This window comes from Paenibacillus sp. GXUN7292, assembly GCF_050864975.1.
Taxonomy (GTDB): Bacteria; Bacillota; Bacilli; order Paenibacillales; family Paenibacillaceae; genus Pristimantibacillus.
Genome location: NZ_JBOZWO010000035.1, coordinates 1 through 57,671, shown reverse-complemented (window position 1 = coordinate 57,671; position 57,671 = coordinate 1). Strand labels below are relative to the sequence as shown.

Sequence of the window (57,671 nt, the reverse complement as noted above, 5' to 3'; positions counted from 1 at the left end):
GAAGGATAAGTAGATCGTAAAAAAAATAGGATACACACCAAACACGGCAAATAAAATAAAAAACGGCGAGATATACATATAGGCTGCCAGCGAGCTTCTCCGTTTTTCCGTTAACCAAGGCGGTTTGGCAGCTAACCGGGCCGATGAAACCGCAGGAGCTGATCGGCTCATAAAGATTACCCCCATTCTCTCGTTCATAGAAAGCAAGCGTCCGAGCAGTGAACCGTCAGTAGCGGCCATGCTCGAACGCTGTTACATTCATAACAATTGCAGCCATCTAGCTGTTATTTGCAAACTGTTGAAAAATCCCCATTTGGTAATTGTAACGAATCCCTGGAGACTGTCGATTCATTGTGAATAGGGTAACAAGCAATAGAAAGAGCTGCCTGTCTATCGTTGCCCACAATTAATCGACAGTCTCTCCAGCTTCGTTAGACAATACCTTTAACTGCGCTTGTTCAGCTCGTTAATCTTCTTCATAACATCGTCCCATTCCTTAGCAGGGTCAGCCTTTTTAACCAAAATGTTTTGCAGGCCTTCCTTGAATAAGGCGTCTGTAGCGTCATGCAGCTTGCCGTAGCGAATCGGGCGGACTGTTTTCGCTGCAATGCCGAACTCCTTGGCAATTTCTTGATCGTTGTAGAATTCATCCGTATAGGAAGTGAAAATCGGATCGTCATATAGCGACGGAATCGAAGGCATCAAGCCGTTGGACTGGAATGATTTGATTTGCTGCTCCTTTGCAAGCAGCCAGGAAATAAAGGCATATGCCTCATCCGCATGCTTGCCTTCCTTAGGAAGCGAAATAAAGGAACCGCCCCAGTTGCCTGCACCTTCAGGCATTTGCGTAATCGCCCATTTGTCGTTTGCATCAGGCGCGTTGCCTTTAATAACACCGCTCATCCACGCAGGACCGAGCAGCACAGCAAAGTCGCCGTTATTGGTCGCTTGCCCCCATTCAGCTGTCCATAGACGGTTTGGTCCCACCCAGCCTTCTTGAATAGCTCTTACCGTATAGTCCCATGCCTTCTTTACAAGCGGATTCGTATCGCCGATGAACTTGTCATTCTCATCGTAGTACAGCACATCCCCTTGGTCGCGAATCGAGTTGAAAAGCAGGTCAGGCATATCGATAAACTCTTTGCCTGTTTTCTCCTTGAATTGTTTGGCAACCGTAAAAAACTTCTCCCAAGTGTCGATTTCCTTCATAAATGCATCAGGCTCCGTCGGCAGCCCTGCTTGCTGAAGAAGGTCAGTGCGATAGTAGGCAACTGTCGGGCCGACATCCGTCGGCAAGCCGAGCAAATACTTGCCTCCATCCGCCTCGGCTTGCTGCCATTTCCAATCCAAGTAATTTCCTTTGATGCTTTCTGCTCCCATATCATACAAATTGACGAACTTATCGCTTGCTTCTATAAAGCGGTCCAAGAACGCGATTTCCAGCATAAAAATGTCCGGAGCCCCGGTTCCCGCTTGCAAGGCAGTCAGCATATTGTTGTGGTGAACGGTCTGATCCGACGTATTTTGAACCTCAATCGTAACATTAGTCTTTACCTTCTCTGTGTACTCCTTAGCCAGCTCCTCATAGCCGTTCGTTCCGAGCGTCCAGAAGGTCAGCTTTACCGGATCATTGTTGACAGGCTTATCTGTATTATTGTCTGTAGGTTTCTGTGATGCACTGGTTGGTGAGCTTGGCGAGCTCGATGCGCCTGGCGAACCTCCGCTGTTGCCGCCGCAAGCTGCGAGTGCGGTCATCAGCACAATCAAACTCAGTAAATACGAGCCTCTTTTCCATTTAATTCTCATTGGATAATACCCCCTCAAGGTCCATTGATTGGTTACATCTTGAGCTTATTACAGAATGGTTTTTTTGAAGAGGAGACGATCGTTCGAATGAAAGTTTAAATTTTTTCGATTGAAAGGATTAGGAACCGGCGAGAAGCAGAAGTGCAAAATATAAGACCTTTAAGATAAAGTAACGAAGCCAGATTGCTTTTACAATACAAGTATGAATTCACAACAACCATTAAAAAGGAGAATGGCAGCATGTCGAAAATCAGACTTGGAATAGTTGGTTGCGGAGGTATGGCGGCAAGCCATGCAAAAGGTTATTTGGAACTGAGCGATCGCCTGATCGTTACGGCTACTTGCGATTTAATATTGGAGCGTGCTCAGGCAGCTGCCATTGAGCTCGGAACGGCTCAGGCATTCGAGCGTTATCAGGATTTGACCGATCAGGTCGATGCAGTTCTTATTGCGCTTCCGCATGATCTTCATTTTGAAGTCGGAATGTTTTTCTTGAACGCCGATAAACATGTGCTTATGGAAAAGCCGATATGCAACACGGAGGAGGAATGTTTAGAGCTTATTCGCACAGCAAATAAGCTCGGCAAAGTTCTGATGACCGCTTATCCAGTGCGCTTCTGGCCTGTTGTGCTAAAGCTAAAAAAGCTTATCGATTCGAAGACATATGGCGACTGCTTCCAAATGTCCATTTGGACCGAGCAATACACACGCTATGAAGAGGGACATTGGGCTTTATCAGCTGATCGTCTAGGCGGAGGGCAGTTTTTCAGCCACGGGTGTCATTACGTAGACCTTCTTTTATGGTTTCTCGGCAATCCGGTACGAGGCACACATCTTGGCACTAATTATGGAACTTCTTGGATGGAAAAAGAAGGAACGAGCAGCGTAAGCATCGTTTTTGAAAGCGGTGCATTAGGCTATCACTTTGGAACCTGGGGAGCGCGCGGTACGCGCCTTGGCTGGAGTCTTCATGCACATTGCACCGAGGGCATGCTGGAAATTAATTTGCGGGAGGGTAAGCTGTATGCCCACACTGAGCTTAACCCGGAGAAGGCCGATCTGAACAATGATTCAAAAACGGAGGTCTTAATGGAATTTGAATCAGGTAAATTTACGCAATTCGAAACGATGCATTTCCTCGACTGCATTCTTACAGGTCAGAAGCCAGTTACAGATGGTCTCTCCAGCTTACAAGGCCTTCGCGTCATCTGGAAGCTATACGAAGCTGAACAAAATAATACGGTTGCTGATTTAAGAGGACTCGGCTTCGATTCCTTAACTTAGCAGTCCGCTTTCCAGTGAATTACGGAGACGTTACCAGCTCCGTAATTCACTCATTTGGACAACCTATTCAATCCGTTTAACCTTCGATTGAATCGTCCTTGCATATTCGGTCGGCGTCATGTTTGTCTCACTTTTAAAACGTCGGGAAAAATAATGGATACTGCCGTAACCAAGACGTTCCGATATTTCCGTATAGTTGTACTGCTCCTCGCGTATCATTTCCTTTGCAAGCTCAATTTTTAAGCTAACACAGTAAGCATGCACACTTTGACCTGTAATTCTGCGAAACACCATATTCAAATATGTTTTATTAATATTAAACTTATTGCATAATTGATCCACCGTAGGATTGATAGAAACATGAAGTTTTAAATAAGCAATAATGTCATCCACGATTGCCTTATCCCTATTTTCCTTCACTATAGTAATCGGCTTCGCCTTCTTAACCTGACTAAGCTTATTTTGTCTGCGAATAAGATGAATCAAGAAGCTCTCCAAATAATTGCGAATAAGCTGCTCGCAGCCAAATTCCGCATCCTTCCGGCGCTGCAACAGTACGCCCTCACTCGCTTTTGAACTCGGCTCAAAAGCCTCGTGACACTCTCTAACCAATTGTGAAAGCAGCACTCGTTCATTCTCATCAGGTACAAAAATACGATGCTCCATGAACATTGCCATTGCGGGAGAGTCACACTCGAACGAAAGGATAATAACGTTAGGAGCTGTTCGCCTTGCTGCGCCGCCGATATGATATTCATTGGGACGGTAAAAAACAAGCTCGCCCTGTTCAAGGAGAAATACTTCTCCGTCAATCTCGACCTCCATATTCCCTTTGTCGACTAACACCATTTCCCAAAAATAATGCTTTTCTCCGTGGCTCCTGAAATTAGCGGACATCTCCAAATAGTAAAAAGAGATTAACTTACTAACGATTAGTTGCTCCTGCAGCTCAAGCTTCTCATAATTCAAGGCAGACACCTCTTATTCAATGAATGTAATTTCTGCAAAAACAGAACCACTCCATATACAGCTCTAACGGTTGCCCCAGAGCCTATCCGCTAAAAAATAAGGTATTTTAAAATCTAACGTTCGCCAGTGCCGCTATTCGATCAATATCTGCTAAAAGTCCGTCAAAATGCCGAAATAGTCGCTAAAACAACCGTTAAAAAATTAAACAGCATAAAATCAGCCCTTTAGCGGCTGTAGCAACCGTTACACACTTTGGATGTCAAAGTAACCGATTCATGATGACAATCATTACTAACTTTTCGACGCCGAGTCTACTGATCTTATTTACCGATGAATTATAAGAACAAGTTTATCGTGAAAACTTATAACGTCTTATAATTTTACAAAAAAAGACTCTGTTCAGCCTTAACGGTAAACAGAGTCTTCTCATTTTTTATGCTGTCATCATTTTGTTAATCGCGCTAAACAGCGCCTTTACTGAAGAAGTCATAATGTCGGCATCAATGCCGCAGCCCCAGTAGGAGGAACCGTTATCAGCTGTAATGCCGATATACGTAACAGCCTGTGATTTTGATCCGACCTCCAAAGCATGCTCCTTATAAATCAGATTAGAGAAGTTTAGCTCCAGATTGCTTTGCAGGGCATTGCTTATCGCATCCAGCCTGCCTTCGCCGTTCCCGGAAATCTCCTTCACCTCGCCATTCACAGAAACCTTAACGATCGTCTGATAATCGTCATGATGCGTGAATTGATAGTTGACAAATTTCAGCGGTGAATCAATGTTCACATATTCCTGCATAAAAATTTCTCTGATTTCATCAATCATCATCTCTTTATTGAGACGGTCAGATACATTTTTTACGACATAGCCAAACCCTTCGCGCATTTGTTGCGGCAAATCAAGGCCGTACTTCTGATGCAGTAGGTAGCCAATGCCGCCTTTGCCGGACTGGCTGTTAATGCGAATAATATCGCCTTCGTATTGGCGGCCAATATCAAGCGGGTCAATCGGTAGATAAGGGACCGACCAGAACTCACGGTCCGCCTCTTCGCGCCATTTCATTCCCTTGGCAATGGCATCCTGATGAGATCCCGAAAAAGCTGTAAAGACAAGCTCACCGGCGTAAGGATGTCTTTCGCCTACCTTCATCTTGGTCAATCTTTCATATACAGCAAGGATTTCAGGCAAATTATGCAAATCAAGATTTGGATTAACACCATGCGAGTACATATTAAGCGCAAGCGTAATGATATCTACATTGCCCGTTCTTTCACCATTGCCAAATAAAGTACCTTCCACTCTCTGTCCCCCAGCCAACATAGCAAGCTCTGCATCAGCAACGCCAGTGCCGCGGTCATTGTGAGGGTGCAGGGAAACGATCACGTTTTCGCGATATTTAAGATTTTCACTCATGTATTCGATTTGGCTGGCGTACACATGCGGCATCGACATGGATACGGTCGCAGGCAAATTAATAATGACCTTATTGTCTGCTGTCGGCTTCCACTCATCCAATACAGCATTGCAAATTTCTAGCGAAAACTCTATTTCTGTCCCCGTAAAGCTTTCCGGAGAATATTGGAATTGGAAGTTGCCTTCTGTATCCTCTGCGCATTGCTTAAGCAATTTTGCACCTGTCGTTGCAATGTTTATAATCTCTTCCTTAGACTTTCTAAACACCTGCTCGCGCTGTGCAACAGATGTCGAGTTATAAAGATGGACAACTGCTTTTTTGGCGCCCTTCAAGGATTCGAAAGTTTTTCTAATAATATGCTCTCTGGACTGGGTAAGCACTTGGATCGTCACATCATCCGGTATCAAATCCTGCTCGATTAATGTGCGCAGAAATGTAAATTCCGTCTCCGATGCCGCAGGAAATCCAACTTCAATTTCCTTAAAGCCAATTTTAACTAGCAATTGAAAAAACTCGAGCTTTTCTTCCAGGTTCATCGGTACAATCAACGCTTGATTGCCGTCGCGAAGATCGACGCTGCACCATGTCGGCGCTTCGGTAATATATTCTTTTTGCGTCCATTTCAAGCTGGAAACGGGAGGCATAAAATAACCTTTTGCATATTTGCTGTAATTGTTCATTTTCATTACCATCCTTCACCGAGATAATTTCTCATACTTTGCTATATTTCAGAAACAAAAAAAATCCTTCATCTCCAATTAACAGAGACGAAAGATTATAAAATCTCACGCGGTACCACTCCAATTCATGCCTGATGGCATGCACTTGACGGATAAAGACAATAACGCCCTATCCTCCTGTATAATAACGGCCAGGCCCCGGCTGCACCTACTCATGGTTTGTTCAGTGAGCAACTCCAAGGTGAGTTCAGTCATTCCGCACCGCTGTTTCGCACCAACCAACAGCTCTCTGAGCGTTTAGAATAACCTACTAGTCCTTCTCAACGTATTTGAATATTGCTTAGTATTTTAATACAAAATGCTTTAAATTACAACTGCTCACAGCATGTTTGTTGTTAATATTCCGATATCGATAATTTTAAAAAGAACATAACTACCAAAACCAGCATATCGCCATAGTCCTTTATACCTACCTAGCAGCATCTTTTATTTAATAAAGGGCAGATGATTATACAGAATGTTGAAAATAGTGATGTTGAAACGTGAAAATATTAAACTTATTTTTCACAAATACTATCATTTTTGCTCATTTGTATACGAATTTACTAACACTTTGTGACCTATCTTGCAAAGCGCCGTATATATAATTATAGTAGTAACAATATACTAGAAAAACAAGCAGGATGGAGAGGTTACCCATGAAAAAAGTCGCAAATGCCAGAAGTCTTTTGACCATTCGCAAAAAGCTTATCAGCATATCACTTATTCTACTTATTCTTCCCGTTATCGCGTTAGGTATTACCGCCTATCAAGTATCATTGAAAGAAACTAATTCATTAATCGAAAGTAAACTAAGCTCCAATGTAAACCTCGTAATCGAAATGATAGATAATTTGGAAACATCCATCAATAAGCAAATAATAAATCGGAGCGATGCGCAAGAGCAGGTAAAAGAAATACTGCTAGGAAAGCTGGCGGCTGATGGCACCCGTCCGATCAATGCTAATCTCGATTTAGGTGAACACGGCTATTTTTACGTTATTAATGGTAAAGGTGATTTGATTGCACATCCTACCATGGAAGGACAAAATATCATTGACCGCCAGTCATCAGACGGTACCTACTACATAAAAGATGTGATACAAACAGGTATGAATGGAGGCGGCTTTACCTACTATCCTTGGCCGCTTGAAAATAGCGACGGCTCGGACAATAAAGAAAGCAATAAAGAAAGCAATAAAGAAGCTATGAAAATTACTTATGGAAAATATGCTCCAGCTTGGGGATGGGTTATTGTCGCGGGATCATATATGCAGGATTTCAATGAAGGACAAGCCAATATCCTTGGGGCTATTATTACAACGCTGATCATTTGCACAGCAGCAGGCAGCATTATTTTGTATTTCTTCTCACAGCATTTAGCGAAGCCTATCATTCGCATTACTCGCGCAGCTGAACAAATTGCAAGCGGTGATTTGACCAGCGAGCCTTTGCAAATTCGTAATCGTGACGAAATCGGCCGCCTCGGCGAGGCATTCACTACGCTATCGCAAAATTTACAGCAAATAATTGGCAACCTGACACTGAGCTCGCATACATTAGCTAACTATTCCAATCAGCTGTCCGCAACGACCAATGAAACCATACAGGCCATACACCATACAACTAATGCCATTTCCGAGGTAGCCAGCGATAATGAAACACAGGCTCATTCCACAAAGGAAACATCTCGTGCGATGGATGAAATGACCGATGGCATAGGCAGGGTAGCAGACGCCTCCTCGCATGCGCATGAGCTTTCTCTTGCAACACTGGAGGAAGCCGAAAATGGCAATCAATTAATAGAAGGCACTACAAACCAAGTTCAAGTCGTCAGCGAATCGGTTGGAGATATGAATGCTTCCGTTAGCAAGCTAATGGAGCAATCCGAGCAGATCGAAGAAATTATTAATACGATTAAAGGCATTTCCAGCCAAACGAATCTGCTGGCGCTGAATGCGGCAATCGAGGCAGCCAGAGCAGGCGAGCACGGCAAGGGCTTTGCCGTCGTTGCTGGCGAGGTGAGAAAGCTTGCTGAATCGACCAACACCTCCGCTGAACAGATCTCAGCGCTGATCGCGGATATAAGAGGTCATATTGCCAATACATCAGTTTCTATGAACAAGAGTCAATCCGAGGTATCTGCAGCTGTACAAGCTATGAAACAGACAGGTGAGAGCTTTACCACCATCGTCTCCTCTACGCGTTCAGTTGTTGAGCAAATTTCTGAAGCTTCTGCAGCTGCGCAGCAAATGTCCGCCAGCACAGAGGAAATAGCAGCTACAATCCATCAAATTGAACAAATTTCGAACCGTACCGCAGACTCTGCGCAAAATGTTTCAGCCGCAGCTGAAGAGCAGCTTGCATCCATGGATGAAATTTCAGCTTCTCTAGAAAAGCTGAAGACAATGTCTGAGGATATGAAGAAGCTCGCCAACGAATTTAAGCTAAGCTAAAGCTAAACGGCTGCCACCAAACAAAAGAGCAAGCCTAGGACGGAATACAATTACATTTCCGTTTAAGCTTGCTCTTTGTTTATACAACTGACCGGTTTAAGGCTACTTTTATACAATCGATTGATTTTTTAATAAACATTTTCTTTGCTGTCTGCTGCTGCAATTCACACGGCTGAACAAAAAACGCTTCATTTTTATACAGCTCCAGTAATGCATCCGTCACAGATTTCGCTGCGAGCTCCTCATCTTTTAGCAAATAATAAGCGATTCGGTACCCCGTCACTTCAAACGATCTTAGCACTTCAACCTTACTCATATATTTTCCTGCTTGAGCGCATCGATAATATTTTCCCTCTTCACCTTGGAGCTTGAATACATCATCGCTGTTATTACAATTAGAAAGACTATTGCAATAACTTCTATTACATCAACCCAAGGCAGCTCAAATGTGAAGCTGAAGGTTTTGCTAGTTGACCAGTATATCAAATACATGCATATTCCGCTAAGCGGCAGACCATATAGCAGCGACTTTACGCCATAAAAAATACTTTCGTAATTAATCATTTTATTGAAGCCCTTAGGCGTCATGCCGATTGACTTCAGCATCGCGAACTCCCGTTTGCGCAAAGAAATGCTCGTAGAAATCGTATTAAAAATGTTAGCTACTGAAATCGCCGTAATCAAGCTAATGAATCCATACGTGAACACTTGCATAAGCAGAAGCATTTGCCTCTCTCGCTCTCTTGCTTGGTAAATATTGTACACACTGATTCTCTCATGCTTTTGTTCTTCAATTTGCTGCTGTGTTTTCATCGGATCACTGCTGTTAATGTACATAATCGTAGAAGTACGCGGTTCATATTCCTCATTATACAATTGAGCTGCCAAACGATCCGAGACTACAATATTTAAGCCGCCGATTCCAGGCGAGAAGGCTCCCATAGGCTGCTTGTCAGTCAACGCCCCTACCTTAACCTGCAGCGCAGCTATATCCTTGTTCGTATCGTAATCATGGTATTCCAAATCGAGCGGCTCGCCAACATTGAGATGGATCCCCTTCATCTCCACATACTTAACTGCAATCTCATCCTTATAAACTATCGTATCCACTACGATTGCAGCAGGATTGTTCACATCAGTATATGCTTTCCAATCGACGCCAACCTCCTTGGCGTAAGCTTGCAAGCTATTGTCATCCAGCGCATACACATTTAAATCATAGAGATAGCCGCCATCCTTGCCGACACGTTCATCCGTGCTGTCGCCGCCCTTCAACTGAACCGGCAGTTTTTCTTGTGCGAATCGGCTGGTCATATAAAATTCTTGAATCGCATTATAATCTGATATTGTCGGCAAGGAGCCTATCTTCTTGATCGTGTCCGCTTTTTCATCGTTATACAACGAAACTTTAATATCAAAGTTAATGCCATCCTGGGACAGCACCATCGATTTTTTCAATGTATCCGTAAAATAGCTAACGGATAAAAACAGAACAATGCTAATAACTAACGAAAATACGGTAGCTTGATATTTGCGCTTGTTCCGTTTTAAATTTTTCAATCCAATCTCAGCCTCAATACCGAAAAGCTTGCGAATAAGCTTGGATGTGCGCACCGCTTTTCCTGTCAGCTTAACATCCGTCGATTGCCTTATCGCATCAATTGCTGAAATACGCGAAGCTCTCCGGGCCGGTATATAAGTAGATATAAATATCGTTAAAATAGAAACTGCGCATGCGATGGCGATTGTCATCGGCGTTACAGTTACCGTCAGCGTTTCTGTTAACTCAAGCGCGCCTTGAATCGTCGAATTGATAAATTTGAATGTAATCCAAATGCCTAACAATCCGCATGCAAAGCCGATCGGTATGCTTATAAGCCCAATAACAGCCCCTTCAAAAAATACCGAATTCCTTTTTTGCCGTTTTGTCGCTCCGACACTGGACAGCATGCCTAAATAACGCGAGCGCTCGGATACAGAAATGGCAAAAGCATTATAAATAAGAGAAACGGAGCCAACAATAATAATGGCCATAATGATTGCAGCCAAGGATAACATCATACTGCGCACATTTTCAGTATTAGAGATGCCATAATAACGCAGCAAGCCATTGTTAAATTTCAGCTTATTTTTATCTATCCCTATTTCCTCTGCCAGCTGTTTAGCATGCCCATAAAGCGAGCTTTTTACTTCCTTCATAATAACTTGCGCCTTAACTGTTTTATCCGCACCGATCAGCTGCTCATCTAGAAAAGAGACTACGGTATAGCCAGGCGCCCATGCTTGCTCCCAATCTGGACGCTCCATAATGCCGACAATAGTATAGCTTTCTGTTGCTTCGGCTGCAAAGTCTTCGACAATTTTATCTTCTTCTACCAGCAAAGGAGTATTCTGCCCCAAGCGAACGATTTCACCGTCCCGCTTGCCCAGCCTTTGTCCTACTTCCAGATTCAGTGTATCGCCGATTTTCAGCTCCACTTTAGCCGTGTCGGCAATCTCATCGGAGATCATAATTTCATTTTCCGCTGCTGGAAATCTCCCTTCGCGAAGCTTCATAGGGAAATGTTCGAATCCGGCCGCATTATACTGTGCAATGAATAAAAAAGGCTTGCTTCTATTATCGCTTCCTTCCAGATGAGCATAGCCGCGATCACGGGAAACGACTACAGACTTCGTTGCTTTATCTTCCTTAATCGCTTTTAACTGATCGCCATCGACATCGCTCATGCCGTAATGCCATTCGCCGTCCATGGCAATCGTCTGCTTGATCATCAGATTAAGAAAGGATTCTGACAAGGTAGCAACAGCGGTAATCATCGCGACGGAAATAACGACACCGATAATCGTCACCAGCGTTCTGCGCTTGTTCTGCTTCAAGCTTCTAAGCGTCAGCTTGTTTACAATATTCATGGACGAACCACCTCGTCCTTGGCCAGCTTGCCATCTTCTATGGCAATAATCCGGTCAGCCTGCAGCGCTATACGCTCATCATGCGTAATGACGATCAGCGTTTGGTTAAAGGTGCGATTGAACATGCGCAGAAGCTCAATAATTTCGGCGCTGTTTTTGCTGTCCAAATTGCCTGTCGGCTCATCGGCCAGCATAATGGCCGGGTTGCTTATTAATGCCCTTCCGATTGATACCCGCTGCTGCTGCCCGCCCGACAATTGATTAGGCAGATGCTGCAAGCGGCTTTGCAAATTCAGCTTTTCCACGATCGAAGCAAACTGCTTCTTGTCCACCTTATGCCCGTCAAGCAGCATTGGCAGTGTAATATTTTCTTCAACCGTCAGCACCGGAATCAAATTGTAGAACTGATAAATAAGCCCGATTTGCCTGCGGCGAAAAATAGCCAGCTGCGTTTCATTCAATTCATAAATATCCCTATTATTGACAAATACTTTCCCGCTTGTTGGCCGGTCTACCCCGCCAAGCAAATGCAGGAGTGTAGATTTTCCTGACCCCGACGGGCCAATAATAGCTACAAATTCACCTTTATTAACTGAAAACGAAATATCATCAAGCGCTTTAACCGCTGTTTCGCCTTTGCCGTACATTTTAGACAGATGCTCGATCTTCAAAATTTCCATTTTCATACCTCCACTTTATGCTTATGAAGTCAGTATATCTGCTCAAAATGACTATGCAGTGACTGTTAAGTGACAAAATCGTCACTTACGGCCGGAAAGCGTTTTGATCCATAAAGCGCTCAGCAAAATTAATTATGAAGCTGACTTACGATAAAATTTTATCGTAAAGCTTGTCCCTTGTCCTGCTTTGCTTTTGACCTCTATGACACCCTGCTGGCTTGTAATAATGCTGTGCGACATCGCCAGGCCGATCCCTATACTGCCTTCACTGGCATTTTTACCTTTATAAAAACGCTGGAACAAGTAAGGAATATCCTCTTTTGCGATTCCGACGCCGTTATCTTCAATTTTTATTTCAGTAAATAGCGAGTTCTCCGAGAAGAAAATATGCAGCTTGCCCCCTTCGGGCGTGTGCTCCACACAGTTTTTCAAAATGTTCAGAACCGCTTCTGCCGTCCAATTCAAATCACCAATGAAGGATACGCTCTCGTCCCCATCCACTGTTAACTGCTGCCCTTTTATATCCATCGGAATGACGAGCGGCTCTAACGCCTTTTCCACAAGACGCTTGACCGCTACTTTCTCCTGCTTGAACGCTGCAGTACCTGCGTCGATCTTCGACAGCTTCAATAATGAAGATACGAGCCACTCGATTCTCTCCAGCTGAATGCGAATATTGCGCGTAAACTCCTTCCTCTTGACGGGCGGCAGCTCCGTATCGCTAATCAAATCAGCCATCACCATCATCGAAGTAAGCGGCGTCTTCAGCTGGTGCGAAATATCCGATATCGCATCAGTCAGCTTCATTTTGTCGCGGCTAAGCAGTTGATTATGCTCTGATAGCATAGCAGTCATTTTGTAAATTTCATTTTTCAAAATACTAAGCTCGCCTTCCACATTATCCCGTACATCAAGGCTGTAGTCCCCACCACTAATTTGCCGCAAATACTCGGACAGGCGTTCAATTTCTCTATATCGCCATACCGTATAGGTAATAACACAGCCAATCAGCAGTGCCAAAGTTATACAAACAGGCCATACAGCAGAGGGATCATACAAAAATGAAAACAGAATACATACAATAGAAATTACAATAATACTTCCTAAAAATAAACGAAATTCCCGATTGCGCAGCAAGCTATTCACCCACCTTGTAGCCAAGTCCGCGAATTGTTTTTATGACAGCCGGGTGCTGAGGATCATCCTCCAGCTTTTCACGAAGCCGTTTTATATATACCGTCAGTGTATTGTCATTAACGAAATCGCCGGCAACATCCCATATCTGCTCAAGCAGCTGATTACGAGACAAAATTTGACCGATATGATTGGCAAAAATAAGCAGCAGGCGATACTCTAAAGCAGTAAGCACCAGCTCCTCGTTATTTTTGTATACTTTGCCCTCAAGCGTATGAATACGGATATGACCCATATCGATTACGTTTTTTTGCGGAAGCTGCTTTTGATATCTGCGCATAACAGACTTTATGCGGGAAATCAGTTCGCGAATGCGAAAAGGCTTCGTAATATAATCATCTGCTCCCATATCCAGTCCCATGACCACATTTACCTCATCATCGATAGCTGTAAGGAAAATAACGGGGACATCGCCGCTCTTTTCCTTTACTAGGCGGCATAGCTCATAGCCGCTTCCATCAGGCAGCGATAAATCCAATAAGCATAAAGAAAACTGTTTAATATCACCGTTTTGAATAACGGAGACCGCTTCAGCAACCGTATGGCATAATACAGTTTTATATTGTTCTTGCTGTAAGGAATACTCCAGCCCTGCAGCAATGGTGCGATCGTCTTCCACGATTAAAATTTGCATTTACCAAACTCTCCTTACTTGTCATCACACAGCTAATATAACTCTCACCCTAGAATAACGAAAGTTACACTAAATTCCAACTGTAGAAAAAAGAGATATTTTCCAATATTATACGTTGAGGGTTTGATTACTTATTAAATATAGACAGACAAGGATAAACAACTCCGCCGTCCTTTGGAAAGGCGCGTTTACCGATGAATGATAAGAACAAGTTTATAGCAAAAAATTGTTCTTATCATTAAAAAAACAGCCGCCAATTTTCGGCAGCCGTTCACTTATTGATTCCATTCTATCGTTTTTTCTATCAATTTTATCTATTAACTACAGTTGTACCAGCAACAATATAATAGAAGACAAGCCAAAGCAAGTGCCGAGCAAGCATAGGAACATTAATACCTGCTTCGTATTCAAACCTGCTCGCAATAATCGGTAATGGGCCTGGCTTGCATCCGCCTTATAGATCGCTTTCCCTTGCATAAATCTTTTGACCACAACAAATATATTATCGAAGATCGGTACGCCAAGCGCCAATATTGGAATGAACAAGGATAATACCGTTGCTTGCTTGAAGGCTCCATCCAGCGCTATAACGGCAAGCAAAAAGCCCAAAAACGTCGCTCCTGCATCCCCCATAAATATTTTGGCCGGGGGTTTATTATATTTCAAATATCCTAATGTAACGCCGATCAAGATAACCGCCATATAAGCGGAATTGGTCTGGCCCATGACTACAGCAACAATGAACAACGTCGTGGCAGAAATAGCGGAAAGGCCGCCAGCCAGCCCGTCCAATCCATCCGTAAAATTAATAACCGTCGTAACGCCGAAAATCCATAAAATCGTAAGTATAAACTGTAAAATTGCCGGAAGCTCCACATACGCGCCGGTGAACGGATTAACGAAACCAGTAAATGCAATTCCCGAAGCGTATACGAGCACGGCAGCGGACATCTGAACAACCAGCTTGGGCAACGCAGGAAAATCCTTTCCTTTTGTTTTAAACCAATCATCTATTGTTCCTATTGCCAGAAGCAGTATCCCGCCTAAAAATATAGCTCCTGTTTCTAGCGAAAAATCTCTTGCAACAATTAGATAGGTTATAAAGAAAGCTATAAAAATAGCATAGCTGGCCGTCAGCGGAATAGGCTGCCGATGTAATTTGCGTTCAACATCCTTTTGAGGCCTGTCCACGAAATCCAGTTTAAACGCCAGTTTGCTGAATGGTGGTATCAAGACGAGCACAGTAACTAATGACACTACGAATGCAAACAAGTACCAGATGATTCTCACCGCCATTTTTCATTTTGACATACACCCATAATTATACAATCGATTGAATAAACTGTCGATGGATGTTGAAAAATGATTCAAAAAAACTATAATTTCAACCTTTATATTTACATGGTACAATCTATTTGATTTTAAGACGAAAGTAAATGAGGAGGACTGTTTATGGATTATCAAGTTGTCACGAAGCCGGGCTTTACCATTATTGGTTACGCTATCCGTACATCGATTCACGGCGGACAAAACCTGCAGGATATTCCCGCCTTTTGGAGTCGTTATATGAATGGGGAAGCAGGGCCACGCTTATGTGATGCTGCCGTCAACAATGCAGAGTATGGCATTTGTGATGAGTTTGATGCGGCAACCGGCACCTTCAGCTATATTATTGGAGTCGAAGCAAAAGAGGACGTACAAGCGCCTGAAGGAGCTGCTTTCGTTACAAAGCACTATCCCGAGCAAACATATGCTGTATTCACAACCCCGCGAGTTGCTCCTGAGCAGTTTTCCCCTTCGATACAACAGACTTGGCATTACATTTATAACGAATGGCTGCCCGCGTCAGATTACGAGCATGGACAAGCCATAGAGTTTGAATGTTACGATGAACGGTGCTGGTCGGACCGTAATGAGCTGCTGGAAATGGATATTTATATGCCGATCAAGCCTAAAAGCAAGTAGCCGATGTCGTGCCATTGCAAGCTGCACCATGTCTCGAATTTCGCGCAGCTTCCAGCGTTGGTGCGGCATTACATTTCGGCGGGCGCATTACGGCGGACTTGCTGCGGGCTTGTGCACTACGGCGGACTTGCAGCGGGCTTGTGCATTACGGCGGACTTGCAGCGGGCTTGTGCACTACGGCAGACTTGCAGCGGGCTTGTGCACTACGGCGGACTTGCGCAGGCTGCACATCCGTGCGAGATTGGCTGCACCAAAACTTGATCTCAGTGCTATTCCTTTTCCGTCTTCACTAGCTGGTCAGTCGTTCCGTTATTGCGCCCAAAATCGCAGTTTTGTGGCTAAAAAGTGACAGACGTTCCGCTATTGGTCCAAAAATCGCAGAAAAAGTCCCATTTAGAGCCGGATAGCGGAACGTGTGACCGCCAAACTTAAAAAAAGGTCGTTTTAAGGCAAATAGCGGAACGTGTGACCGCCAAATTAAGAAAAAGGTGGTTTAAGGCGAATAGCGGACGTGTGACCATGCCGATTCGCGTTGAGCAGGCATTCGCACCAACAATAAATACAGTTAACTTCGGCACATTAGCGTTTGTTGGAGAATACAGTTACTTCGGCACATTAGCGTTTGTTGGAGAATACAGTTAATTTTCAGCCATAGGCTAATTACTAACGCTGATCCAGCATAGCGATTAATCTCTGCTTTACCGCGTCCCATTCATCATCAATAATGCTGTAATATACAGAATCGCGAATATAGCCATCCTGCAAAATGCGCTCCTTGCGAAGCACGCCTTCCAGCTTAGCCCCAATTCTAGTGATCGCTTGATTGGATTTTGTATTTCTGCGATCCGTCTTCAGCTGTACGCGAACAGTTCGCAGCTCTTCAAAGCAATGTTTCAAAAGTAGAAATTTACTTTCCGTATTGACACGCGTACACCAAACAGAAGCAGAATACCAGGTATATCCTATTTCAACGCTGCGGTTTGGTTCCGATATATTCAGCAGTCTAGTCATTCCGACAATTTTTTGAGTTTCCTTATCATAGACAACAAAAGGAAGCTCCTCTCCCCGTTGCCGAGCATCCAGCGCATCTGTTACCAGCCGGGACATATCCTCAAAGTTGTCCATACGACCGGGCAAATAAGTCCAAATCCGCTCATCATCCAAAGCCTGGTACAAAGGCTCGATATGTTGAATCCCAAGCGGCAGCAACATCACTCTGCTGCCCTCAAGCGTAACCTTTTCTATTTTCATCCTCAACCTCCGGGGTATTCATTTGCTCTAATAGTTTCTGCGTCACATACACAAGAAAGACTGAGCTATCATGCCCAGTCACTATTTACATCGTCGTCAAGTAAACTGCAGCTTCTTCATGATTAAATCTGATTTGTGTATACAATCCTCCTGCAATCGCGCCGATCGGAGCATATTTCACGCCGTCAATAATAGGAAACTTGTCTCCCTTGTCATGAAGCACATGCTTTCTTTTCCCTTTGGAAATCGTAATTGTCGAGCGTTTGCTATCCACTGTAACCTTTGCCCCTATTGCATCAGCAACTTCATTAATAGGAAAATACTCCTCGCCGTGTCTATCGATAGGAGCCGATTCGAGGGCAAGCTTCTCGCCATCTACATACAGCTTGTAGGGAGATTCCTCATAACTGCCCGTTGATTCATTTGCTGCTTTTATTACAGAGCTGTCTCCGTTCGGTTGGCTTTCCTGCTGCAGTTCACCCGCACTATTTTTCTGCCATTCACTTTTATTTTCAGTAACGCTATTATTTGCTGCAGATTGCTCAGACTCATTGCCTGTATGTATTGCGCTTTCCTTTGCATAGGCAGCACTGTTAGAGCCTGTATCGCTTGAGCATGCTGACAGCACAGCTGTTAGGGTAATCAAGCACGCCAACATTATTAGTATCGTTTTAAAATATTTTTTCATAGCAGGTACCTCTCTTGCTGTCTTTGGTTATAACGCTCACTGTTTTTACATACTACCTTTATCTTTTTTTATTTTCAATAATAAGAAGCTATTCTTAATGGTTCTCTCATCAATTTCTAATGATTCGCTATAAATTAATATCGAGCAGCGATTGCGCGCGAGCAGGATAGTCGGTAATAATACCGTCCACCTTATACTTCAGCACTTCCTTCATATTGTTTCTGCTGTTGACCGTCCATACCCATATTTCGCGTCCAACGGCATGCGCCCTGTCCACTAATTGATCCGTCAGCATCGTCTGCTCGATCGTATAAAAATCAACATCAAGTGACGACAAGTTGCCTAATGCAAAATAAAGAATTTGCCCTATTTTAATCTCAGGCTCGAGCTCTCTGATTTGCAGCAGCGCTGTTTTGTCAAAGGACTGTATATACACCTCTTGCTCCATCTCAAACGCTTTTATAAGCTTTACAACTTCCTTCACCAAATCATCGCTTGGGCCATACGGCTTCAAGTCAACTAGCAGCTTTGATCTACCCTGTGCCTCTGCAAGAGCCTCGCTTAGCATCGGAATACGAATAGGCTGATTTTCAGTGTCACGGCCTATCGTCAGCTTGCTTACTTGATCGTAAGTAAGATCAGGCACACGCTGCGGAATACCTGCCATTCGCTTCAAATTTACATCATGATGCAGCACAGCTACACCGTCTTTAGTAAGCTGCACATCAATCTCAACCGACTGGATCCCCTTCTCAATCGCATGCGTAATCGCAGGTATAGAATTTTCAGGAGCATTCTCCGTATCACCGCGATGCGCGGAAATCAATACTGTCCATTTGGCATAGACAAGCCCGTCGTTCGCTTTAAAGCCCACAAACAGAGCCAAGCCCAAATATATAGCTGCCGCGCTTACAATTATGAGACGTTTATTTTTCCACTTTTTAAATGCGATTGTAAGCTTTCGCTCCAGCTTGCCCAGCCTGCTTGCATGGATGCTCAGCTTATTGCGAGGCTTAAGCCCTTCACTGTAACCAAAATAGTAAAATAACCGAGTCACAAAAATAATGTTAAGCGGCATTAAGAGTGCGGCAAACATATAGGTCAGAATCGATTGCAGCGTTAAGGAATAGTGAGTGGAAAACACCTTTAAGACGTTTATATTAAGCCATAGCGGCAAATACGAAAGAGAGGAAATGACTAAAAAACCGATCAGAAACACGATCGCATTCAGCACAAATAAAAATACGAACAACTGCAAGCGCCTGCCGCGCGTCAAAGCCTGGCTGGAGCGTATAGCATCCGTAATCTTCATGCCCTCCAGCATAATGAAATGCAGCACAAATACCCAGCGAAGCACCATATACAACGTGATAAGCAGCAGCAAAACGTAAATAAAAGTCATAGTAAAAGAAGCGTCCAACACTTTATTTTGAAAAAAAATAGGAAAATTAAATAAAGCATAGAACGATTTTGAAAGAGGCGAATCAATAAACGGAATAAGAATAAGAAGAAATACGAGCAGCTGCACTAGACCAAATCCAAATAAACGGGGAGTTTGGCGCAAAGTCGTAAAAAAAGCATCAGAAATCGTTATTTTCCGGCCAAAATAACGCTGCTGTACCATAATGACCAGCACAGACAGCTCAATAAACAGCGCAAAGGAAGCAACCAAACCAATTAATATCAAGCCTAAAACGGCTTCATAGTTATATCCAATGGAATAAACCTCGCTATTAAGCAATGAGCCTGAACCAGCTACCATCAATATCCGATTAAATATCAAAGTAATGGACGGAATAATCAGTACGCTCGTCAGCAGCATATAGAAATATTCAAAAGCAAGCAATTTTTTGTAGGATGCCCGAAAGTCTCGCCAGCTTCTGCCTAATATTCTAAGCATGTTAAACCACCTAATCTGTCAGAGTCTTCCTATATTATACTATACAAAATAAGCAGGCTATACAAATAATCGGGCAGAAATATCATTTATTCTTGGCTGGAGCGCTTTATAATTTCACAAGGAAATAAGTATTGGTATTGGAGGGTAGGGAAAAGCCCTTATTCATGAAAATATGCAAAAAAAACCGCAAGCTTCACTTTTTTCAAAGTAAGTGCTTGCGGCTTGGTTATTCTCGCTATGTTATTTATTTAATTTCTAACAACTCATATTTAATGATGCCTACCGGCGCGCTGACCTCGATAATATCGCCAACCTTTTTGCCAATCAGTTCCTTGCCAAGCGGGCTTTCATACGAGATTTTGTTATTGATGACATCCGCTTCCGCAGGACCGACAAGACGATACTCCAGCTTCTCGTCAAATTCAAGATCATGCAGCAATGCAATTGAGCCTACCCCTATTTTGCTTATATCAGCAGACTCAACAACACGAGCGGTCCGCAGCATCCGTTCCAGTGTTAAAATTCTGGTTTCCATAAAGGCTTGATCTTCTTTGGCAGAATGATACTCGCTATTTTCCTTCAAATCGCCATAGCTGATCGCCACCTTCAGCCTCTGCGCCAACTCCTTGCGCCTCGGACCCTTCAGCTCCTGCAGTTCCTGTTCAATTTTGGCAAGCCCTTCTGCTGTTAAAATGGTTTCATTGCTCAATGCGTTCCCGCTCCTTCACTATGTCCTCCCTCTATTCTAACTCAAAAAGCTCCAAAAATCATAATCGTTTAAATACCTAGCCCTTGTTCAATAAAAAGCTGCCTATATTCTCGTACATAGGAGAAGCTTTCATATGTGTTCTCATTAAAATAAAGCGATCTGCAGTCCAGCTCAATTGGGAAGGAACCATCTGCAGCATTTCTGCTGGAAACGGATCCTGACTATTGTAATTGCGGGCAATCGTAATATGCGGAACGTAGGCGCGTTTCTCCGCTTCGAAGCCGAGCCTGCTTGTTGCTTGTGTAACTGCACGCTGCAGGCTGCGCAAACGCTCTACCTCTCCAGCTACATCGGACCAGAGCACACGAGGCGACTTTGGCAATCCGAAGAAGCCCGCTGCATTTAATTTTAAGGAAAAAGAATCTGCTTTAATCTCCGCTAAACTATTTTTCAGGTGTTCAACCTGCTCTATGACAGTATCACCTAAAAACTGCAAGGTAATATGATAGTCTGATGGATGCGTCCATTTGCGAAAAGCTATTTTCGATTTATGTAATTGTGCCCAGTTACCAAGCTCCTCCGTTACTTTTGCCGACACAGGCACCGCTACAAATAAACGCATAGACTGCTCCGCTGTGCTCATTGTTCTCCTCCCCCCATTCATTAATTAATTTTTTTCAAAGGCTTTTTAGCTGGTCCGTCAAGCACCTCGCCTTCAAATGAAAATCTTGAGCCATGGCAAGGACAGTCCCAGGTGCGTTCGCCGCTATTCCATTCCACCTCGCAGCCCATATGCGTACAAGTCGTGTCCACAATATGCAGCTGGCCATCTTGATCGCGATAAGCGCCTGCTCTTTTTCCATTAACGGCTACTACAGCACCTTCATCGTTGCTTAAATGCTCCGGATATCTGTTAAGCGATTCGAGCTTGCCGCCAACCAGGTGCTTGGCTACATCAGCATTTGTTTTAATAAATTGTTTTATCGTAGGGTCGGCATAAAATCTTGATGGCGTAAACAGCTGCTCATAAGGGCTTTCTTGGCCCATAACGAGCTTCTCCAGCAATAATGCCGCTGCTGTGCCAGTCGTCATCCCCCATTTTTTATACCCGGTCGCTACATAAATATTAGGTGCATCCGAATCGGTCTGTCCGATGAAAGGCAGTTTGTCCAGCGTAACGAGATCCTGAGCGGACCAGCGATACAAAATTTCCTGGGCGCTAAGCGTTTGCTCGGCAAAGGCCTGCAGCGCTTCATAGTGCTTAATCGTGCAAATACCTTGCCCTGTTTTGTGGTTCTCCCCGCCAACGATAACCATCTCCTCGCCATTAACCGTAACGGTGCGCAGCGATCTGGTCGGTTCTTCTGCACTTATATACATCCCTTTAGGAAAGGCATGCAAAGGCTTAATGCACAGCGCGTAAGATCTCTCCTGATACATTCTTGCAAAATAAAAACTGCCCCCGTCATGAAACGGATAGTGCGAGCAGGATAAAACATGCTTTGCAGCAATTTTATGGCCATCCCTTGTTACGACGGCTGCTTGATCGCCTTTATCAACAGTAACAGCAGTTGTGTTCTCGTATATTTGAACACCCTGTTTTACAGCCAAATCTGTTAAAGCAGTTAAATATTTAATCGGATTAAATTGCGCTTGATCATTCATCACGATAGCTGCTATCGTCGGGAATGGCAATGGCGCTTGCGGCAGCATGGCACTTGGAAGCTCCAATTGCTGATACGCTTGAAATTCTTTGGACAGCTTGGCCAAAGATTCATCAGAATTCGTATAGATATACGCATCCTCCGTCTTAAGGTCGCAGGGAATGGCATGCGCTTTTACCGTTTGCTTAATAAATTTGAGAGCTTCATCATTTGCTTGATAATAAAGCTTTGTTTTTTCTAGTCCGATATGAGCAATCAGCTCATCGTAGATCAACCCATGCTGTGCGGTAATTTTGGCCGTTGTATGCCCAGTTGTTCCCGTTAAAATTTGCCCTGCTTCAATGAGCGCAATGTTAAAGCCATGCTTGGAGAGCAAATACGCTGTGGTAATGCCTGTTATACCTGCTCCGACAATGGCTACATCCACTTCAATATTTTGTTCTAACTTTGGATAGCTTGGTATGCTTGTCGAGGTAAGCCAATAAGATTCTGGAAATTTAGGGAGTTCCATGGCATAGTTCCTTTCCTGTGTGACACTTTTTTTGCATAGTATGTCCATTGCTAATAAATAGTAATCGGTGAAACCTTTTCTTCCTTTCCCTCGTTAGTTTCACTAGCGACTTTGCTAAAACATAAAGGGAGATTGATTTACAACATGAAGAAAAGAATTATTGCACTGTTAACCGCTACTATGATCGTAGGGGGGTTATTAAGCGCATGCTCCAGCTCATCAAATCCAAATCCAGCTGCATCCAGCGATGTACAAGCGAGCCCTGAATCTAGTCCTAGCCTTGACCCTAGCGCAAGTGCAGAACCGAGTCCCAGCCCAACGGCAGAACCAAACAATACTCCTGAGACAAATGAATCAACAGCTCCAAGTTTAGCGCCAAGCCCAACGGCAAAGCCTAGCAAGGAGCCTGATGCCAGCCAAAAACCTGCAACTCCGGATCAATCGCCGAAGCCGACCAAGGCGCCTGCTGCCAGCAAAGCACCTGCTCCTACAAAAAAACCAACGGCTACTGAGGCACCTAAGCCGACAAAACAGCCTGAAGCTACTAAAAAACCTGCGCCAACCAAAGCGCCAGAACCTACTAAGAAACCGGAACCTACTAAAAAGCCCGAGCCAAGCCAAGCGCCAGCTCTTAGTTCCGCAGATATAGTCAAAAGCATGCTAGAGGAAGTGGAACAACCCCATCTCTCGGAACTAACCAGCGAGCAAATTAAGGATTACTACGGCATAGATCCTGCAATTCTTGAAGATTTTTCTGTTCGTATACCACTCATAAATATTAAGACAAATGAAATTGCTGTTTTTAAAGTGAAAAAGGATTCGGATATTGATGAGGTTAAGAATGGAATGAAGTCGCGTGCTGAGGCGGTTCAAAAACAATTCGAGCATTACCTTCCGGATCAGTATGAGAACGCTAAAAACTATAAAATTGTAACCAAAGGAAACTATGTGCTGTTCCTGATCTCAGAAAGCGCTGATGATTTGGAGAAAGCTTTCCACAATAGCTTTAAGTAAGGAAGCGGCTGCGCTGTCCTTTGCTTTAACGAAAAAGGCGCGTTTACCGATAAAATGTAAGAACAGTAAGAATTAATTTCATTCTCAAAAAAGTAGAGAGCTTCACGTCTTTATCTAAACATCTTGACTTTCTATGGGCTGTCAGTTGGTCGCTTACGATCCTCGGGTAGCTCTTTTTTTATTTAGTATTCCTCTCCTATTTCGAAAAAATAATTATATAATAGTATTAATTAATTTTTCCCAAATGAGGTGATCATCATCGACGGTTTAACTCTTCTATCTTTTCTCGGCGTAGCGATTATGCTTACTATTATGCCTGGTCCAGACAATATGTTTGTGCTTGCACAGAGCATAGCGCAAAATCGCAAGGCCGGCCTAGCGACAACCTTCGGACTTTGCACAGGGCTGCTTGGTCACATTACAGCTGCGACGGTAGGCCTTTCTGCTGTTATCTACCAATCTGCATTAGCTTTCTCTATCGTCAAATACGCCGGAGCCGCTTATTTGCTGTTTTTGGCATACAAGTCGTTTAGAGAGAAGTCCTTCGATCCATCCTTAAAAAGCAGCGGTATGCAAAACTACACCTCTTTATACAAAAAAGGCGTTATTATGAGCCTCTTGAATCCGAAGCTCTCTTTATTTTTTCTGGCGCTGCTGCCGCAGTTTGTTAATTACCAGCACAATGTTACGGTGCAAATGCTTGTGCTTGGCTTCATCTTTTTGATCGAATCCTTGATCTTCTTGGTTGCTGTCAGCATTTTTGCTGAAAAAGTAGGACATCTGCTGCGCAAAAGCACGTTTATATCAAGCAAAATGAATATGATTCAAGGCTCCCTGTTCGCTCTTATCGGGCTAAAGGTAGCTTTTAGCGAGAAGTAACAATTCTTGTTCGCTTAATGGCCGGCTTAACAAATAACCTTGAATATATTCACATTCCCATTGCCGCAGCTGATGCAGCTGCTCAAAGGATTCAACACCCTCTGCGATTACAATTAGACCCAGTTTTCTTGCAAGTGTGATCACCCATTCTGTAATAATTTTGCAGCGTGAGTCATGCATCATATTTATTACAAAACTGCGGTCTATTTTTATTGTGGAAAGCGGAAGCTTCTGCAGCTGCAAAAGGGAGTTATTTTCTACCCCGAAGTCGTCCAAAGCTATTTTGATTCCTTGGAGAGCCAGCGCCCGCAACGTATCTGTTCCATTGTTTATACAAGCTATATTGGTGCTTTCCGTTAATTCCAGCTCCAAGTATTGGGGAGCTATCGATGTTTGGTGCAACACGTTCATCACATTTTCGAAAAAAAATGGATTGTTTAGTTGAATAGCTGAAATATTCACGGAAATAATGGAGTTGGGCAAATGACTTTTTTGAATCTGTCGAATCTTTTCACAAGCCTGATGCATAACCCACATGCCGATTGAATCAATCAAACCCGTCTCTTCTGCAATAGGGATGAACCTGAGTGGTGATATAGAACCAAGCTCCGGATGATGCCATCTAAGCAAAGCCTCGAAGCCTCTAATATTCCCAGATGGGAACTCAAATTGCGGTTGATAATGAAGCGAAAGCTGACGCTTTTCCAATGCATATTCCAATTCATCTGCGATCCTGCTCGTTTCTTCCGAACACTGCTCCTTTAACACACTATTCCGCCTCCGCACATTTACTCTATTAAAGTCATAATAGGAAAAAGTTATTAAAAAAGTTAACGAATAGGTTTGAGAAAAGTATAAACAAAAAACATCACTTCGCATGGAAATGATGTTTTTGCCGCTCTTCTATATTCTGGAGACAAACTTATAACCTACTCCCCAGACTGTTCTAATATATTTCGGTTCCTTGGGATTAATCTCGATTTTTTTACGCAAGTTGGCAATATGTACGTCAATCGTTCTGTCTGTAACAAATGAATCATACCCCCTTAACTCGTTAAGGAGCTCTTCTCTGCTAAATACTTTCTCTTCATTTGTAATAAATAATCGCATAATTTCAAACTCAGAAAAAGTCGTTTCGATATAAACATTGTTTAAATAAATTAATCTTCTATCTAAATCAAGCATAACGGCATCGCTTTTACTAACCAGCTCGGTTAAATTTTCTTCCTCTGCTTCATCAACTTTCGGATACTTATAAGTTCGTCTAATCAGCACTTCAATTCTGGCTGTTAATTCTCTCATGCTAAAAGGCTTGCACAAGTAATCGTCAGCACCAGCCTTCAAAGCATCCACCCGTTCCGACACTTCTGTTTTCATGGATACAATAAGAATCGGGGTTGTAGAAAAGCTTCGAATCTCTTTACATATTTCGAGCCCGCTTTTATCCGGCAGAACCATGTCTAGAAGAATGACATCAGGTGAAAATTGTTTAGACAATTCGATCCCTTTTTGACCGTTTTCTGCTGTCTGCACATTAAATCCTTCTTCTGATAAATACATGGCCAACATTTCGCCCATGATCTGGTCGTCCTCAATAATTAATATTTTGTACACCGGTCCCCCCCTTTTCTTCTGAAAAGACAGTGTTACTTTATACCTACATGGTGAAAACTTATACTTTCTTATATTTTTAAAACTTTCTTCATACTTTTTTCATACATACAACGTATTTTAACAAATAAATCGCTAATTGTATTCAGTTTGAAGCTAAAATTCAGAAAAATGTTAAGACAATATCAGTTTTGTACAGTTCTACGTATTAAAGTTAAGACATTTTCTAAATGCTGCTCTAATTCCTTCATATCCTTCGTATATTCTTGATACTCATTCGCATATAAAGATTGATTAAGCTTTTCCTCAAACTGTTTTGAAGCAATAAACAATCGTTCAGCCGATAGATTTCCAGCAACTCCGCTCAACGTATGCACTAAGCGCTTAGTTGTAGCATAATCGCCTTTACTCAGCGTTTCCCGGAGCTTGTCTCCAAAGCCTGCATATTCCCACTCAAATTTTTTAAGCATATGCTCATAAATCCGCATCTTTCCATTTAACCGTTCCATAACTTTGGGTACATCCAAATAGGGCAGAGGAATGTACTTTCCCAGCAAATAAGACATTTCTTCAAAATCGATTGGCTTCGTAAGTACGTCATTCATCCCCGCTTGATAACATTTGTCATGCTCTTCTTTAATGACACTCGCGGTAATTGCCACAATAGGCAAGCTATCGTACCGTTTATCTTGCCGAACAATCAAAGTAGCCTCGCATCCATCCATATCAGGCATATGCACATCCATCAGAATTAAATCCCAGCTTGTACTATCCAGCTTTTCCAAAACCTCATGCCCATTTTTAGCGACAGTAACCGAATATCCCTGGTCTTGTAATAGCTCAACCGCCACCTGTTGATTAATTTCATGATCCTCTGCAAGCAAAATGCTTCCTTTATAGCCGCTTATACTGTTATCCATCTTGAACGCATCCAAGCTTGAGAGAGAGGATAACTCCCGCCTTTGCTCAAGAGTTGACTGGAGAGCCTTAAACAAATTTAATCGATTAATAGGTTTAATCAAAGCCGCATTAGGCTTGGCCGTCTCTTCAATCGTCGCTAATTCATCCCTGCCGTATTCGGACGTCATTGCAATCGTTATACTATTGCTCTTTCGCGCGAGTTCCTGCAGCCGGCTTAAGGTTTCTACTCCATACATATCATCAGCTTCCATATCGAGCAAAATAAAACTAAACCCGCCCTCAACGGACTGTTGCTCTAACAAATGAATGGCCTCCTGCCAATTAGGAACGATTGTCGTTGATAATAGAAAGGATTCCAACATTTTAGCAAGATTTTCTCGCATCCTGTCATGGTTTTCGATAACAAGAGCAGTCAGGCTGCCGTTTTCCAGATGCAGTCTGAAACTACTTTCATACTTTTTTGACATTGTTTCGAATGGCAGCGTAAATGAAAACAAACTGCCTTTACCTAGTTCACTGGATGCTTCCAGCTTGCCGCCCATCATCTTAATTAAATTTTGTGAAATAACAAGTCCAAGCCCTGTTCCCCCGTATCTTCTGCTAGTTGAGCCATCTGCTTGTGAAAAAGGTTCAAATAGATTGCGCATCTGCTCTGCCGACATCCCAATTCCTGTATCCTCTACGACAAACCTGATTATGAGCTTATGCTCCAACTGCTCCTCTACCTTCAAACTCAGCGAAACGAACCCTTGCTCCGTAAACTTTATTGAATTGCTGCATAGATTCAACAGCACCTGCTCCAGACGATGCGGGTCTCCTATTAATTGCTCCGGGATTTCCTGTCCTGTATCTATAATAATCTCTAACTGCTTTGTTCCAAGATAGATGCCCAGCATATTAGATAAATCCTGTAAAAGCTCATCGGGGCGGAACGGCACCTTTTCTATTTCCAGCTTGCCCGCTTCAACCTTGGAGAAATCCAATATTTCATTAATGATTCGCAACAGCAAACGTGAGGACGACATAATCTTTGTCAAATAATCTTGCTGAACACCCGTCATCCTGGTTTTCTTCATCAATTCCGATAATCCCATAATGCCATTCATAGGCGTTCGTATTTCATGACTCATTCTGGCAAGAAAATGAGTTTTCGCCTGATTCGCTTCTTCTGCCTCTTCCTTAGCGTGCAACAGCTCTGTTTGCGCTCTTTTTTGCTCCCGCAGCATGTATCGCAATAACAAATACAATAAACTGACAAGAAAGCAAATAGATATCCCATATATAATAATAGTTAACTGCTTCATATCATCTAATTGCTGCAGTGCTTCGCGAGTAGGCAATGCAGCAGCAACCGACCAATTTGAGTCAATTATAGGGGCATATCCAATATATTCTTTATGTCCATTGACAGTTGCAACTTGCAATCCCATCTCACCAGCTACCATATGTTTGCCTATATCTCCTATGTCGCCGGACTGCTCCATAAGCGTTTCTTTCCCGATTAACTCATCCTTGGGGTGATACAAAATGGTACCTTTTCTCGATAACAAAATAGGATAGCCCGTCTCGCCAATCGGATAAGATTTCATAAACTTGGGAATATCGTCCAGCAGTATATCAGCGGCAATAAAGCCAAGTAAAACATCGTTTTCAACAATTTTAAAAATACCGCTAGTTACGAGCTTTCCAGTTAAATAATCTTTATAGGGTTCAGTAAAAAAAACATCATCTGAACTTATAGCCTCTTTATACCAGGGACGATCTTGCATATTCCACTCTTTCGTTGCTGTCACATTTTCATTTCCGATAAAAAAATTGCCTGTTTGGCTGCCGATCCAAACGAGCCCCAGCGTATTATCCAATGCTTTTACCGCATCAAGCTCAGCTGCAGCTTCTTTATAATAAGGGTTAGAGAAAGCCTCGTCTCCTGATTGCACTGCTTTTAAATAATTAATAATCGCTTGGCTGGTGCTCAGCTGCCTGACCATTGTGCCTTTTTGAATAAAAAAAGCATTCATCAAATTGGCCAAAGCTTTACTTTGCAGTGTCAGCTTATTCTCTACCTCAGCTTTTATTAGCTTGCTGGATTGAGAAAACACAATATAACCCGTTAGAAAAAAGGAAATAGCAATTGTAAAAAGAATTAAAAGAGTTAATTTCTTGGCGTAACCTTCGTCAAATTTTTTCATAGCTCCCCCTTTTTCTACCTATTAATTTTCCATAAACATACTATACTACGTGAAGAATGTCTTCTCTATTTTTAAAAAAATAAAAAGAAGCCTCTCCTTGATGGATGCGTCAGGCAGCCATTTCTGGAGGGCTTCTTTTATGTTATTTAAGTGTGACGTGGACCGCATTTTTGTCTTGATCAAACGTTACCTTTGCTCCAAGCCCTTCGACGATGGAACGGATTGGCGCATACTTTTTGCCGTTAACATTTAACACCTTATCATTTTTTTCATTAAATACAATCTTCTTCTTGCCCTTTTCAATCGTAATCGTCGATTTCTTACTGTCCGTCGTTACCGTTGCCCCTACCGCTTTGGCTACCTCTTGAATCGAAAAGTAATTACTGTTGTTTTTTATTACTGGAGCATCCTTCAGCTTAACTTCCTTGGAATTTACAAATAGCTTTACTGAAGATTTTGTATAACTTGCAGAACTGCTTTTTGAGCTTGTAGTTGACTTACTGTTGGAAGATTTACTAGACGAGCTGCTGCTTGACGATTTGCTGTTCGATGACTTGCTGCTATCTGAATCTTTACCGGAATTATGATAATGATAGCCTGTGCAAAGCCCTTTGGCTTTGGATTTCTCCGAGCAGTTATGCCCCCCGTTTGCATCCGTTCTTCCTGAGTGTGCTGAAGCTGTTGTGGCAAATGCAAGCAGTATTACAACTATAAACGAAACTACTTTATACGAAAACTTCACTCTCATCCCTCTTTTGGAAAATATTGTTTCAAACATCTTACTATGTTAATAGATAAATTTCAATTACTATTACTTAACGTTACGACGAATTTATTTTGCTATCTCCATTGCTCATTGACATTGTTGTTGAAACAATTGAGCCCTACTACTCGTCAATGAGCTAGGAGGGTGATATTATGAAAAAATTAATATGCATACTGGCAGTTGCTGTGCTTTTGCTCGCAGCATGCGGCAATGAAACGAAGCAAAACCCAAATGATCAAGATCTTATAGAAATGCAGACTCAAGCCCCTAATTCTAATGAAGATGATAAGCCTACGCCTACAGAGGAGCCTGACTTTCCTGAAGTTAAAAAGCCTTATACGCCTGAACTAGCAGCGCAAAACGGCGATGTCGTAAATGTTCATGGTAAATATACGAATGCTGAGAGATGGACTGAGTTTACGAGTAACGTAAAGTTGGAGGTAAAAGATAAGGTCCGCGTCACGCAATATACGATTGAGGGAGATCCTATTTTGTACGAATTGACCTACAACGGGGAAACCATTAAATTTGTTTATGATAACTCTATGGATAACTTCGGTGTTGATTCCAAAAGACCGCAGGCGAGCTGCAAGGGAATCGAAGTCAAGAAGCATGACAATGGTAAGGAATATTATGCACTTACGGAATGTGATAATGAGAAAGGCGAGTATTTCTGGTTAGAAAAAGAGTAGACCCTCCGGGAAGATGAACCTTAAGAGGCCAACTGCTAGACTTTAGTCTGCTATAGTTGGCCTTACCATTGTACCTTTATTTTGAACTGTTGGAAGCTAAATGCTTTTGTACATCTAGTTTCTTCATTTTACCAAAATAAAAGAATCTACATGTATTTCCTCAGGCCGTTGAAAAAGCTAACGGAACTGAGGAGAGTGTCGATTCATTGTGGGCAACTATTTATAAGCAATGAGAAAGGGGAAACGGAGAGCAAGAATGGGAATGGAGAAGCGGTAGCGTCCGCCTTTGTAGGCTAATTTTATCCTTTACAGGGGTTATTTCATCAAAAAAATTAGACTACAACAGCGGTCGGAATCCCAATCTTGATCGCAGAGGCCCCCTTTTCTATTGCGTGTTGCAGCTATCCACAATGAATCGACAGTCTCCTGAGACACGCTTTTGTACGTAAATCAGTTATTTTGTACTCAACCTTATTTTGCTAACATTCCGATTCATAAGATGCCGAACCACATGCTGGAATATTTTTTTTCGCAGTGGGCTCAAATTCTGATTGTGCTTGGCGAAAAAATCATCTGCGCTATCATAAAGTCCCAAATCACGCACAATGCCTTCTTTTTGTACATAGGTATCATTTTCGTTCCAATAAATATCCGGGTTTTGAAAATTGTCGGTAGCAACACCATAACCGCAGAACGAGCCCTGGCAATCATCGAATTTCTCCTGCAGCTTTGTCAAATAAGGAACATCCAATATAAACCCTTCGAGATTATACCACTTGTTCTCATAGAATACCTCTACCCAGCTATGAACGATTTCATTAGGCGAAAGCTCATAATACCAGCTTTTCATTGCGCCTTTTTGCAGCTTTTTATCAATCGTAAAACCATGCATGCGGCAAGGCACCCCAACAGCTCTTAGCAGCGCCATAAAAAGAACGCCCTTTGTATTGCATTGACCGTAGCCATCCATCAAAACCTCTGAAGCCGGTATATCATCAGCTCTATTATATCCGAACAATATTTCATCTCTAACGTAATTATAAATGTTTAATATTTGATCCTTGGGAGCTTGACGGCCCCACTGTTTTTTATTTACTAATTGTTGAATTTCAGGATGAGTAAAGTTAAGCAACGCTGTTTCTTTCGTATATTGTTTCATAACAGCACCTCCTGCCTTTACTATACGATTATAGCAAGCATGAAACTTTCAAAAAGCTGCTATCTTTTCTAATATCCTTAGCTGCCATGCCAAGCAATCGCTTGCTCGTAGCAGCCAGATGGGAAGGACTGTCAAAGCCTGCAGCTAAGGCCGCATCTGTAATGCTTTGACCATTAAAAATCAAATAAATCGCCTTCTGCAGCTTATGCAGAACGATATAGCCGCTTAGGGATATGCCCGTATTTTGCTTGAATAAATGCGACAGCCTGCTGCTGGATAAATGGACTTGGCTTGCATATGAATCCACAGAATGCTCATGTTCATTGCAGTTTTTCAGATGATCGATAAATTGGGCGATTCTTGGATCAATCGTCTCTGGCTGCAAATACTTGGTGCCAAGCTGATCTAAGAACTGTACTAAAAAATGATGATAGCTGTCGCTGTCCTCAATGTTCAAATAGTGACTCTGGACAAATGATGCAGTGTTTTCTAGCCTGTCTTTTGGAAACTGATAATAATTACTGCCATTAATCAACTTCTTAAAGCTTCGTGCCAAATTAGAGGTGCTGTCTATTAATAACAGCAGTAAAGGCTGACCGTCCCCGTTCAGGCGATGATTGACATGAGAATCAATGACTATACCGGCGCAGCGCACTGTATTCCCTTCTATTTCTATTTCGAAATCAGACTGAAGGGACAGGGTCACCTGTAGAAAAGAATGCTGATGAACTTCGGCATCAATCGTATCCGATAAAATTAAAAGGTGATGGTCCGCCCCGTATAAATGCATCAATTGTAAGCACTCCTTATCGTTGTCTTGTCATTACTGCCTCCTAGAACGAACTGTATAATTTCATCATTAATAATTTCAGGCTGCTCATGATTTATGCCATGCCCGGCATTTGCAATCACTTTATAGTAATATCGGCCATCATCGAGTGTATGTATAAGATCATTTTTCCGGTTTAAGTGATGCTCTGCTATTAAAAAATAAAGCTTCTCTCTGACAGCGATACCGCGGCTTCGGTCATACTTTTCTATTTTATGGGCAAACATCGCTTGTTGGTTATGGCTTTTCATAAGCGTGATAAGGTGCTCTTCGATGATAGGGTATTTAGCAAAAAGATCAGTATGAGGCGAGCTTAGCTTTCTAAGCACTTTGGATAAATTGCGATAGGTGGGAACCAGTATTTCCGGGAACATAATGAGGAGAGTATTAAACATCGCTTTTAACGGATTTGTAACCATACCTCCTTCTAGACATACCACTTTATGGACTCTATCTGGATTGACGGCAGCATAGTTATACGCCATATATGCTCCATTGGACACGCCGGCCATATTGATTTTTTTGATGTTAAAATGATCAAGAATTTCATTAATCCATTCTACCTGGTTAAAAGAGTGCTTGGTGTAATTTTCATTAGGCACACTTTTTCCCGGTCCGCCGATCGTATCAACGGCAATGCAATAAAAATGCGTGGATAATTGCTTTATGTTCAATACCCACATAACGGCTGCATTATCTCCAACACCATGAAACAAAAGGAGCGGCGGATTTTCCGGCTTGCCACAAGTTATGCAATGCGTAAAACCATACTTCGTATCGACAGTATGCTCTTGATATTGTACCTCCCACCTGTCCATCAATTGATTATATGAGCTTATAACCTGTTGTTTAGCCTTATCGTTCTTGTATATTTTCACCATAGCCGTCTCCTCTCAAGCCAGTTTGCATTACTCGCTAATCCTTTCTCATAAAACGTAAAACGACCTCTGCTGATGGAAATGGAAGCTTACTGGTTGTTTGTATTTTGGAAATTGCTAAGCCCTGTATAAAAGAAAAGTAGGTCAAAGCCAGCAGCATCGGATCATCCTCTTTGATCTCTCCCGCTTGTTGGCCTTGTAGGATTAAAGGGATTAAGTATTCGAACGGTTTTCCCATCTTTTCTTTAGCTATTCGATTGGCTTCCTCCGGTATCGCTTCAGATGTAGTGGTTTGAAGTAAAATCAGTCTCCAATGCTGCATCGCTATACTGTCTGGAGATAAAAATGCTTCCGTCAGACAATTTATCTTTTCGAGCGGTGTTCCTGGCATCTCCGAAGCATCACGAACCGCCTGCCATGCTCCTTCCGATGCAAGCTCGACAATTTTGGTGAAAATTTCATCTTTGGATTTAAAATAGGTATACACATAACCTTGGCTGAAGCCTGCGCTTGCAGCAATGTCTTTTATTTTCGTGCCTACGAATCCTTTTTTAGAAAAAACCTCAATAGCATGCAAAATAATTTGTCTGACAGCACCATCGGGAACTAGCGCCTCGAAGCCTTCTTCGAATTTTGTTTGCAGCTCTTTGCTTTGCGAAGTCATGTATTTCACCTCGAATTTGAATGAACGTTCATTCAAATAATATCATGTCAATTGTTTAGCTTCAACTGATTTCTTTGTTGCAAGTAAAAACACCCTTTTCTCAATATTACTGTCTTCTTCTACGTTTTTCTAAATTAGGACAATAAAAGAGGAGCTATGTTAACCATAACCCCTCTTGCAAAAAATAAACTAGAAGCTCCGCAGTTCTTCCGAAGTTTCCTTTAAAATATCACTCTTTTCATCCATTTGATTAGCAAGCTTTAAGCATTCTTCTTTTTGTTCTTTGGTGAGCTCACCAAAATACTGCTATTTCTTCCCCCTACGCACCTTTAGCAGCTTGCCTTTAACAGTCGTATTCTTCATTAATTCAAGTACAAGCGAGCCTTTACCATTCAAAATCTCAACATCTGTAACATGGTCCAGTATCGTAATAATACCGATATCGTCTGCCGTTACCCCTTCTAGCTTGGCTATTGTTCCAACAAAGTCTACAGCTCGAAGCTTTTTCTTCTTTCCGCCATTGAAATTAAGCTTCATGATTTGCTTATTCAGCTGCTCACGTTTATCCTTCGTCACATCAGGACCAGCTTTTATTTTCCGTTCAAACGCTTCTCGACGAAGGCTTACAGCTACCTCCGAGGGAGCCTTTACTCTACTTATAGAAAATCCAATATACGTTTCAATATCGGCTAGTCGTCTTCCATCATTAGGAGTGATGAAGGTTATTGCTTTACCACTCTTGCCAGCTCGTCCTGTACGTCCTGTTCGATGAACATAGCTTTCCTTCTCAAGTGGAATATCATAGTTTATAACATGAGTAATGTTTGTAATATCAATTCCTCGCGCTGCCACGTCTGTAGCAATTAAGTAACGGAATTGCCCTCCCCTGAAGGCATTCATTACTCCGAAACGTTCTTCCTGCTCCATACCGCCATGAATACGATCACAAGGATAATCAAGCTCAATCATATTTTTAAATAGAAGATCCACATGCTCCTGTGTACGGCAAAAAATAATACAGCTATCTGGGTTCTCAACAATAAGCAGATCTTGCAGAAGCGTCAATTTTTCTGATTCCTTCACTTCAATCAGTGAATGCTCAATGGTGGTCGTCGTCAATCCGCTTGCCTTTATTTCAATATTAACAGGATGATCCATATACTGGCTTGACAGCTTCGCCACATCCTCTGGAAATGTAGCCGAAAATAACATCGTAACCCTGTCACTAGGCAGCGCCTGAATAATCGACTGTACTTGTTCAATAAAGCCCATATTCAGCATTTCATCCGCTTCATCTATAACTAAGTAAGCAATACGCTCCAGAGACAACGAGCCGCGTTCAATATGGTCGAATACTCGACCAGGTGTTCCAACAACGATATGTGTTCTTTGCTTGAGTTCAGCTTTTTGAATATGATAAGGGTACTTGCCATAAAGAGCTGTCGCTTTAATTCGCTTGTATCGCCCAATATTCGTTAAATCCTCATTTACCTGCACCGCAAGCTCGCGTGTTGGCGTTAAAATTAACGCCTGAGGCTTATTCTCATTCCAGTCCACTAGCTCGCACAATGGAATGCCGTAGGCCGCTGTTTTACCGCTTCCTGTCTGTGACTTAACGACAATATCCATCTTCTCTAGTGCAACTGGAATCACCTTTGTCTGAACCTCTGTTGGCGTTTCGTAGCCGAGGCTACTTAGCGCTTTAATTATCTCTTCACTTATTTGATAATCTGCAAACTGCATCTGATCCATTATTACCCTCATTTACGTTATTTTCGCTCATCCCACATATCGACCTAGGCCGAACATTATTGAGTATAGCATCTATTATGTGACTGTCGATTAATTGTGAATAGTGCAACAAGCAATGGAAAAAGACGAAGCTGCGAACAAGATTGGACTTACGACCACTGTTGTATGTCAATTTTCTCTAACCAAATTATCAGTTAAAATTGCCATACAAAGGCGGCCACTACCGTTTCTCCAGTTCCAATCTTGCTCTCCACTTCTCCTTCCTTTACTTTATCTAAAGTTGGCCACAATTAATCGACACTCTCATTATACTCGTTATTGATTTTTATTATAGAAATTTCGCTACACATTATGAAGCATTATTAGTCATTATTTACGAATGAAGGCTTCCTATGCATACTTACTCCTATCTAGCAACATGTCGCTTCTTCTTTATTTAGCGTATAATAGGATGTTCTGTACGTTAATAAAAAGGATGTGACGATACTGAACATGAATAAATTAGAACCATTATATATATACACTTACGGGTATCGTGTAGAGGAAACCGGGCTATGTCAGCTAGAGATGCGAATGTTTTTCGGCAAAGATACGAATGGTAAAATTTTAATGAGTCCTGTAGCCGTCCAGCCTGACCGCAGCCCTTTTATGAGAGAACGATTGGAAGTCATGTATGAAGGTGAAAATCTCGAAGAAATATTAACGCAGGTTAAACAGATACAATTAAACGAAAAAACCTTTAAGATTATTTTTGTAAAAACAAATGATTTAGCACCCGAGGAAGAACTAGACTTCGAAGAGCAGCGCAGCATTGAACGGGCACTCGGGGAATACATCGAGGCTGAAGCCAGTATGCGCCAGCCCGATTTCTTATTTGGCATCATAACTATAGGTGGTCGCTGGTATTTCGGCAACTATATTAGTAGTAAAGCCATTTGGTTAAACCATATGAAAAAGCCAAGAAACTACTCCATTGCTCTGAGTACGCGTGTAGCGCGGGCTGTCGCCAATATTGCTGTCCCTGAACCTACAGGAGTGAACGCAATTGATCCCTGCTGCGGCATCGGGACGGTACTAGTCGAAGCGCTCTCCATGGGGATAAATATAGTTGGACGAGATATCAATCATTTCGTTGTTCGAGGTACGAGGGAAAACTTAGTTCATTTCAACCTGCAAGCCGATGTAGTATGCGGCGATATTTCTGAGGTGACTGATCATTACGATACAACTATTATAGATATGCCCTATAATCACTTCTCGCACACAACACCTGAGGCACAGCTTTCCTTGCTGCGGCATACTCGCCGAATTGCAGACAAAGCCGTTATTGTAACTGTTGGCGAGATCGATGATTTAATTAAGATTGCTGGTTTGACGATTCAAGATCGCTGTACTACTAGAAAGGGCAATTTTGTTAGACAAATTATTGTTTGTACTTAGCTCTAAACCCTAATAATATGACAAACAAGCTGACTATTGTTAACTATTAGAGTCAGCTTGTTTTAAAGAACAAATACCACTAGAAGCCTACGAAGAAGATTACACGTATGTCTGCAGCTTATGACCGATTTTGTGAGAATAAAATTTTTCGTTACCCCACATAGGATACTATTAACATAATGTGAGATTGTTAAATCTCTTGTTTCTTTATTAGAGTTATCAATGACTTGGCCGCTTCTTTTCCCAATTCACGAGCTGCTAATCTGCCGCCTTCTTTACCATTCAAGTAAATAGAAGATTCTCTTATCGATCCGCAATCCAAAAATACAGTTGGAATGGACAAATGTTCATAGTTGACGTTATCAACTAGATTTGTTGCAGAAATCAGTCCTACTACATTATTTTGTACAAAAGTTTGTATATAATTTAGTTCTTTTTCCAGCTTCTCGTCACAATTACCAAAAAGCAAATAAAACCCCTCATTCTGAAGCTCATCCTCTACGCCGCGAGCCAACTCAGGAAAAAATGAGTTCGTAATGTCCGGCAATAGCAAGCCTATTAAACGCGACTCTTTCCTATATAAAGAACGCGCCACTTCATTTGGAATAAACTTCAGTTTTTTAATAGCATCTTCTACTTTTTTTCTAGTATCCTTTTGGACATATCCTCTGTCATTTAATACGCGGGAAACTGTTGCTACAGATACACCAGCTAGCGCTGCTACTTGTCTAATTGTCGGCAATGCAATAATTTCCTTTCTTAGCTTCTCTCTTCGCCGCTCCCGGCACTCTCCGCAATCTTAGTAAACAAATCCTTGAAGATCGGGTCACGCGTAATAAAGTAAGCACAGCGGATGAAATGTCGGTTCGTATCCTTACTCCAGCGCAGGTCGTCGGATAGCACTGGACTGTGAACGACCGAGCTCCAGCACCAGTGCGGGTTGTTGAGCCATGCTATGACGGATATATCCCAAATGACGCGCGAATAGGCAAAATGGTCTTTGGCGCAGTTTTTATAGGTTTCATACAAATAATCGCCGATCGCGCCTTTGCCCTTCACATAATCTCTCAGCTCCGAAAGATTGGTATGCAGATGCGTTGCCACGCCGACGCATGGTACAAGAATTAGCGGCACTCCGCAATCCAGCAGCAAACGCGACGAATGAATATCCTGCATGAGGTTGAATTCTCTTGTATCCGGCCATTCCAGGGCGTTGCCGCCCAGCCATACAACTACAATTCGTTCAATAATAGCCGGCTCCATCAAAATAGCCGATGCCACATTCGTAATTGCGCCGATGCCAACGACATATAGCGGGTCGGAAGGCTCGGAAGCCATAGCGCGCTCTACCAGGTTCCGGGCTGCTTCGCTTTCAACCGGACGATTCGCCTCCGTCATAAAGCTTTCTGATCCGCGATACACTGGAATATCCTCACTGCCCAAGATTTTTCTGATTTTGAGTATTTCCTGATAGCTTTTTTCCATACCATCTGCCGGTCCTTCGGACAACTCATTATAGAAAGGAGCTGCATAAAAAGCTTCTACCTCCATCTGATTAGAGGATAAGATCGCATAGGTTACTGCAAACTGATCATCTATTTCGTTAAAGGTATCTGTGTCCAATACCATTCTTATTTTTTTGCCGGGATGCGTTAATTTACGCATCATTTCATCTGCTGGAATCACTGGAAAGCTAGGTTGCATCGTTGTCACTCCCGTTTATGTTCTGCTGCCTGTTATTCAGATTTGTTTCATATCGCTATATCCCTAGCTGTAAGCCACCTCGTCATACCAGGGCAGTTCTTTAAACTTTGCGGCTTTGCGGTAAAACTCGGCAGCTGTTTTTCCCCTCAAACCATTAAGTAAACAGAGGGCAAGCGCTCCAGAAAGCCCGATTATATTTTCATTAGCTGCAAGCTCAATTCGTTCTATGGCAAACTTGTTTGCTGCTGTTTGGATATCATTGCCTTCTCTCTCATCATCCTGTTTATAGTGAATTACAATATCGGTAAAACAGTTCGTTGAACTAGCTGCACGGTTAAATGAGTTATCCATTCCATTTAGTTGCACAAATACTGTTAATGCACTGCGTTCTTTTGCATAACGAATAGCTGTTTCGCGTTGTTCCAGCGGCAAATCATCCGCTAAAAATAATGTGTCGCCAGGCATCAGTTGATGATACAGCCGTTGCAGACGCCGGGTATGAAGCTCTCCCTCTGTCCACCAATCTCGAATAAACACATGGTTGTCTTCGAGCTTTCGCTTGGTCTTCTCGTCCAAAATGCCAATATAGTTTATATCCACTTTCATTCTGGCCGCGGCAATAGCAATATCCTCCGCTTGCAGAACATAAATTCTCGACATCAGCTGTCGCCCTCCTTTCGGACGCTGCTCAGCTCCGTATGATAGATGCGATATGTCCAGAGAAAATGAGTCGGATGCAGCTTCGACACGGTAACAGCCGTTGATAGCGCAGTTCCCGGCATCCGCCAGCCGTAATCATTTTTAATGAGTCCGGCGTTATGGTTGCGCGGGAAGCCGGTATCTTTTTCGCTGTAGTTGTAAAGCACCTGCCAGCCGCCCTCATTGCGCTCAAATTTTTCTCTCGGTATAACTAGCAGTTGCACATAGGATGAAATAAATCCTGGCACCCGATCCTTGTCGAACGGTGTTCCTTCCCGGGTCAAGTAGTAGCAATCCGTTTGGCGATCCCATAAAATCGACGGATTAAAGATAGACACGTTAGGGTCCGGATTATATCCTTCACTTGTTTGCTGATTTATGTCACTACTGATTTGCTCATCCGCTTGATCATTTAACGTTGCATTCCATACACCACCCTCATGCATCAGCACTTCTTCTCCGATGATGGGATTGTCGGCGTTTGAGAAATCGAGATCGCGCCAGAAGGTTTTCGTAATATGCATTCTGCGTTCGTATTCATGAATGGATTTGGTGTATAGCATACGAAACTTCCCTTTGCCATCAAGCGATAAAATGCAAGGCTGTCCCGCTCCCCAGTGGAACATCTCCTCATAAGCAACAATAGGGTTGGCATCGTATTTGATATAGGGTCCTTCAATCTGTTTGGCGAAGGCTATGCCAATTTGGTTATGGTAGCTGTAATGAATGTCGCAGCCGAGAAAAACCATCATCCAGTTATAGGTCTCTCCCTTGTAGTGGAACTCCCCTTTAATGACATCGGGATCGCATACATGAATGCAGTCCCAGCCGAGTCGCGATGGCTCCAGTACGCGGAACTTCTCGCCAAATTCCCATAAACCGTCCCTTAGCTTTCCTTTCCGCGCATAGATGTCGTCTATGACCAGCCCCGGCTGAGTGTTGGCGCAATAAAAGACGTACATCGTTTCCTCATCCGTACAGACGGGAGCAGGACAATAGTTATAGATAAGATCAGCATCACTGAACATTTCATAGATTTTTCCTGCCACAGGCATATTTATTTCCTCCCTTCTCCTATTTACCATCTCACCGCATCTGCTTGCTTACCCTTTCAAGGAACCGACCATAAAGCCCGTTACAAAGTATCTTTGCAGGAACGGATACACGCATAGGATCGGTACGGTGCTGATCATAATAGCCGCCATACGAATTGTTTGCACACTGATGCTTTTTTTCACTTGCGGCGGAATATATTGGCTGTTGGAGATAACGTCCGCCTCGCGGATCATTTTCATCAGAAACAGTTGTAGCGGCATTAAGTCTTTATTAGTCGTAAAGATCATGGCGTCGAAGAAGGAGTTCCAGTGGTACACCGCATTCCATAACGCCACTGTTGCCAGAACGGGTACGGAGAGCGGAATGAACATGGACCAAAAGATACGGAACTCCCCTGCTCCGTCGACCGTAGCAGATTCATGCAGCTCCTCTGGTATTTCTCTGAAGAACGAGTTGAAAATAATCATGTTGAATACAGAGAATAGCGACGGAATGATATATACCCAAAAGGAGTTGATTAAATAGATGTTTTTGAGTACTAAAAAATAAGGAATAAGACCGCCGTTAAAAAATAAAGTAAACAAATGCAGCCAGTAGTATGGGCCGCGTCCGATCAAGTTTTTACGTGACATCGCGTAAGATACCATCGCTGTAAAGAGGATGCTCGTTACAGTTCCGATGACGGTACGCAGCACGCTGATTTTCATACCTGTAAAAAGGCGCTCATCCTGCAACACCACGCTGTAATTGGACAGGCTGAACTCTCTTGGGAACAGGTAGATGCCTCCGCGCATATAGTCGTTGCCTTCATTAAAGGAACCGATTAACACGAAGTAGATCGGATAGATCGTAATTAGACAGAAAATGGCCAGCAATGTGTAGTTTACGATGTTGAACCAGTCTAGCCGCTTAGCAACCATTTTACTTCCTCCTATCAAAATATCCCTCTGCCCGCTACTCGTTTACTGATTAAGTGACCGGTCACAAGCAGTATAAGAGCAACTGCGGATTTGAACAGGCCGACTGCCGTTGTATAGGAGTAACGCATTTGTGTAATTCCCATTTTGTAGACGAATGTATCAATAACTTCGCTTCGCTCCAGATTGAGCGGGTTTTGGAATACCCAAATATGGTCAAAGGATGAATTAAGCAAATTACTGACGGATAGCAGGAAAAAGACGATAATCGTACCGGATATGGACGGAATTGTAATATGCCATATGCGGCGGAAGCGTCCCGCTCCGTCTATCGTAGCGGCTTCATAAAGAGTAGGATCAATCGATGTGATTGCCGCCAAATAAATGATCGAGCCCCAGCCAAGTCCTTTTATAAGTGATGTAATAATGATCAGTCCCCAGAACGCTCCAGCTTCTCCCAGGAAAGAGACAGGCTCGTCGATGATGCCCAGTTTCATTAATAACGGCACGACCATGCCTGATTCAACCGAGAGCATATTAATGACGATACCGCCGAACACAATCCATGAGATAAAATGCGGGAAATACGTAATCGATTGCACGAACCGCTTGTAGCGTTTGTTGGCAATTTCATTAATGAGAATGGCGAATATAATTGGCGCAGGAAAGTTAATAATCAGTTGAAGCAGGTTCAAACCAATCGTGTTGAATAAAATATCTCGGAATTGATAGTCATTAATAAATTCTTTGAAGTAAGCCCAGCCAACCCAAGGTGCTTCCGACAGGCTTTTCATCAAATTGACGGAATAGTCTGCCTTTTTAAAAGCGATGACGATTCCAAACATCGGCAAATAGCAAAATACCAGTATAAAGACGATGCCGCATAATGCCATTAGCTGGATTTGCCATTGCTTCAGCAGACGCGACGGCAGGCTTGGTTTACGCGGCACTCCTGTTGTTTGCTGCACAACGTGCGCCTCCTTCCCTTCTTCAGGATACAAGCAGCCCGTGTGATTGACCTGCAACCGCACGGGCTGTTAACTTTTTGTCAGTTAGTTGTTATACAAAGGCCATGAATGCTTGATGCCCAGCGCATCCTTTGCATTTTGGAATAGCTCGTTGCTGTATTGATCCAGCTCTTGTCTGCCCATTTCGTCAAGCTTCTTCAATGTTTCATCAAAGATGCTGCGAGCTTTTTCCTCTGAATCAGCCATAATCATACGCGGCAGCTCTCTGCCCCAATAAAGGGAGATACGGTTGCTCGCTTCTTGCATTTTGTCGCGGTCCGGATGATCTGGGATGACTTTGCCGATTCTTGCGCTTGTATCATAGCTATAATCAACAAGCGGCTTTTTCATATTTTCTTCTGACAAGTAAATATCAACCAGCTTCTCCGGTTTTGGGAACAGATCCTTTACAGAGTACCAATCCATCAGCAGGTTAAAGCCCATGCCCCATTGCTTATCCGAGCCATCCTGCTTTGTCGTGGCATCCATATACTGCTCCGTCCAGGAAATTGTACCGTCCTCATTGTACGTGTAAGTTTCGCCTTCCCAGCCGAAATGCACCAAATGCTGGCCTTCTTTACTGTTCAAGAACTGCAGCAGCTTAATAATCCGGTCATGTGCTTTAGAGTCTTTGCCTACCATTGTGACCAGCCAGCCAAAACCGCGAATGTCGGTTAATACAGGATCATCGCCTTCATAGTTGCGCAGTACAAATGTTTCATAAGCTGCTTTCTCGTCATTGTTGAACAAGGTGCGCATCGAATCGGTAAAGTCCTGCGGCGCAGTCAAGCTTGCAAACACACGTCCGCTCGCAATTTTTTCATTCACCTGATCGCGCTTATCTGTAAAGTTGTCTTTGGAGATCAAGCCTCTTCTGTAAGCGTCGTTAAGGAAACGAATCGTATCCCAATATTTCTCATCATAGAGTCGGTTGGCGAATTGTCCATCTGCTTTTTCATATGGAATCGCAAAATATTCTTGCAGCCAATCCAGCGAGCTGTTGCCGTTTGCTGTAAACTCATAAAGTTGCAACGGGATGATTGGCTTGCCGTCATAAGACTTCACTTCATTTTTAACACGCTCAAGCGCATCCAAAAACTTGTCTGCCGTCGATATATCCGGGCGTCCGAGCTGTTCATAAATATCAGTACGCAGCGTAAAACCGCTGTTTGGAACTAATTTCTCGCCCGGTTTCATGGCGTGGCTGGAGTATGCATAGTTCGGCAATACATAGGTGTTGCCGTCTGATTCTTTGTACCAATTAAAAATATCTTCATATGGTTTAAAGTCCGGTGCATACTTCTCAATTAGTTCGTTCATCGAAATGAGGTAGCCGCCTTTTACAAGGCTGGACTTGTAATCAAGCCAGGATTCGACTGTAATCAAATCCGGCACTGCGCCTGTCGCAATCATTGCCGACATTTGCTCTGAACCGTCTCCGGCAGGTGTAATGAAATTAATATTCAAGCCAAAACGGTCACGAATCAATTGTGAAAACTTGTCCTTGCCGTAGTCGCCGCTATATTTCCACCAAGATAAGTTCACATACCAATCAATATCGATTACTTCTTGTTTTGGCGTCTCGCTTGTCCCTCCATTTGGCGATGCGCTCCCTGTTTGACCATTTGTGTTGCCTTTGCCGGAACATGCTGACAGAATAGACATTGCAGCAAGCAGCATAACTAAAGTTGTAGCTGTCCACTTTCTGTACTTCATTCCTTTACCCCCTTGGTGCGATGCACCTGCATTTTTTGTTCGGGCCAGAACTATGCCTTTATTGTATAAGCGTGCAGGCGCAAATATCTACTTCGATATAATGACCTTAATTGCTGTCCTTTGTTTACTTAAATACCGTTTAACTGCAAATTTGTATCTTTTCTTTACAACCCTTTCTTTATGTTTGCTCCGCAACCAGCTTATCCCGATATTCCTGCGGGGTCATATTCATCGCTTTTTTGAAAAAACGATAAAAATAATGCTCCGAGTAAAACCCGATTGCTTTGGACACATCGCTGATGCGGTACTGGGAACCGGCAAGCAATTCCTTTGCTTTCTCGAGCTTTAGCTCATTAATCGTTTCAGATAATGTTTTTCCTGCTTTTTGCTTATACAGGCGCGACAAATACGATGGATTGTGACCAATGGCGAAGGCCATTGTTTTGAGCGACAAATCTCCGCCCAAGTTGCTTGCCAAATAAGCGTTAATATTCTGCACAACTTGATTTTCCTCATGCTCTCCGGCAGGCAGCACCTGTTGCCACAAATAATCGGCAAACGAGATGAGCATCGAGCGCTGACTTTGCCAGCTTATGAGCTCCCCTTGCTCCATCTGTTTCATCATGATCGTTAAATGCTGCGGCATATTTTCAGCTTCGGTCGTGTTCAGCTTGCTCGCATAGGACATAAATATTGCATAAAGCGAACTTGTAATTTGCAAGCAACCAACAGCCTGTCCCGCCTCTGCGGAATGATCGCCTGTTTGCAGCAATAGCTCAAAGATGCGGTCAAACTCTTCATTATTGCGATGCTCCATAGCATAGGACAAATGCTCGTATTGTTTAAAAATTTGTTGTTGCACGGCATATTTTTGCTGCATACTGCTATCTTGCCTATCTGAGCCGTCTTCTATATAAAGCTGCGCTTTTTTGAAGGATGCTCGCATACGCAGCTGCAATTGTTCCATATAGCTGCCTAGCTGATTCCATGCCATCGGCTGACCGCAAACAGCAAATGACATCGACAACTTCAATAGATCGCTGCAGGAGGATTGAATACACTCGAACGTTCCGTACACAAAGCGGCTTGTCAATGCCATCGTGCTGGCTGCCTGTATATTTTCCATCCACGGCTCAGCCTTTGATTGAATCAGCCATATTATTTTGGAGCGATCATGAATAAAGGAGTAGTGCGACATAGATAACGACAAGTATTCATCCGCTATATTTTGCACTGCAAACAGCAGTAGCGAGCGATCATAATGGCTATCCCCCGGCCGCCATTCATCTACCTTGCCGATGACCACAAATAGTTGCTTGTCCGAATGAAGCGGCAATTGCAGCTCTGCGAGCTGTTTATCGAGTGAAAGATAAGCCTGCTTATTACCAACGATCAGACTTTCCAGAAACTCTCTTTGCAAAGCGCCAAGCGCTTGCTTTACCTGTTGACGGGCATGCTCCAGCACCTTCTGGGATTCCTTGTCCTGCTTCGCCAGCTCTATAGCGGCGTACACCGCCTGTTCGATCACTTCGTCATCTTCCGTTTTCAATATATAATTAACAGCACCATGCCGCAGAGCTTCTTGCGCATAGTTGAAATCATCATACCCTGACAAAAATAAAACTTTGCAGTAGGGCCATCTGGCTTCAATAATTTTTTGCAGCTCTAGCCCATTCATCCCGGGCATGCGAATATCGGTTAATACAATATCTGCAGGCGTCGTCATCAAAAAGTTGAGTGCTTCGGCAGCCGAATAGGCTCCTGCTGTTTCCAAATCGGGATGCTTATCAGGTCCAAACAGATCAACCAAGCCATCTACAACATATTCCTCGTTGTCTACAATTAATAAGCGGTACATATTAGATCGTTCCCTTCCTATTGCCTCTGTATAGTTATCAAGAATGCAACGGCAAACGAAGAATGACATGCAGTCCGCCCAACCCGCTGCGCTTTAAGCTTATACCATACTCGCCGCCAAACTTCAGTTTTATCCTCTTGTCAATATTCAGCAGCCCAGTTGTCTCTGTATCCTTATCCTGCTGACTGAGCTGTTGCTGCAAATACATGAGCTTGTCGTCAGATAACTCCGTTCCGTTATCTTCTATATGGACGTAAAAGCTGTCGTCCCCGTTTACAAAGGAAACGCGAAGCACGCCCTGCACCAAATGATCTTCCAATCCGTATTCAAAAGCGTTTTCCACGAGCGGCTGCAAAATTAACCGCGGAACCTGTACTTGCATTGCCTCGGGTGGCAAAGTGCCTATTTGAGCGTCCAACTTTCGACCGAAACGTAAACCCTGTATGCCAATATAGGCCTCAATATGCTCAACCTCTTCCTTGAAACGCACTTCATCTTCTTTATTGCGCGTAATAAATCGGAAAAACTGTCCCAAGTATTTGGTCAAACGCTTGGCAGCCTCTATATCATCAAGCTGGATCGTTCGGTTTAGCAAAAAGAAAATATTGTATAGAAAATGCGGATTTATTTGTGCTTGCAGTTGCTTTAATTCGGAACGTTTTAAGCGCAGCTCATGCTCATAAACATCGTTAATTAACGTTTCCAGCCGCTCAGACATTTTGTTGAATTGCTTGTACAAATAATTAAATTCATCTTTGCCGCTTGATTCCAACTTATGCTGGAAGCTCCCGCTCTCCAAGCGCCGAAAAGCACTCGTCAAACGCAGCATCGGAATATGAATAATGTTGTAAATCCACGCTGCAAACAAAACAATTACAAGTACAGATGTAGCCGCCAGCGCAGCATAAATTTGCTTATGTTTTTTGATTGGTCCAAGGAAGCTGTCCTCCGGCATATAGACCATAAATACAGCATCTAGTAAAGAGGAGGCTTCAAATGCATACACATAAGCTTCTTGTCCGATATAGAAGCGTCCAATGCCTCCCGATTGGCTGTTATCATCCAGATTCAATTGTTCAATAAACTGCCGATTGCTTATTTCTTGTTGCGGGAATGCACCAATCATCCAGGCGCTGTTTCGATCGGCAATAATAGCCTCGCCGCCATTGTAGGCAACTGCTTCACGAAGCGATTTTTCCATGTTTTTTTGGGACAGCTTAATTTCCATCCACATCTTAGCTGATCCTTCCTGCATATCGTGACGCGGATAATAATCCCCCATAATCAGCTCTTCCTGAAAAGATTCGATATGTTTTCCGGACACCGCCAGCTCAGACACCGCCTTCTGTTCAGATAATGGAATCGTTTGCTCCACCCTGTCGTTTTGAATGACAATGTTCAGCTCTGGCAGCATCAATTTGATTTGGTGAACAAACAAACTCGATTCTTTGAATTGCTGCAAGCGGCGCTCAATTTCCTGTATGGCATAAATCGTATCGCTGTCCGAGTAAATCATATGATAGCGCATTAAATTTTGAACAGTGCTATCCAGCATATATTGCTGCTTCATACGAATGACCCGCTCCATCTCTCGCTCAAAGGTGCTTAAGTAAAAATGCGCATTCGATTTCAATGAGCTTGTAATTTGTCCGGATACGGCCGCTTCACCGGAACGATTAATAAGAGCACTAATAATAAATGCCGGAATTATCATAATTAAAAAAATAACAACAAGCTTTTGAAATAAATTAAAGCCTGTTGTGGGCATCTTTTTGATCGGAAACAGCTTCATCATTTAACCGCCCTTCTCTGTCCTTCGCTGCATGGCTGTCTTCTCTTTCTATTATACTTGATCAAAAAGAACTTCCTTCTATCTTATATTTACCTGTTTATACTCTCCTGTGTAAAAAACGGACAGTCATCATCTTGCAGTAGACTGTAACTGCTCGCTGTTACTATGATGAAGAAGATGTAAGACATCATCATGGTTGTCTTTATTGCACAACAAAAACATTTAGGGAGGAATAGCTTATGAGAATTAAAAAAAAGAACAGCCGATGGTTATACGCAAGCTGTGCATTCATGCTGGCTATCGTACTATTGATCGGTTTGATGCAGCCGCAATCCGCTTCTGCTGCCGTTCTTTGGGACAAACAGTCGCTTGAGGAGGTTTACAATCCGACAGGGCAAATATATACTTACGCTCCTACAGTAATCCAAGAAGGAGATACCACTCATATGTGGAGCTGCCACAACAATGAAAGCGGTATCATAAGAGATCATATTTACTATACAAAAATCGAGAACAATACCGTTGTTGAATCCCGCTCCGTACTGGCACCAGGTCCAGCCGGAACATGGGACAGCTTCCATGTATGCGACCCTTCCGTTGTGGAAGGCAAATTTCTATACAATGGAACAAGCTACAGCTATGCGCTGTTCTACTTGGGCAACGACGTAAATGCCAGCTACCATAATCAGATCGGCGTTGCTTTTTCCAATGATTTGTCCGGCGACTGGACAAGATACCACGATCCGATTATCACATATCCGAATGACGGATATTGGGGAGTCGGGCAGCCATCAGCTACAAGTATAGACGGGCAAGGACGGTTAATGCTGTTTTATACACAGGGCGATCCGTCAGCAACAGCCGGATATCGGGTTGAGCTGAATCTCGGCGATATGAGCCAGCCTGTAATCGGTACGCCAATGCAGTTGACTACCGCCGGTCTAATCGGGACGGATAGCGCTAACGATTGGCTTAACAATTTTGATATCGTCTACGATCCTTCACGCGATCGCTTCTATGCGATTCGTGATCAGCATCCGTTCCCGTCTGGACAGCCAAACTATATAACAGAAAGCATTCAGCTTGCCAGCATTGATGGCGCCTCTATTTGGGGCGGCGGCGGAGCTTGGCGGGTAGAAGGCAATATTACACCGCAGCTGACCGATCTGCCTCGCAATCATAATGCAGGCTTGGTGCGCACTGCTTTCGGTACCTTGCCAGATCAGAACGAAGCAGTCGTTTACTTTACAGAAAGCCAGGCTGCTCCAAACCTAACCGGCTTGCCTGAATATACTTATAACATTTGGAGAATAACAGGCGCGTTAAGCGACGGGAATCATATCATAGAAAATAAAATAAACTCATTAAGCAATAAATACTTTACGGTTGATCGGCTAACGCATGAATTAAACACGCAGCAACTAAATATTCATGGCAAAGCCCAAGCAAAGCTTAAACATAAAAACGTTTGGACCGGCTATCGCCTTTTTGACCAAAAAGGCCTTCTGCTCGACGCGGGAACAGCCTATTATAACATTGTGGACGATGAGGATCGCAGCTTCACGCTAACTATTCCCAAGCCCGCAGCAGCTAACGCCAAAGTAAAATTAGAGGTCTATTTCCTGACAGACAAAGGGAAGGAGATTACTTCCAAAAGCAGTTGGATTAACATCATGTAGCGGTTCGAAGCAGTTGGATGGCAAGTCGAAAGGGATGCTACTACGATCAAGTTTGGGATTCCGACCGCTGTTGTAGTCCAATTTTTTTTGATGAAAAAACCCCTGTAAAAGGATAAAATTGGCCTACAAAGGCGGACGCTGACGCTTCTCTATTCCCAATCTTGCTCTTCGTTCCCTTTCTTATTGCTTATCAAAGTTGCCCACACCTTCCCTAGCATTGGTTACAGTTTCCAAACGGGTTATTCAACAGTCTTAATAGTTGCTTGTAAACGCCGCCGCTATCGTTCTAACGGTTGCCACAGCGGCTAAACACTTGTTTTTGCACACTTTTATTTTCTTACGGTTGTGGCAGAGCTTATTTAGAGTTTTCAGGTGGTTTTTTGGAGATTTTTCGTAAATAGCCGCTGTGACAACCGTAAGAATCTGAACCCTTTCTTTTTAAGGCGAATAGGCGCAATAGCAACCGTTACAGCAAAAAAATAGCCAACCAGTAATACCTGGTTGACCTAATAATACGATAGGGTTGTCATACAACCACCCGTTATTTCCCAACACTCCCTGACTTCTTCTTCTCAGCAGCTAAAACAGGGAAGTTAAGGTTAAAGAAGACGGATACCATGCGGAGAATGAATGTGATGCCGAAGCAAATATAGAGAGAGACGATATGCGGGACAACATTATACGTTAGAATAAGACTGACAGCCCCCAAAATAGATGCTATTGCGTATATTTCCTTACGAAAAACATAAGGAATCTCTTTCACAAACAGGTCTCTTAATACTCCGCCGCCGATTCCTGTAATGAGCCCCATGGACACGACCAAAAAGGATTCATCGGGAAACAAGGTTATGGCTGTATTGGAACCGACCGCAGTAAAGACCCCCAGACCAATCGCATCTGATATAAGAATGATTTGTCCGAGCCGATTGATTCTCTCATAAAAGCACCAGGTCAGAATTGCCGCACTCAAGCTTACAAAGAAATAACTTGGCTCTACAAATGCAATCGGCGGCACATTGCCTACTAATAAATCGCGAATGATCCCTCCTCCGAGTGAGGTTGCCACGCATAAGCAGATGACTCCGAACAAGTCTAATTCCTTCTTAATCCCGATTAATGCCCCTGATATTCCCGCCGCGATAATACCTAAGTATACAAAAGCATCTAGTAAAAACATTCATTCTATCTCCTTAGCAATGGCTTCTCTATTACCTATCGACAGACCTTGCTTAAGCGGTGAGCTTTAATCTCCGCATTTTAATATTCTCATCTAATCTAAATAACAAATATGCAAATATATTAAGCGTGAAAAACATGACCGCCCACACTATATTAAGCCGGTTCATGCGATAGGCATTCATCGTATTCCACCATCCGAACAAAATCCAATATACGGCGAAACTAGTCATTGCGAGGAGAAGTACAACTTTAGGAATTGGCGAAAATAGAGCTTCTCTATTTAGCCCGATCTTTGTTTCCCATTTGCTGCTATTGGCCTCCATTAAAAAGGGGTATGATATATATGGCTGTGTATGCCATTGCTCTTTTGCTGTGCCAGAAGGAAATACATGCTCCGTTATCTGACCCTCATTATCCACTTTGGATAGGTAAACAAACCGCAAAATTCGCTCATTTTTACTAAAGAAGGCTTCCATTTGCTCATTGGTGACTGTGCCATCAGTTATTATTCTTTCTTCCATTTGATGATATTGCAGCTGCATTCTATCAAAATCAGTACTATTTCGTTGTTCTAAAAATAGATGGAATGAAAAAATCAATAAAGAAGCTGCTAAAAATAAACCGGAAATCCGCAGCATTGATTTACTTAATTTACTCCGAGGCGGAACAACTTTTCTCAATTCCCTATTAACAAACTTTTCGGCTCCAAATCTGTTTAAAGCAATTGTAATACTTTCTTCCTCCGACTTTCCTTGCTGCTGTAACTCTTTTATTGTATCTGTTAAGTGATTTCTAATTTCAGCTTTAAAATCCTCCAATTCCTTCGGACTCAAACAAACATTTTTGCTCAGTGACTTCATATAATTTTCAACTCGATCCATACTAAACCTCGACCTCCCTATAAAAAGTATCCATAATATTTTTGAAAAAATCCCACTGCTTTTTCTTTACTGTCAAATACTCGATTCCTTGATCTGTTATTTTATAATACCTGCGTCTTCCCCCGCCGCTCTCAGAATCGTCCCAATAAGGCAATATATATTCACTATTCTCTAGCCTCTTCAGCACGACATACATCGTTCCTTCTTTGATTTCAAATGTATTCCCGCTGATTTCCCTTATCCGTTTAGAAATTTCATATCCATACAGATCTTCTTTATTTAAAAAGCTTAATATAATGCTTTCAATATAGCCTTTTAACATCTCTTTATCGATTTCCAAATGAAAACACCCCCACTTATATATACCATACACTACTCTATACTGTAAAGTAGTTTACTATATACAGATTTCTTTTATGGAGGCTGTCGATGCATTGTTGATCTAGCAAGAAGGAACAGAAAGGGAGGCTAATATGATCAAGTTTGGGATTACGACCAAGCACAAAAAGGGCTGCCGCAGGTTTCTTGCTAACCTATCACAGCCCCAAGTTTTGCTTGCAATGTTACTCTAAATTTTTTCCACTACAATAGTGTCTCTGCCCCATCTATAAAAATTTCCGTTCCCGAAATATGACTCGATTGCGGAGAAGCGAGGAACATGACCAGGTCGGCTACCTGCTCTGGTTGGCCCGGACCGTGTTCGAGCGGCTGATTGCCCTCCGGATATACAACGGGAATACTGATTTTGTCTACCTGCTTCGTGCGTTCTGTATTTTCACCAATATTGGTTTCAATAGCCCCCGGGCATATAACGTTAACGCGGATTTTGTAACGAGCCAGCTCCAATGCTGCCATTTTTGCAAAGGCAACCTGCCCTGCTTTGGACGCACTGTATGCCGACATGCCAAAGCCGGAAAACTTCCGGCTTCCGTTAATTGAGCTCGTAATAATAATACTGCCGCCGGATTTCTTCATATGCGGAATTGCATTTTTAACCGTCAAAAAAGTTCCCTTCAAATTAACCGCCAATGTCTCATCCCATGCCTCCGGTGTTAAATCCTCGATTGGAGAAAGCGTCCCATTGATCCCTGCGTTGGCAAACACGATATCAATCTTTCCGAAGCGTTCTATTACAGTCTGAACCGCTCGTTCTACCCGCTGCGGGTCGGAGACGTCCACATCAAGAAATAAGGATTCTCTGCCCATATCGTGAATCGTATTCTCCACTTCCTCCGTTCGGTTGTCATTCAAATCAAATAAGCAAATACTGCATCCATTTCGAGCCAACTGCAGCGCTGTAGCACGTCCAATACCTGAGCCCGCTCCTGTGATGACCGCTACTTTGTCTTTTAATATTTCGCTCATTCCTCATTACCTCCTCGGATACTCGATTATAAACCGTTATACCCTTCTTTCTGTAAATATAATCATTTATTCCGCGTGTCGAAAAAGCTTCCCCTTTTGTAACGAATACTGGTAGGTTGTCGATAAGGGAGGTTACTACGATCAAGTTTGGGATTCCGATCGCTGTTGTAGTCCAATTTTTTTGATTACATAACCCCTGTAAAGGATAAAATGGGCCTACAAAGGCGGACGCTGCCGCTTCTCCATTCCCAATCTTGCTCTTCGTTCCCCTTTTCTTTTTGCTTGCCAATCGTTGCCCGATTGATTATAAAAAAGCTGCGGTACATTGCCTATTGGCAAAATACCGCAGCTTAATCTTTCAAACTGTTTATTCATTAATCGTATATTCCACGATATTACTTACAATCCCGGATGACGTGCCTCCATCCTCATAAGCCAACTTAATATACAGGTCATTGCCATCCTCATTCCAGCTCGTGAGCAGCCAGATCAATGCGTGCAGCGAATAGCCTTTCATCACAAAACGCTTGTTCAGCAGCTTGCCTTCCTTGAACTCTGCTAACTCCACATTTTCATTGACCACATTATGAATAAGAATATGCCCTTCGTCAGGCGATAAGCTAAAAGCATAAGTAAACCGCCCCGGATCTGCATCCGGCTCGCTAAGTACAGACCTAAATGTTTCTGATACGGGATCGTACAGGAAAATACCATCTTCTTCACGGAATTGCCCATCGAACAACAATTTGCCATCCGATAACAGCTCGTACTTGCCAATAAACAAATCATCGCCGCTCAGGACTGTCTCGAAGCGAAGCTGTTCAAGATTAATCTTGATTAAATTGTCATAATCACGGTCGGGAACGCTCGCAAACATATACAGTTCATTTTGATACACTTTAAAATCATGCCTATACCCGTAGGATTCCGACTGCAAATAATCCTTCAGCATAATCGTATAAACAGCATCCGTAGCCGTATCTGCAACAGCAAGCACACCTACTTCTCTTAAAATAACAACGTAACGCCCCTCTTTATCTGCAAAATACATACTGGTGTATCCATCGATACTTTCTTGACCCTTATACGAGTCACTCTTAGTCTGTACTTTCTTACTTTTTCCGCTATCGATATCAAGAATATAAGCTTCTGTCGCTGTTCCATAGAGCGCCTTCCTACCATTCTCGGAAACAGCGATTGCAGGCTTATCTAATAATTGTATCGGCTGTCGATTGTCACCGTCTTTTATATGAGCTGCATAGAAGCCCTGCTGCTTGTTAAACAGCATCTCGCCTTTCTTGATAGTTAAAATATCGTCAAAATTGAGCTCTTCACTCAGCTGCAGCAATTGTCCCTCGAACATTGGCGTCTCCATACGGTTAAGCTCCTGCCTCACATCCTCACTCAACACGAATGAGCTGGTCTTTGGAGCTTCCGCTGCGACGGATGCGCATCCCCCCATAATGATTGCCGCTGCTAGCAAAACGATTCCTAATCTGCGTTCCTTACACCTCCGGTTATTTCTTTGAGCAGTTGCCGACACTTTCATATCCACTAACACCCTTTCTGATCGTTTCTTACGACCACTATAACCGAGAGTTATGTCCGAATTAGCCTAGTTTGTTGCCAACTTATGACCATACGGAAGCTGAACCTGAACAACTGCGAATCGATCCCCTTGTTGAAAATGAATCGTTCCTGCATGCCGCTCAATGATCGAACGGCAAATAGCCAGCCCAAGCCCAATGCTGCCCTTTTCTTTGGCCAGCATGTCATTTTCTCTATAGAAGGGTTCAAAAATTAAAGCAGCATCCGCCTTTTGATCCTGATCCAATTCGTTTCTCAGCCTTACAATGATATCCCCCTCAACACATTCTGTTTTTATTGCAATAGTGGTGCCTGCAGCGCCATATTTTATTGCGTTATCGAGTAAATTCACCCATACTCTGCGCAGCTCTTCCTCTTGCCCGTTCATTAATACAGGCTGCATATTGCATTGGAGCTTCATATTGTAACGAGAAGCTTTCATTTCCATATCCTCGCAGCAAGCTTTGAGCTGAGCACCTAGATCAAAGGGCAATTTTGCCGGCTCGTTTTGTCTATCCTCCCGGCGTGCGAGCTCAAGCACTTGTACTACCATGGCATGCATCCGTTCACTCTCTGCTTTAATGCGATGGGCCGCCCGCTCAAGAAACACGGGATCGTTAAAGCCCGGCTCACTGATTATTTGTGCGTAACCGGATATAGAAGTGAGGGGTGTTTTCAGCTCATGTGTCATATGCTGATAGAAACGCCGCTTGCTTTGCTCAAGCTCGATTACCCGGTTGCGTTCTTCTGCAAGATGCGTCATTTGCTTTTCAATTTGTTCTTTCATCCGTTTAAAACTTTCCGCTAACTGGCCTGCTTCATCCCCTCGCTCAAGCGGCAGTGTTTCATCCTCCTGCCCGCCTTCGCCAAAGTCTCTCATTACACGTGAAAGCGTAAGCAGCGGACGGGTTATTTTTCTGGATAGTAAATATGAAAATATCGGGACAATAACAAAAAGACCAGCCATAAACCAGGCAAGGCTTCTTAGCATCACGGCATTGTGCGCATAGCGGCTTGAATAATCGCCCAACATCCGGAAAACTCCTTCATATTGGCCGCCCGCATAGTAAGGCAGTGTTAACAGTACTTGATGCTTACTGCCATCCTGAACGATCGTAACGACAGATTTATTTTGCATGCTTAAGGCTCGGTCTTCCTCAAAATGATGCATAAAAACATCAGATGCATTGCTATCCAATCGAGTACTCCTGTTTTTCGATAACAACGACTCTCCCAAAAACCGACCCTCTTTATCAAAATAAGCAACAGGGTGACCAATGCTCCGGCTAATCGCCTGGATCAATGGCGTTATCCCCTCAGCTTCTTCTTTACCTTGATGGACAAGGGCATATTGCTGAATAAAGTCATAGGTATACAGCTGCAGCTTCTTCATATCTTCCTGAATCGTTGATTTTGTATGCTTTTCCATGACATGAGACATGTAATAATAAAGACAGCCGGTTGCAAGGGAGAAAATAAGTATAAATCCAATTGTGAATTTCCAATGGATTGGGAGCGCCACCTTGCTCATCCCGCTCCACGCTCGCCCATTCGATAGCCGATGCCAAATACCGTCTCTATTAATGCAATGTCCAGCTTCTTGCGGATACGCTGAACATGAACGTCTACTGTCCTCAAATCGCCGTCATAGTCCATCTCCCATACCCGATCCACAATCTCTTCCCGGGAGAAGACCCGCCCTGGATATTCATGAAATAGAAGCAAAAGCTCAAACTCCTTCGGCTTAAGCTTGATTTCCTCTCCATGCTTATAAACCGCATATGCCTTCTTGTCCAGCTCTACGCCGTAAATTACTTGCTCACGCTGGGTACCTTTACGAAGCTCCGCTTTTTCCTTTCGTCTTAGCAAAGCTTTGATGCGGGCAGCCACCTCTCTCAGCTCGAATGGCTTCGTCACATAATCATCTGCGCCTAGCTCAAGGCCAATTATTTTATCTACAGTGTCCGTTCGTGCAGTAAGCATTAGAATAGGAATAGAGTATTTCTCCGATACTTCCCTGCAAATATCAAAGCCGCTAATATCCGGCAGCATAGCATCGAGCAGCAGGGCGTCCGGTTCGGTTTGCTCCAGCATCCGAAGCCCGCTTTTTCCGGTACCAGCACCAAAAACCTGATAGCCTTCATTTTTAAACGCATAGATTAATAAATCCCGTATCGCTTCATCATCCTCGATGACGAGCAGCTTTTTCTGTTTTGTCTCGCTCACAGCACTCCCCCGCTTTCAACTATTAACCTATTCTTTCATTATAGCGGACAGTTATTGCCACAATGTGAACGGGATGAATTTTCATAACTCAATATAAAAAAACATCGCCTGGGGTTAGCCCTTGGCGATGTTTTGAATACAAATAGCGTTAAATATTAACATAACAATTACGGGCATTGAACTGATTTCTTTATACTATAATCAAGGCACAATAATAATCACTGCCGTAGCATCTTCATACCCTTCTGCTTTGATTAGAAATTGATGCGTTCCTGGTGTTAGTGAAATTTCAGTAAAATCAAGTACAATAATTCCTGCGGTGGATGTGCTCACCCTGGAGGGGTGAAGGAAAACCAAGATATCGTTCCGATAAAAATAAACCCCGGTAATTTTTTCTCTCCATGCAGCATTATCGGTATACGTTAACCGCACTGTGTCGACATTCGGTGCTGTCCC

51 protein-coding genes, 1 pseudogene and 1 other annotated feature (1 of these 53 running past the window's edge) are annotated in these 57,671 nt (G+C 43.0%); of the genes and pseudogenes, 9 read left to right on the top strand and 43 right to left on the bottom strand.

Annotated elements, in window-relative coordinates:
* Positions 1–171, bottom strand: partial view of a carbohydrate ABC transporter permease gene (locus tag ACRRU2_RS22440; RefSeq protein ID WP_331700139.1) — the 5' portion only. The gene continues 774 nt to the left of window position 1, outside the view; the window shows 171 of its 945 coding nt (coding positions 1–171); its start codon is at positions 169–171; the stop codon falls past the left edge of the window.
* A gap of 273 nt (positions 172–444) precedes the next feature.
* Complete coding sequence (locus tag ACRRU2_RS22435; protein WP_432505136.1) at positions 445–1,806, bottom strand: ABC transporter substrate-binding protein; 1,362 nt, start codon at positions 1,804–1,806, stop codon at positions 445–447.
* Positions 1,807–2,046: 240 nt separating this feature from the next.
* Here ACRRU2_RS22435 and ACRRU2_RS22430 point away from each other — a divergent pair, with 240 nt between their 5' ends.
* Positions 2,047–3,090 (top strand): Gfo/Idh/MocA family protein, encoded by a 1,044-nt coding sequence (locus tag ACRRU2_RS22430; protein WP_432505134.1) that lies wholly within the window; start codon positions 2,047–2,049, stop codon positions 3,088–3,090.
* Between the two features lie 63 nt (positions 3,091–3,153).
* Here ACRRU2_RS22430 and ACRRU2_RS22425 read toward each other — a convergent pair whose 3' ends face one another.
* Together ACRRU2_RS22425 and leuA are read right to left on the bottom strand one after the other, a co-directional pair.
* Complete coding sequence (locus tag ACRRU2_RS22425) at positions 3,154–4,059, bottom strand: helix-turn-helix domain-containing protein (protein ID WP_432505132.1); 906 nt, start codon at positions 4,057–4,059, stop codon at positions 3,154–3,156.
* Between the two features lie 433 nt (positions 4,060–4,492).
* The gene (leuA, locus tag ACRRU2_RS22420) at positions 4,493–6,154 is read right to left on the bottom strand and encodes a 2-isopropylmalate synthase (protein WP_331700061.1); all 1,662 of its coding nucleotides are present in this window, start codon (positions 6,152–6,154) and stop codon (positions 4,493–4,495) included.
* Positions 6,155–6,234: 80 nt separating this feature from the next.
* Positions 6,235–6,487, bottom strand: a binding site (T-box leader).
* A 365-nt stretch (positions 6,488–6,852) separates the two neighbouring features.
* Here leuA and ACRRU2_RS22415 point away from each other — a divergent pair.
* Positions 6,853–8,649, top strand: coding sequence for a methyl-accepting chemotaxis protein (locus ACRRU2_RS22415; RefSeq protein ID WP_432505130.1), 1,797 nt, complete (start codon positions 6,853–6,855; stop codon positions 8,647–8,649).
* A 79-nt stretch (positions 8,650–8,728) separates the two neighbouring features.
* On the opposite strand, the gene ACRRU2_RS22410 is transcribed toward ACRRU2_RS22415, so the two are convergent.
* From ACRRU2_RS22410 to ACRRU2_RS22385, 6 genes are all read right to left on the bottom strand, one after another.
* Positions 8,729–8,965, bottom strand: coding sequence for a hypothetical protein (locus tag ACRRU2_RS22410; protein ID WP_432505128.1), 237 nt, complete (start codon positions 8,963–8,965; stop codon positions 8,729–8,731).
* Positions 8,962–11,559: an ABC transporter permease gene (locus ACRRU2_RS22405; RefSeq protein ID WP_432505126.1), complete on the bottom strand. Its 2,598-nt coding sequence runs from the start codon at positions 11,557–11,559 to the stop codon at positions 8,962–8,964. The genes ACRRU2_RS22410 and ACRRU2_RS22405 overlap by 4 nt, the downstream gene beginning before the upstream one ends.
* Positions 11,556–12,239, bottom strand: a complete 684-nt coding sequence (locus tag ACRRU2_RS22400; RefSeq protein ID WP_331700057.1) for an ABC transporter ATP-binding protein — start codon at positions 12,237–12,239, stop codon at positions 11,556–11,558. The genes ACRRU2_RS22405 and ACRRU2_RS22400 overlap by 4 nt, the downstream gene beginning before the upstream one ends.
* A 132-nt stretch (positions 12,240–12,371) precedes the next feature.
* On the bottom strand, positions 12,372–13,376 hold the full coding sequence (locus tag ACRRU2_RS22395; RefSeq protein WP_432505123.1) for a sensor histidine kinase: 1,005 nt from the start codon (positions 13,374–13,376) through the stop codon (positions 12,372–12,374).
* Position 13,377: 1 nt separating this feature from the next.
* Entirely contained in the window at positions 13,378–14,067 is a 690-nt protein-coding gene (locus ACRRU2_RS22390; protein WP_331700056.1) for a response regulator transcription factor, read from the bottom strand.
* 321 nt (positions 14,068–14,388) lie between these two features.
* On the bottom strand, positions 14,389–15,348 hold the full coding sequence (locus tag ACRRU2_RS22385) for an MraY family glycosyltransferase (protein WP_432505156.1): 960 nt from the start codon (positions 15,346–15,348) through the stop codon (positions 14,389–14,391).
* Positions 15,349–15,519: 171 nt separating this feature from the next.
* Between ACRRU2_RS22385 and ACRRU2_RS22380 the strand changes: the two genes are divergently transcribed.
* A complete protein-coding gene (locus tag ACRRU2_RS22380) occupies positions 15,520–16,032 on the top strand; it encodes a GyrI-like domain-containing protein (RefSeq protein WP_432505121.1) in 513 nt (170 codons plus the stop codon).
* A 28-nt stretch (positions 16,033–16,060) separates the two neighbouring features.
* Complete coding sequence (locus tag ACRRU2_RS22375) at positions 16,061–16,381, top strand: hypothetical protein (protein WP_432505119.1); 321 nt, start codon at positions 16,061–16,063, stop codon at positions 16,379–16,381.
* 314 nt (positions 16,382–16,695) lie between these two features.
* On the opposite strand, the gene ACRRU2_RS22370 is transcribed toward ACRRU2_RS22375, so the two are convergent.
* The 6 genes from ACRRU2_RS22370 to ACRRU2_RS22345 form a co-directional block, all read right to left on the bottom strand.
* Positions 16,696–17,283, bottom strand: a complete 588-nt coding sequence (locus ACRRU2_RS22370; RefSeq protein ID WP_432505117.1) for a GNAT family N-acetyltransferase — start codon at positions 17,281–17,283, stop codon at positions 16,696–16,698.
* Between the two features lie 85 nt (positions 17,284–17,368).
* Positions 17,369–17,971 (bottom strand): stalk domain-containing protein, encoded by a 603-nt coding sequence (locus ACRRU2_RS22365; protein WP_432505115.1) that lies wholly within the window; start codon positions 17,969–17,971, stop codon positions 17,369–17,371.
* Between the two features lie 127 nt (positions 17,972–18,098).
* Positions 18,099–19,871, bottom strand: coding sequence for a glycerophosphodiester phosphodiesterase (locus tag ACRRU2_RS22360; RefSeq protein ID WP_331700051.1), 1,773 nt, complete (start codon positions 19,869–19,871; stop codon positions 18,099–18,101).
* Between the two features lie 244 nt (positions 19,872–20,115).
* A complete protein-coding gene (gene greA / locus ACRRU2_RS22355; RefSeq protein ID WP_331700049.1) occupies positions 20,116–20,580 on the bottom strand; it encodes a transcription elongation factor GreA in 465 nt (154 codons plus the stop codon).
* Positions 20,581–20,656: 76 nt separating this feature from the next.
* Entirely contained in the window at positions 20,657–21,223 is a 567-nt protein-coding gene (gene thpR, locus ACRRU2_RS22350) for an RNA 2',3'-cyclic phosphodiesterase (RefSeq protein WP_432505113.1), read from the bottom strand.
* 20 nt (positions 21,224–21,243) lie between these two features.
* Positions 21,244–22,755: an FAD-dependent oxidoreductase gene (locus ACRRU2_RS22345; protein ID WP_432505111.1), complete on the bottom strand. Its 1,512-nt coding sequence runs from the start codon at positions 22,753–22,755 to the stop codon at positions 21,244–21,246.
* A gap of 144 nt (positions 22,756–22,899) precedes the next feature.
* Between ACRRU2_RS22345 and ACRRU2_RS22340 the strand changes: the two genes are divergently transcribed.
* Positions 22,900–23,769, top strand: coding sequence for a DUF4358 domain-containing protein (locus tag ACRRU2_RS22340; RefSeq protein ID WP_432505109.1), 870 nt, complete (start codon positions 22,900–22,902; stop codon positions 23,767–23,769).
* Between the two features lie 258 nt (positions 23,770–24,027).
* Complete coding sequence (locus ACRRU2_RS22335) at positions 24,028–24,648, top strand: LysE family translocator (protein WP_432505154.1); 621 nt, start codon at positions 24,028–24,030, stop codon at positions 24,646–24,648.
* Here the strand turns inward: ACRRU2_RS22335 and ACRRU2_RS22330 are convergent.
* From ACRRU2_RS22330 to ACRRU2_RS22315, 4 genes are all read right to left on the bottom strand, one after another.
* Complete coding sequence (locus ACRRU2_RS22330; protein ID WP_432505107.1) at positions 24,622–25,416, bottom strand: putative bifunctional diguanylate cyclase/phosphodiesterase; 795 nt, start codon at positions 25,414–25,416, stop codon at positions 24,622–24,624. The two genes, ACRRU2_RS22335 and ACRRU2_RS22330, sit on opposite strands and share 27 nt — an antisense overlap.
* A 135-nt stretch (positions 25,417–25,551) precedes the next feature.
* On the bottom strand, positions 25,552–26,262 hold the full coding sequence (locus ACRRU2_RS22325; RefSeq protein WP_331700044.1) for a response regulator transcription factor: 711 nt from the start codon (positions 26,260–26,262) through the stop codon (positions 25,552–25,554).
* A 182-nt stretch (positions 26,263–26,444) separates the two neighbouring features.
* Complete coding sequence (locus ACRRU2_RS22320; protein WP_432505104.1) at positions 26,445–29,369, bottom strand: response regulator; 2,925 nt, start codon at positions 29,367–29,369, stop codon at positions 26,445–26,447.
* A gap of 142 nt (positions 29,370–29,511) precedes the next feature.
* The gene (locus ACRRU2_RS22315; RefSeq protein ID WP_432505102.1) at positions 29,512–30,111 is read right to left on the bottom strand and encodes a stalk domain-containing protein; all 600 of its coding nucleotides are present in this window, start codon (positions 30,109–30,111) and stop codon (positions 29,512–29,514) included.
* A gap of 176 nt (positions 30,112–30,287) precedes the next feature.
* Between ACRRU2_RS22315 and ACRRU2_RS22310 the strand changes: the two genes are divergently transcribed.
* Positions 30,288–30,827: a DUF4362 domain-containing protein gene (locus ACRRU2_RS22310; RefSeq protein WP_432505100.1), complete on the top strand. Its 540-nt coding sequence runs from the start codon at positions 30,288–30,290 to the stop codon at positions 30,825–30,827.
* 454 nt (positions 30,828–31,281) lie between these two features.
* Here the strand turns inward: ACRRU2_RS22310 and ACRRU2_RS22305 are convergent, their stop codons facing one another.
* The 5 genes from ACRRU2_RS22305 to ACRRU2_RS22285 all read right to left on the bottom strand — a co-directional run bounded on the left by ACRRU2_RS22305 (position 31,282) and on the right by ACRRU2_RS22285 (position 36,109).
* Positions 31,282–31,986, bottom strand: coding sequence for a transglutaminase-like domain-containing protein (locus ACRRU2_RS22305; RefSeq protein WP_331700040.1), 705 nt, complete (start codon positions 31,984–31,986; stop codon positions 31,282–31,284).
* A 28-nt stretch (positions 31,987–32,014) separates the two neighbouring features.
* Positions 32,015–32,776, bottom strand: coding sequence for a helix-turn-helix domain-containing protein (locus ACRRU2_RS22300; protein WP_432505152.1), 762 nt, complete (start codon positions 32,774–32,776; stop codon positions 32,015–32,017).
* Entirely contained in the window at positions 32,776–33,696 is a 921-nt protein-coding gene (locus tag ACRRU2_RS22295) for an alpha/beta fold hydrolase (protein WP_432505098.1), read from the bottom strand. The genes ACRRU2_RS22300 and ACRRU2_RS22295 overlap by 1 nt, the downstream gene beginning before the upstream one ends.
* Positions 33,697–33,730: 34 nt before the next feature.
* Positions 33,731–34,357, bottom strand: a complete 627-nt coding sequence (locus tag ACRRU2_RS22290; RefSeq protein ID WP_432505096.1) for a TetR/AcrR family transcriptional regulator — start codon at positions 34,355–34,357, stop codon at positions 33,731–33,733.
* A gap of 306 nt (positions 34,358–34,663) precedes the next feature.
* Positions 34,664–36,109 carry a DEAD/DEAH box helicase gene (locus ACRRU2_RS22285; protein WP_432505094.1) on the bottom strand — a complete coding sequence of 482 codons (1,446 nt, stop codon included), beginning with the start codon at positions 36,107–36,109 and terminating at the stop codon, positions 34,664–34,666.
* A gap of 486 nt (positions 36,110–36,595) precedes the next feature.
* Between ACRRU2_RS22285 and ACRRU2_RS22280 the strand changes: the two genes are divergently transcribed.
* Positions 36,596–37,549 carry a TRM11 family SAM-dependent methyltransferase gene (locus ACRRU2_RS22280; RefSeq protein ID WP_432505150.1) on the top strand — a complete coding sequence of 318 codons (954 nt, stop codon included), beginning with the start codon at positions 36,596–36,598 and terminating at the stop codon, positions 37,547–37,549.
* 205 nt (positions 37,550–37,754) lie between these two features.
* Here the strand turns inward: ACRRU2_RS22280 and ACRRU2_RS22275 are convergent.
* From ACRRU2_RS22275 to ACRRU2_RS22235, 9 genes and pseudogenes are all read right to left on the bottom strand, one after another.
* Positions 37,755–38,291: pseudogene (locus ACRRU2_RS22275) on the bottom strand (LacI family DNA-binding transcriptional regulator); the annotation flags it as partial.
* A gap of 17 nt (positions 38,292–38,308) precedes the next feature.
* Complete coding sequence (locus tag ACRRU2_RS22270; RefSeq protein ID WP_331700037.1) at positions 38,309–39,253, bottom strand: nucleoside hydrolase; 945 nt, start codon at positions 39,251–39,253, stop codon at positions 38,309–38,311.
* 63 nt (positions 39,254–39,316) lie between these two features.
* Positions 39,317–39,913 carry a hypothetical protein gene (locus tag ACRRU2_RS22265; RefSeq protein ID WP_432505092.1) on the bottom strand — a complete coding sequence of 199 codons (597 nt, stop codon included), beginning with the start codon at positions 39,911–39,913 and terminating at the stop codon, positions 39,317–39,319.
* Positions 39,913–41,007, bottom strand: a complete 1,095-nt coding sequence (locus tag ACRRU2_RS22260; RefSeq protein ID WP_432505090.1) for a hypothetical protein — start codon at positions 41,005–41,007, stop codon at positions 39,913–39,915. Before ACRRU2_RS22260 ends, ACRRU2_RS22265 begins: the two co-directional genes overlap by 1 nt.
* Before the next feature lie 48 nt (positions 41,008–41,055).
* The gene (locus tag ACRRU2_RS22255; RefSeq protein ID WP_432505088.1) at positions 41,056–41,928 is read right to left on the bottom strand and encodes a carbohydrate ABC transporter permease; all 873 of its coding nucleotides are present in this window, start codon (positions 41,926–41,928) and stop codon (positions 41,056–41,058) included.
* A 14-nt stretch (positions 41,929–41,942) separates the two neighbouring features.
* Positions 41,943–42,893: an ABC transporter permease gene (locus ACRRU2_RS22250; protein ID WP_432505086.1), complete on the bottom strand. Its 951-nt coding sequence runs from the start codon at positions 42,891–42,893 to the stop codon at positions 41,943–41,945.
* Positions 42,894–42,977: 84 nt separating this feature from the next.
* Positions 42,978–44,648 carry a hypothetical protein gene (locus tag ACRRU2_RS22245; RefSeq protein WP_432505084.1) on the bottom strand — a complete coding sequence of 557 codons (1,671 nt, stop codon included), beginning with the start codon at positions 44,646–44,648 and terminating at the stop codon, positions 42,978–42,980.
* 178 nt (positions 44,649–44,826) lie between these two features.
* Entirely contained in the window at positions 44,827–46,506 is a 1,680-nt protein-coding gene (locus tag ACRRU2_RS22240; protein ID WP_432505082.1) for a response regulator transcription factor, read from the bottom strand.
* Between the two features lie 37 nt (positions 46,507–46,543).
* Positions 46,544–48,301, bottom strand: coding sequence for a sensor histidine kinase (locus ACRRU2_RS22235; RefSeq protein WP_331700029.1), 1,758 nt, complete (start codon positions 48,299–48,301; stop codon positions 46,544–46,546).
* A 236-nt stretch (positions 48,302–48,537) separates the two neighbouring features.
* Between ACRRU2_RS22235 and ACRRU2_RS22230 the strand changes: the two genes are divergently transcribed.
* Positions 48,538–49,977 (top strand): hypothetical protein, encoded by a 1,440-nt coding sequence (locus ACRRU2_RS22230; RefSeq protein WP_432505080.1) that lies wholly within the window; start codon positions 48,538–48,540, stop codon positions 49,975–49,977.
* A gap of 541 nt (positions 49,978–50,518) precedes the next feature.
* Here the strand turns inward: ACRRU2_RS22230 and ACRRU2_RS22225 are convergent.
* The 9 genes from ACRRU2_RS22225 to ACRRU2_RS22185 all read right to left on the bottom strand — a co-directional run.
* The gene (locus tag ACRRU2_RS22225) at positions 50,519–51,154 is read right to left on the bottom strand and encodes a trimeric intracellular cation channel family protein (protein ID WP_331700027.1); all 636 of its coding nucleotides are present in this window, start codon (positions 51,152–51,154) and stop codon (positions 50,519–50,521) included.
* A 52-nt stretch (positions 51,155–51,206) separates the two neighbouring features.
* Entirely contained in the window at positions 51,207–52,037 is an 831-nt protein-coding gene (locus ACRRU2_RS22220) for a permease prefix domain 1-containing protein (protein ID WP_331700026.1), read from the bottom strand.
* 1 nt (position 52,038) lies between these two features.
* Positions 52,039–52,377, bottom strand: a complete 339-nt coding sequence (locus tag ACRRU2_RS22215) for a PadR family transcriptional regulator (protein ID WP_331700025.1) — start codon at positions 52,375–52,377, stop codon at positions 52,039–52,041.
* Between the two features lie 242 nt (positions 52,378–52,619).
* Complete coding sequence (locus ACRRU2_RS22210) at positions 52,620–53,402, bottom strand: SDR family oxidoreductase (RefSeq protein ID WP_432505077.1); 783 nt, start codon at positions 53,400–53,402, stop codon at positions 52,620–52,622.
* Between the two features lie 216 nt (positions 53,403–53,618).
* Positions 53,619–53,777 (bottom strand): hypothetical protein, encoded by a 159-nt coding sequence (locus tag ACRRU2_RS22205; RefSeq protein ID WP_331700023.1) that lies wholly within the window; start codon positions 53,775–53,777, stop codon positions 53,619–53,621.
* Positions 53,770–54,951 (bottom strand): hypothetical protein, encoded by a 1,182-nt coding sequence (locus tag ACRRU2_RS22200; RefSeq protein ID WP_432505075.1) that lies wholly within the window; start codon positions 54,949–54,951, stop codon positions 53,770–53,772. The genes ACRRU2_RS22205 and ACRRU2_RS22200 overlap by 8 nt, the downstream gene beginning before the upstream one ends.
* Positions 54,952–55,017: 66 nt before the next feature.
* Positions 55,018–56,511: a sensor histidine kinase gene (locus ACRRU2_RS22195; protein ID WP_432505073.1), complete on the bottom strand. Its 1,494-nt coding sequence runs from the start codon at positions 56,509–56,511 to the stop codon at positions 55,018–55,020.
* A 5-nt stretch (positions 56,512–56,516) separates the two neighbouring features.
* A complete protein-coding gene (locus ACRRU2_RS22190; RefSeq protein WP_432505071.1) occupies positions 56,517–57,215 on the bottom strand; it encodes a response regulator transcription factor in 699 nt (232 codons plus the stop codon).
* Between the two features lie 201 nt (positions 57,216–57,416).
* On the bottom strand, positions 57,417–57,671 hold a 255-nt coding region (locus ACRRU2_RS22185; protein WP_432505069.1), incomplete at its 5' end, for a hemoblobin-interacting domain-containing protein.

Coding starts and splice junctions, on each gene's coding strand:
- ACRRU2_RS22360 (WP_331700051.1), bottom strand. CDS start 19,871: ATGCTTAGAATATTAGGCAGAAGCTGGCGAGACTTTCGGGCATCCTAC.
- ACRRU2_RS22415 (WP_432505130.1), top strand. CDS start 6,853: ATGAAAAAAGTCGCAAATGCCAGAAGTCTTTTGACCATTCGCAAAAAG.
- ACRRU2_RS22265 (WP_432505092.1), bottom strand. CDS start 39,913: ATGTCGAGAATTTATGTTCTGCAAGCGGAGGATATTGCTATTGCCGCG.
- ACRRU2_RS22240 (WP_432505082.1), bottom strand. CDS start 46,506: ATGTACCGCTTATTAATTGTAGACAACGAGGAATATGTTGTAGATGGC.
- ACRRU2_RS22260 (WP_432505090.1), bottom strand. CDS start 41,007: ATGCCTGTGGCAGGAAAAATCTATGAAATGTTCAGTGATGCTGATCTT.
- ACRRU2_RS22220 (WP_331700026.1), bottom strand. CDS start 52,037: ATGGATCGAGTTGAAAATTATATGAAGTCACTGAGCAAAAATGTTTGT.
- ACRRU2_RS22410 (WP_432505128.1), bottom strand. CDS start 8,965: ATGAGTAAGGTTGAAGTGCTAAGATCGTTTGAAGTGACGGGGTACCGA.
- ACRRU2_RS22310 (WP_432505100.1), top strand. CDS start 30,288: ATGAAAAAATTAATATGCATACTGGCAGTTGCTGTGCTTTTGCTCGCA.
- ACRRU2_RS22300 (WP_432505152.1), bottom strand. CDS start 32,776: ATGCATTTATACGGGGCGGACCATCACCTTTTAATTTTATCGGATACG.
- ACRRU2_RS22400 (WP_331700057.1), bottom strand. CDS start 12,239: ATGGAAATTTTGAAGATCGAGCATCTGTCTAAAATGTACGGCAAAGGC.
- ACRRU2_RS22290 (WP_432505096.1), bottom strand. CDS start 34,357: ATGACTTCGCAAAGCAAAGAGCTGCAAACAAAATTCGAAGAAGGCTTC.
- ACRRU2_RS22375 (WP_432505119.1), top strand. CDS start 16,061: ATGTCTCGAATTTCGCGCAGCTTCCAGCGTTGGTGCGGCATTACATTT.
- ACRRU2_RS22205 (WP_331700023.1), bottom strand. CDS start 53,777: ATGAATAAACAGTTTGAAAGATTAAGCTGCGGTATTTTGCCAATAGGC.
- ACRRU2_RS22255 (WP_432505088.1), bottom strand. CDS start 41,928: ATGGTTGCTAAGCGGCTAGACTGGTTCAACATCGTAAACTACACATTG.
- ACRRU2_RS22225 (WP_331700027.1), bottom strand. CDS start 51,154: ATGTTTTTACTAGATGCTTTTGTATACTTAGGTATTATCGCGGCGGGA.
- ACRRU2_RS22405 (WP_432505126.1), bottom strand. CDS start 11,559: ATGAATATTGTAAACAAGCTGACGCTTAGAAGCTTGAAGCAGAACAAG.
- ACRRU2_RS22305 (WP_331700040.1), bottom strand. CDS start 31,986: ATGAAACAATATACGAAAGAAACAGCGTTGCTTAACTTTACTCATCCT.
- ACRRU2_RS22390 (WP_331700056.1), bottom strand. CDS start 14,067: ATGCAAATTTTAATCGTGGAAGACGATCGCACCATTGCTGCAGGGCTG.
- ACRRU2_RS22200 (WP_432505075.1), bottom strand. CDS start 54,951: ATGAAAGTGTCGGCAACTGCTCAAAGAAATAACCGGAGGTGTAAGGAA.
- ACRRU2_RS22340 (WP_432505109.1), top strand. CDS start 22,900: ATGAAGAAAAGAATTATTGCACTGTTAACCGCTACTATGATCGTAGGG.
- ACRRU2_RS22235 (WP_331700029.1), bottom strand. CDS start 48,301: ATGATGAAGCTGTTTCCGATCAAAAAGATGCCCACAACAGGCTTTAAT.
- ACRRU2_RS22365 (WP_432505115.1), bottom strand. CDS start 17,971: ATGAAAAAATATTTTAAAACGATACTAATAATGTTGGCGTGCTTGATT.
- thpR (WP_432505113.1), bottom strand. CDS start 21,223: ATGAGCACAGCGGAGCAGTCTATGCGTTTATTTGTAGCGGTGCCTGTG.
- ACRRU2_RS22345 (WP_432505111.1), bottom strand. CDS start 22,755: ATGGAACTCCCTAAATTTCCAGAATCTTATTGGCTTACCTCGACAAGC.
- ACRRU2_RS22210 (WP_432505077.1), bottom strand. CDS start 53,402: ATGAGCGAAATATTAAAAGACAAAGTAGCGGTCATCACAGGAGCGGGC.
- ACRRU2_RS22435 (WP_432505136.1), bottom strand. CDS start 1,806: ATGAGAATTAAATGGAAAAGAGGCTCGTATTTACTGAGTTTGATTGTG.
- ACRRU2_RS22285 (WP_432505094.1), bottom strand. CDS start 36,109: ATGGATCAGATGCAGTTTGCAGATTATCAAATAAGTGAAGAGATAATT.
- ACRRU2_RS22270 (WP_331700037.1), bottom strand. CDS start 39,253: ATGCAACCTAGCTTTCCAGTGATTCCAGCAGATGAAATGATGCGTAAA.
- ACRRU2_RS22295 (WP_432505098.1), bottom strand. CDS start 33,696: ATGGTGAAAATATACAAGAACGATAAGGCTAAACAACAGGTTATAAGC.
- ACRRU2_RS22380 (WP_432505121.1), top strand. CDS start 15,520: ATGGATTATCAAGTTGTCACGAAGCCGGGCTTTACCATTATTGGTTAC.
- ACRRU2_RS22230 (WP_432505080.1), top strand. CDS start 48,538: ATGAGAATTAAAAAAAAGAACAGCCGATGGTTATACGCAAGCTGTGCA.
- ACRRU2_RS22370 (WP_432505117.1), bottom strand. CDS start 17,283: ATGAAAATAGAAAAGGTTACGCTTGAGGGCAGCAGAGTGATGTTGCTG.
- leuA (WP_331700061.1), bottom strand. CDS start 6,154: ATGAACAATTACAGCAAATATGCAAAAGGTTATTTTATGCCTCCCGTT.
- ACRRU2_RS22430 (WP_432505134.1), top strand. CDS start 2,047: ATGTCGAAAATCAGACTTGGAATAGTTGGTTGCGGAGGTATGGCGGCA.
- ACRRU2_RS22320 (WP_432505104.1), bottom strand. CDS start 29,369: ATGAAAAAATTTGACGAAGGTTACGCCAAGAAATTAACTCTTTTAATT.
- ACRRU2_RS22245 (WP_432505084.1), bottom strand. CDS start 44,648: ATGAAGTACAGAAAGTGGACAGCTACAACTTTAGTTATGCTGCTTGCT.